The following is a 52500-nucleotide window of genomic DNA, read 5'->3' as shown; positions in this document are numbered from 1 at the left end:
TCGGAGCACTGGCAGGTGATTGCTGGCCTACGCTATACGAGCTACACCAGCACGCAGGCCCCCAACCGCTACGAGGCCAGCAAGACCACGCCGCTGGGCGCCGTCATCTACAAGTTCACGCCCACGCTGTCGGCCTACGCGTCGTATGCACAGGGGCTTGAGGCCGGCGCACGCGCACCGAATACCGCCGCCAACGCCAACGTGGCGATGCCGCCTGCGCTGTCCGAACAGAAGGAAGTGGGCGTGCGCTATGAAACGCCGGCCGGCACGCAGCTTGCCGCCGCCGTCTACGACATCGACCGCGCCGCGAGCTACACCAACAACGCAAACATCTTTGTGCAGGACGGCCGCGAGCGCATTCGCGGTGTTGAGCTGACCGCCCAGGGCCGCGTCACGAAAGATCTGTCGCTGCTGGCCTCCGCCGGGTGGACCGATGCCAAGTTCCGAGGCGTTGGCAATGGCTTGAACGGCAACACGCCCGAGAACACGCCGCGCAGCACCGCCAGCCTGTTTGCGGAGTACACGCTGCCGACGTTGCGCTCCGTGTCGTTCAACGCGGGCGCGTACTACCTCGGCCCGCGCCCCGTGAACGATGCCAACCAGGCAGAGCTGGGCGGCACCACGCTGTTTAGCGCTGGCGTGCGCTATGTCACGCGCATCTCGGGCAAGCGCACCACGCTGCAGTTCAACGTCGACAACCTGACTGACAAGCGCTACTGGGCCGGCGCTGGCAACAACCGTCTGTCGATGGGTGCGCCGCGCCTGTTCAAGCTCGGCATGAAGATTGACCTGTGATGATGTTTTCAGGAGTGCAACCCATGCAATCGCTGCTTCGTTTCCTTGCCGTCGCATTGATGGCATTCGCTTTCACCCAACCCGCTGCCGCAGATACGCAACCAGGCGCCGGCAAGACGGTCCTGATGGTCGTCCGCATGCAAGGCAAGAGCCTGCCCATCGACAAGCAGATCGTCGCGCATCTCGAATCGCGAGGTTATGCCGTCACGCTGTACGACCAATACCAGCCGGCAGAGCGCGCGAAGGATTTCGACCTCGTTGTGCTGTCGTCTACCGTGCGCTCGCGCGACCTGCTGGGTGCCTATCGCAACGTGCCCGTGCCGCTGATGACATGGGAGAACGACCTGCTCGACGACCTGGCGATGACGGGCAAGCGCCTCGGCACTGACTTCGGCATGGTCGAGAAGGAGCACTACCTGTGGATGGTCAACGCACCGCACCCACTCTCGGGCGGCATGCCGGCAGGCGTGGCCGTGGGCTACGCCAAGGACGCCCCGATGGGCTGGGGCAAGCCGGGCCTGGGTGCGAACATCATCGCCAGCGTGGCGGGTGACCCAACCAAGGCAACCATCTTCGGCTACGAGAAAGGCGCGACGATGGACTATGAAACGCTGGCCCCCGCCCGCCGCGTGTTCTTCTTCCTCGACAACGAAACCTTCCCGAACCTCACGTCGACAGGTCGCACACTGTTCGATGCGGCCATCGACTGGGCTGCTGCTGGAGGGAAATGAAACAAGCCAAACCAAACGCGCCTGGGCATAACCACCTGCGCCCCAGTGGTGCGACCGTTCGTCCCTGATGTGGCGACATTCTTTGCTGACTTTCTCTGGCAAGACAAAGGAAGTGAGTCGGCCCTGGCCGGGGGGCGAAACCACGGATGCACCCACAACGGTCAATCCATCCACTAAGCCTTCTTCAACGCCCCTAGCGCTTCCATCGGCAGCGGGAAGACGATTGTGGAACTCTTGTCGCCCGCAATCTGCGTCAGGGTCTGCAGATAGCGCAACTGGATGGCTTCGGGCTGCTGCGCCAACATACGCGCGGCTTCCAGCAGTTTTTCCGAGGCCTGCAATTCACCCTCTGCATGGATGACCTTGGCCCGGCGTTCGCGTTCAGCTTCGGCCTGACGCGCAATCGCGCGGATCATCGATTCATTCAGGTCGACGTGCTTGATCTCCACGTTGGCGATCTTGATGCCCCACGGGTCGGTCTGGATGTCGAGAACCTTCTGGATGTCGAGGTTGAGCTTCTCGCGCTCGGCCAGCATTTCGTCCAACTCGTGCTTGCCGAGAATGGCGCGCAGCGTGGTCTGCGCAAGCTGGCTGGTCGCCTCGTGAAAGTTGGCGACCTGGATGATGGCGCGCTCCGGATCGACCACGCGGAAGTACACCACCGCGTTGACCTTGACTGACACGTTGTCGTGCGAGATCACGTCTTGCGGCGGTACGTCCATCACCACGGTACGCAGGTCCACACGCACCATCTGCTGCACTGCCGGGATGATGAGCACCAGCCCTGGCCCTTTCACACGCCAGAAACGGCCCAGCAGAAACACCACCCCACGCTCGTACTCGCGCAGTACGCGAAACGACGAGATGATCAGCAGCACAGCCAGAAACATCAGGCCGCCTGCGCTGAAGAATCCATAGAGCATTTTTCTTCTCCTTGAGAAGCTCAGGCCGGCACGACATTGAGCGTGAGCCCGTGCCTTGCGGTCACACGCACACGATCGCCACGTGCGAGTGGGCCGTCGCAATGCACGCGCCAGCGCTCGCCGTGGACCTGCACCCAGCCGGCAGCCGGGTCTCGGGGGTCGGTCGGATCGAGTTCGAGCAGTTCACCCGTCATGCCGATGATGGTGTCGCCGCCGGTCACCTTCGGCCGACGTCGTGCACGTACCGCCATGCTTGAGAGCAGCAGGATCACCGTCAGGCTCACAAAGGCCATCGACACGATCAACGGCAGCGGCACGCCAAAGCCCGGTGTTTGCGTATCGATCAGCATCACCGCGCCCAGGATGAACGCGACGATGCCGCCCACGCCCAGCGCGCCGAAGGTCGGCAGGAACGCCTCGGCCACCATGCAGCCCAGGCCGAGCGAGATCAACGCCAGCCCCGCGTAGTTGATCGGCAGCATCTGCAGCCCGTAGAGCGCCACCAGAATGCACATCGCCCCCAGGAGGCCCGGCACCACCATGCCCGGCGTGGAGAACTCGAAGATCAACGCGTACACGCCCACCGTCAGCAGCAACAACGCCAGGCTCGGGTCGGTGATGACGGCGAGGAAATGATTGCGCCAGCCAGGCTCGAGGGTCTGGACCTGCGCATCGGCGGTGTGTAGCGTGACCGTGCCGGTGGCAGTGCGCAGCGTGCGGCCATCCACCTGCTTGAGCAGGTCGGGCACGTCGTTGGCGATGAGGTCAATCACACGCTGGTTGGCGGCTTCGGACGCGTCCAGGCTCACGGCTTCGCGGACGGCGCGTTCGCCCCATGCTGCGTTGCGGCCACGCAGTTGTGCCAGGCCCCGGATGTAGGCCGCAGCATCGTGCATCTGCTTGCGGGCGAGCGTGTCTTCGTTGCTGGAGGCGGCTGCTGGGGCGCTGGCCGGCTTGGCGGTATCACCAGGGTTTGGCGTGGGACCGGACGGCGCATGCCCGCCGATGCCGATGGACACCGGCGATGCCGCCCCCAGATTGGTGGCCGGCGCCATCGCGGCAACATGACAGGCGTAGAGAATGTAGGTGCCAGCACTGGCTGCGCGTGCACCCCCCGGCGCCACATAGCCTGCCACCGGCACCGGAGAGGCCAGGATGGCCTGGATGATCTGCCGCATCGACGCATCCAGCCCACCCGGTGTATCCATTTCCAGCACGACGAGTTGTGCGCCTTGCTTGTGCGCGTCTTCCAGTCCGTGCACGACGTAGGCTGCACTGGCCGGTCCGATGGCCCCTGTGAGCGGCAGCACCACGACCGGCGCAGATGCCAGTGCCAGGCAGCTCCATGCGGCGGTCAGCACGCCCGCCATCCATGCCATGCACTGCGCTGTACGAGACGACCGTCGCATGACAGCCTCCGTTTGTGACCGCCTTTCTTGTTAGACCGGCGGCGGGGTCTGTGTATCCAGCTGTTCTACCCAGTTTAGGCGGCGATGGCTTCAGCGGTGGGCACGTCTGCCGTGGCATGCGGCTCGCTCAGCACCTGCACGAGTGCTTGCAGCGCCGGCCCTGCCATGTCGCGATGCCACGCCAGGATGGTGTCGACGCGGCCGGGTTTGTCGAGCGCGTGGATGCTGATGTCCGGCGCGTTCGTGTACAGCTCCAGCACCGAGCGCGGCACCAGCGCCACGCCAATCCCCGCCGCTGCGCACGCGATGATGGCGTGATACGAACCCAGCTCCAGCACGCGCGACGGCGCCACGCCACCGGCCTCAAACCAGTCTTCGATCAGTTGCCGATAGGCACAGCCCGCCTCGAAGGCCAGCAAGGCAGGTGTCTGCACATCGGCCGCGCGGCGGATGGGTGGATGCGAGCGGTGGGCGATCAGCACCAGCGCTTCGGCAAACGCTGGCAGGGTCGTGAGCGCAGCGCGCGTATTGGTCAGGCAGGCGGTTTCCGCAACGAAGGCGCAATCGACTTCAAAGTTCGACAGCGCCTGGATCGACTGGCGCGTCGGCATGGTCACCAGCTCCAGCTGCACGCGCGGCCAGCGCTGGTGCAACGTGGCGAGCAGGCCGGGGAGGCGGCTGGCAGCGGTGCTTTCCATCGAGGCGATGCGCAGGCGCCCGTGCGGCTCACGTGGCTGCACGGCCTGTCGGGCTTCGGCGGCAAGGCGGAGGATGTCGTCCGCATAGGTCAGCAGCGTCTGGCCGGCCGGCGTAAGCACCATGCGCTTGCCCTCGCGCACAAATAGCTGCACCCCTAGCGAGGTCTCCAGCTGACGGATGCGCGTGGTCACGTTTGACTGCACCCGGTGCAATTGCTGAGCCGCCCGTGTGACGCCGCCTTCGCGCACGACGGTCCGGAAGATTTCGAGCGAGGCCAGATCCATGATGCATCTCAATTGCTAATAGATTCGTTCAATATAATTCATTTTTCGGAATGAATCGCGTTGCGTACGATGAGGTACCGATCTCCCCGTCTGGGCACCACCATGCAATCCGCGCTGTCGTCCCCGTCCTCCTCCTCTTCCTCTTCGTTGTCTGCCGCGCATGACGCGCGCGGCGTGGCCTGGCGCGTCGCGATTGCCGGCATGGTCGCGTTGTCCGTGGCAATGGGCATCGGCCGCTTCGCCTTCACCCCGATCCTGCCGATGATGCTGCACGACGGCAGCCTGTCGCTGGCGCAGGGGAGCTGGCTGGCAACGGGCAACTACCTGGGCTATTTCCTGGGCGCGCTGGCTTGCATGGCGGTGCGGGGCGATGCGGCGCGGCTGATCCGCATTGGCCTGATCGCCACGGTGCTGCTCACAGCGGGGATGGGCGTGCTGCAAGGGCAGCCGGCGTGGCTTGGGCTGCGCTTTGCGGCCGGCATGGCGAGCGCGCTGGTGTTCGTGTTCACCGCGGGGTGGTGCCTGCACAAGCTGACGGAGCTGGGGCACGCGGCGCTGGGCGGCATCATCTTCTGTGGGCCTGGGCTCGGCATTGCCATTCCGGGGCTGGCGGCCAGTGGCATGGTGGCACTGGGTTGGCATGCAACGTCGGCGTGGATTGCGTTTGGTGTGCTGTCGGCGATGCTGACAGCGGCGGTGTGGTCGACCATTCGTCCCGAACCCCACGCGCATGCGGCCGCGCCCGCTGCTGCAATCGGCGGCGTACCACCTCTGGATGCAGCCACCACGGCCGTTACTCTGGCCTACGGTCTGGCCGGCTTCGGCTACATCATCACGGCCACCTTCCTGCCGGTGATCGCGCGCAAGGTGCTGCCGGCGGGCTCGATCTGGCCCGATCTGTTCTGGCCGATGTTCGGCGCGGGGGTGGCGCTGGGCGCGTTCCTCTCCACACGGATCAGCCTTGCGCGCGACAACCGTTCGCTGCTCGCCACGGCGTATGCCATGCAGGCGATTGCCGTGGCAGTCAGCATCGTCTGGCCGACGGTGGCGGGGCTGGCGTTGTCGAGCACGCTGCTTGGCCTGCCATTTACGGCGATCACGCTGTTTGCCATGCGCGAGGCGCGCCGTCTGTGGCCGCACGCCGCACCGCGCCTGATGGGGCTGATGACGGCTGCCTATGGCATTGGTCAGATTGCTGGGCCGCCGCTGGCCAATCGGTTGTTTGCAGCCACGGGTGGCTTCAGTGCATCGCTGGCGGTGGCGGCGGTGTCGCTAGTGGTGGGCGTGGCCATCTTCATTGCGGTCAGGCGTGCTTCGCCCCTCTCGCCCGTACGTGCGTGATGGACTGCATGTAGCGCAGGTCGCCGCGCCGCATCTCGCTCATGCGGCACGTACGTTCTAGAATGCCTCCTCCATTGGAGGAGCCCCATGTCTTTTGCCCTGCGCCCCGGTGCCGTTGTGCCCGGGGGCGAGATCAGCGAAGCCGAGCGCGCGGTACGTGTCGACCTGGCAGCCGCCTATCGACTGGCTGCGCTCAACGGCTGGGATGATCTGATCTACACCCACCTGTCGGCCACCGTTCCGGGTGAGCCGGATCACTTCCTCATCAACGCTTTCGGTCTGGCGTTTGACGAGATCACCGCGTCCAACCTGGTCAAGATCAACGGTGCGGGCCAGCTCGTTGGCGATTGGCCCGACGCTGCAACACGGCCGTTGGTGAACGTCACAGGCTTTGCGCTGCACGCTGCTGTGCATGCGGCGCGCCCCGATGCGCATTGCGTGATCCATCTGCACAACACGGCCGGCATTGCTGTGTCCGCGCAGAAGCACGGCTTGCTGCCGCTGTCGCAGCACGCACTGCGCTTTCACAAGCGCATGGCGTATCACGACTACGAGGGCCTGGCCTTTACGCCGGAAGAGGGCACCCGCCTGACTGCGTCGCTTGGGGCTCAATTCGCCATGCTGCTGCGCAATCACGGCACGCTCACCATCGGCCGCACCGTGGCAGAAGCCCATGTGCTGATGGCCACGCTCATCAAGGCATGCGAGATCCAGATTCAGGCGCTGACGGGCGGCGAGGTGGTCTCACCCGTACCGCACCTGGCCGATCGCGCTGCCGAACAGCTGGAAGACGGCGGCGCCATCGAAGGCGTGATGGAGTGGCCGGCCCTACTGCGCAAACTGGATAAAATTGACGCCTCTTATCGCGACTGAACACGCGAATCACTCACACCGGAGACACCATGCCGACTTTCCATATCGAGATGTTTGAAGGCCGCACCGTTGAGCAGAAGAAGAAGCTCGTCGAAGAAGTGACGCGCGTCACCTGCGAAACCCTGGGCTGTGCGCCGGGCGCCGTCGACATCATCATCAACGATGTCAAGCGCGAGAACTGGGCGACCGGCGGCGTGCTCTGGTCTGAACAGAAGTAACGCCTTTCCCCAATTACGCCGCCGGCCCGCGATGCAGCCCATGCAACATTTCGCCTCCGACAACTACGCGGGCTTCTGCCCGGAATCGCTGAAGTACTTCCTGGAAGCCAACGGTAGCGGCCACGAGCCCGCGTATGGCGATGACTCCTGGACGCAGCGCGTGTGCGATCGCATTCGTGACCTGTTCGAGACCGACTGCGAAGTCTTCTTCGTCTTCAACGGCACGGCGGCCAATTCGCTGGCGCTGTCATCGCTGTGCCAGTCATACCACTCCGTTATTTGTCACGAGCTGGCGCATATCGAGACGGACGAGTGCGGCGGCCCGGAGTTCTTCTCCAACGGCTCCAAGCTGCTGACCGCCAAGGGCGAGAACGGCAAGCTCACGCCCGATGCGGTGGAAGCGCTGGTCACGCGCCGCTCCGATATCCACTACCCGAAACCCAAGGTTGTCTCGCTCACGCAGTCGACCGAGGTAGGGACGGTCTATACGGTGGAAGAGGTGCGCGCGATTGCCGCCATCGCCAAGCGCCGCCAGTTGCGTGTGCATATGGATGGCGCGCGTTTTGCGAATGCGGTGGCGTCGCTCGGTGTGCATCCGTCAGAGATCACCTGGCGTGCAGGGGTGGACGTGCTGTGCTTTGGCGGCACGAAGAACGGCCTGCCGGTGGGCGAGGCGGTTGTCTTCTTCGATCGCCGACTCGCTGAGGATTTTGCGTATCGCGTCAAGCAGGCGGGGCAGCTTGCTTCGAAGATGCGCTTTATCTCCGCACCGTGGCTGGGCCTGCTGGAGAACGACGTGTGGCTACGCAATGCGCGCCACGGCAACGCGATGGCGCAACTGCTGCACTCACGCATCGTGGATGTGCCTGGCGTGCGCATCATGTTCCCGACCGAATCGAACGCCGTGTTTGCCGAGCTGCCGTTGGCGGCCATCGAAACGCTGCGCGCACGCGGCTGGAAGTTCTACACGTTCATCGGTGCAGGCGGCTGCCGCCTGATGTGCTCGTGGGATGTGCGGCCCGAGACGGTGGAAGCCTTTGCCGCCGACATCCGCCTCGCCTGCGAACAAGCCGCCTGATTCATCGTCAACCCGCCCATCTCACCACCATGAGCTTCGACTACCGCTTCTGCCCGCAGTGCGCCACGCCGCTCGCCGAGCAGCACAACGCCGGCCGCCTGCGCATCGCTTGTCCTGTGCCGGATTGTGGCTTTGTCCACTGGAACAATCCGCTGCCGGTGCTGGCAGCGGTGGTCGAATATCGTGGGCAGATGTTCCTGGCGCGCAACGCGTTGTGGCCCGAAGGCATGTTCGCGCTCGTCACCGGTTTCATGGAGCGTGACGAAACGCCCGAAGAGGGCATCGCACGCGAGCTGAAGGAAGAGACCAATCTCGACGCGCAATCGATCTCGCTGATCGGTGTGTACGAGTTCATCCGCAAGAACGAGCTGATCATTGCCTACCACGTGGTGGCTGATGGTGAGATCGCGCTGTCGGAAGAGTTGGCCGAGTACCGCCTGAAGCCGTTTGAAAAGGTGCGCCCGTGGACGGCCGGCACCGGATATGCGGTGGCTGACTTCCTGACGGCTCGTGGCTTGCCTGTGAACTATATCGACATCCGCACCGGCGAGCCGGCCGAGCCGCCACCGCGCCGGTGGCAACCCACGCGGCTCGTTACAATAGCGGAATGACTGACGCGAGCAGTGCCAAGCTGTTCGCTCGAAACCCAGAGGAAGACATGGAGTTCCAGAAGGAAATTGACGCACGTGGCCTGAACTGCCCGCTGCCCATCCTGCGCACGAAGAAGGCGCTTGCCGATATGCAGAGCGGCGATGTGCTCAAGATCGTCGCTACTGACCCTGGCGCCACGCGCGATTTCCAGGCGTTCGCCAAGCAGACCGGCAACGAACTGCTGGAGCACAGCGAGCACGACAAGGTCTTTACGTTCTACATGCGCCGCCGCTGATTCGGTAGCGCGGTGATGACAACGGGGCGATCCGGTTTGGCCGGATCGCCCCGCTTGTCATTTGGCGGGACTGGCTTGTGAGCGTTCTGCACCGTAGGTCTTCACCAGGTAGTCGACCATCGTCGGGATGTCTTCCTCAGGAAACGGGGCGCCAAACGGCGCCTTCATCTTCTTGACGGTAGCTTCCCAGTAGCTGCGCGGCAGCGTGGGCGGTTGCGTCTGCACGTACTGTGCAGCGTGGCAGATCATGCAGTTCTGCAGCACGAGCCGATAGCCGGGCAGGTCGCTCGGCTTGTATTGCGCGGTTTCGGGCGGCAGCGTGACGTCCAGCGCGTGCGCGGCTGCGGCACCGAGCAGCGTTGCGAGTGCGAGGCTGGTGCGCAGCATTCTGTGATCGAGCATGTCGGCCTCCTCACGCAACGGTCACGCGCGTGGTTTCCACCACGTTGCGCATGTAGCCGGGCGGATTCCATAGCGCCGTCATCGGCTGGCTCTGGCCGATGCGGTTGATGGCCCGCACCTTCAGTTCGTACGCCCCGCGCCGCGTGGGCTTGAACGGTGCGCGCCATTCTCGGAATGAGTATCTGCCCAGGTCTTCACCCAACTGTGCTTCAACCCACGTGCGCCCGCCATCGGCAGAGAATGCCACCTCGGTGATGCCGTAGCCGCCATCAAAGGCGATGCCGCGCACGATGTGTTCACGCCCGGCCGCAACGGTCGCGCCATCGGTCAGGCTGGTGATGAACGAGCGCACATTGAAGCGGCCGATCGGCACCGTTTTTGCAGGCGCGGTGCCCGGCGCTGTGCATGCGCAGGTGTTGTCCGGAATGCGGTAGGCCGTGCGCATCCAGAAGCCATCGAATGTCTTATCGACGACCTGGATGTTCGTGAGGTGCTTGACCCAGTACGTGCCGTAATGGCCAGGCACGATCAGTCGGATCGGGTAGCCGTTGAGCATGGGCAGGTCGGCGCCGTTCATGGCCCAGGCGATCATGACTTCGCCGTCGAGCGCGTGGTCGATCTCCAGCGCCTTGATGAAATCGGGGCTCTTGGCGTCGGCCAGCGGCGGGTGGTCCAGGCCATCGAATACCACCTGCACGCTGCCCGCGCGCACGCCGGCCTTCTCCAGCACCTGCTTGAGCGGTACACCCGTCCAGCGTGCATTGCCCATCGCCCCGTTGGAAAGCTGCCCGCCGCCAACACGCGGCTGGAAGTAGCCACGCCCGTTGCCCGAGCACTGGTTGACGGCCACGATCTCGCGCGGCTCGCCCAGCGCCTTCAGGTCTGCCAGCGATAGGTCCAGCGGCGTGTTGACGTTGCCGCCCACTTGCAGGCGATACGTTGCGGGATCGATCGAGGTGGGAATACCGGCCCAGTGGTAGCGCACGAAGAAGGCGTCGTTGGGCGTGATGGCACCGTCGTTGAACACCGCAAACGGTGTTTCCAACTGAGGCGGACGGCTGGTCAACAGAATCAGCGGGCGCTTCTGGGGAAAGGCCACCAGTTCGCGCACGCCGTTGTCGAAGGGCAGGGTGACGCTGCTTGTGGTGGCGGCCAGCGCCGTCAACGCCGGGTGGCTAAGCGCGGTGCCGGCACCGAGCGTGCCAAGCGCCTTGAGTACGCCGCGCCGCCGGGCGCGTTGCTGCGGATCGTCTGGGTGCATGCCGTCGTCTCCTTGGAGTCACCTCACGGTATCCAAGGACATGGCGGCAGCCGTGTCAATCAGGGTTGTCGACGGTGAGGATGGTGCGCCGCAGTGACCGCGCCCTATCGAGCGCTTACTTGCGCGCTTCCATTGCCATGCGCAGTGCCAGGCTGGTCAGCACCGTTCCCATCAAATAGCGCTGGATCGACAGCCAGCTCGGCTTGCGGGACAGAAATGCGGCAATGCTGCCGGCCGTGGCGGCAATCATCGAGTTGACGGTCACACTCACGCAGATCTGCGTGAGGCCGAGGCAGACCGATTGCACCAGCACACTGCCGTGCGCGGGTTCGATGAACTGCGGCAGCAGCGATAGATAGAGCACCGCCACCTTCGGATTGAGCATGCTGGTCAGCAAGCCCATCGTGTACAGCTTGCGCGGGCTGTCCACCGGCAGCTCGCGCACCTGGAACGGCGCGCGGCCACCGGTGCGCACGGCCTGCCAGGCGAGATACAGCAGATAAATCGCGCCGCCAAAGCGCAGGGCGTCATAGGCAAACGGTACCGCCATCAGCAGCGCCGTGATGCCGAACGCCGCGCACAGCATGTAGAACACGAACCCCGTAGCAATGCCCATCAGGGATACCAACCCCGCATTGCGCCCCTGGCAGATCGAACGTGAGATCAGGTAGATCATGTTCGGGCCGGGCGTCAGCACCATGCCGAGCGCGACCAGGGCAAAGGTGAGCAGGTTGGTGAGTGTTGGCATGATGAAGCCTGCGAGCGGAGAAAAGATGAGCTTGCAGGCTAGCACCCACCGGGAATGGCCCGACAGGTACAGAAGTTCAAAAAATCGACGGCTTCTGTATTGGTCTGGCTGAACGCGTTACCGCACCAGCGTCACCGGAATCGACGACAGACGGATCAACCGGTTGGACAACCGGCTCGACATGAGCGAACCGACAGCGGTGCGCCCGGCCGTGCCCATCACGATCATGTCGCATTGGTTGGCGGCGGCCATTTGCGCAATGGTCTCGGCGACGCGCCCGATCTTGACCTGAGCGGTGTAGTTGACGCCGGCATCATCCAGAATGCTGCGCGCCGGGCGAAGTGCCTCTTCCCCGCTTTGTTCTTCGAGTCTGCGTAGCATCTCCAGCGGATGGTAGGCGCTGGCGCGGCCGCCCTCGATCGGCTCCTGCACGTTGAGCAGCACGATGTCGGACGCGCAGCGATCCCGATACAGGAAGGCTGCATGGCGCACGGCATCCAGCGCATGCCGGGAGCCATTGACGGGGACGAGGAGTTTGAGCATTGCGTGTTCCTTGCACGTTGATCGGGCGGCGGCAGGCTGGGTCGGGTTCACCTGCGGTGGCCGGGCGGCGCCGTTGCGAGGGCATACGGCTTGATTTCGTTATACGGAGTGCGCCGCAAAGATGGTGTAAAGAGATCTCTCGCGGTGTAAAGAACGCATAAATGGGAGGCACGTTGCGTGGCGCGTCTCCCGCCGCTCGGGCCGATCAGGCTGCGGCCAGCAGCTTCACGCCCGGAAAATCCACCGGCACGTTGAAGGCCACGTTCACATAGTTGGTGAACAGGTTCAACGCCACGTGCGCCAGGATTTCGACGATTTCACCGTCATCGAAACCGGCCGTACGCAGGGCCTGCACCTCGGCATCTGCGATCCGGCCGCGTTGCTCGACGAGCTTGAGTGCGAAGCCGAGCGCGGCGGCCGTCTTTGCATCGGCGGCGCGGCCGGCCTGGGCTTCGGCCATGTCGTGGCCGGAGACGCCGGCCTTCTTGCCGAGCGCCGTATGGGCGGCCAGACAGTATTCGCAACGGTTGCGGTCGGCTACCGCCACGGCGATCTTCTCGCCGAGCACGGCCGGAATGCGCCCGTGGCCGAGTGCACCAAACGCGGCCCACATCGACGTGAGCGCTGCCGGTGAATTGGCCACGGCGCGGAACATATTGGGCGTTGCGCCAAATGCACCTTGGATCTGATCGAGCACGGCCTTGCTGTCGATGGGGGCGCTGGTGCGGTCATGCAGGGGAACGCGGGCAGTCATGGAAACACTCCTCATGGATGGGTTGGATCGGAGCGCCGGGCGCGTGGGGTACGCCGTCGACGTGCAAGCAGTATGGCGGCGGGGGATGTATGATTTGGATGATTTCGTTTCAATTTCATACCAATTCGTCCAATGAGTGCGGTGAATCCACTGGATCGTCTATCCGGCCTGCTGGAGCGCTTTCGCGTGCGGGCACGTCTGTTCCATTCGGGGCCACTGTGCGGTGTGACGCAGTTCGCGCCGGATGCTGGGCAGGGGTTTCTGCATGTGCTGCGGCGTGGCGAGTTGGAACTCACGCATCCAGATGCAGTGGACGGCCTGCCGACACACCTTCGTGTGCAGGCGCCGGCCGTGCTGTTCTATCCGCGTCCGGTGGCGCACTGCTTTCACAATCCGCCTGTCGACGGATCGGATTTCACCTGCGCCACGCTCGACTTCGATGGGGGTGCGCTCAACCCGCTAGCGCGCGGCCTGCCTGCGCTGATCGTCTTGCCGCTAGAGAAAGTAGAAGGCTTGGATGCGGCACTGGCCCTGCTGTTCGCTGAGACGGATCGCGTGCGCTGCGGCCAGCGCGTGCTGGCTGACCGACTGTTCGACGTGGTCTGCATCCAGCTGCTGCGCTGGTTGGTCGATCACCCCGAGGACGCCGGCGTCCAGCCGGGGTTGATCGCCGGGCTGTCAGACCCGCGCCTGGCCCGCACGATGGTGGCCGTGCATGAATCGCCCGGCGCAGCGTGGACGCTCGACACCATGGCGGCCCGCGCTGGCATGTCGCGCAGTGCGTTTGCAGCAGCCTTCAAGCAGATCGTCGGGCAGACGCCGGCGGACTATGTGGCGGATTGGCGCGTCTCGCTTGCACAGACGCGGTTGCGCGAAGGCCGGCCCATCCAGTTGCTGGCCGAAGAGTTGGGCTATGCCGGGCCGTCGGCGTTGTCGCGTGTGTTCAAGGAGCGCACCGGGCTGTCGCCACGCGATTGGCGCAAGCAGTTCGAGATGCGCTGAGCGTCAGGCTTCAGGCATCCGCAGGCAGCGCCACGCCCAGGTGCATGGCCGAGACGTTGATCCCAAGGCTCGCATCCGCCTGGTCCGGCGCACTGTGCATCAGGTAGTTCCGCACGATGGGCGAGATCGACCAGTTCAGGCCCGCCCACACCATCATCGCCGGCAGGAAGAGGGCGAAGTTCCGCCCGGCGGCCGGTGGGGTGTTCAGGCGCGCTTGCAGATACGGCGTGAGATACGCAAACAGGATGTCGACATGAGCTGCCCGGTCAGGATCTTGGGCGTGAGCGCATGCCGCAGCAACGCAGGATCGCCATGTTGTGCATTGCGTACATGGCCGGCTCGGTCGGGTTTCGAGGCAGGGCTTCGGTTATCCCAGACGTGGAAAACGATTGCTGCGGAAACAGACGGCAGCCCAGCAACGACGCGCTGAACTGACACGGCGCAAGCCTGCGAGTGACGCACAATAATCTTCCGTTACATCCTTAACCGTGTTCGTCACAGCCTTCAGGCCTCCTTAAGCCTAGACTGGAAGCAAGGTCCGGCACTGACCGGACGTTCCATAGGAGAAGATCGATGCAGAAAGCCAAGATTCTGATTTCCTTGATGCTGGCGGTCTCTGCGCTGGTGCCGCTCGCGAGCCACGCACAAGACCATGACCGTGACCACCGTGGGGATCGCGACCGTCACGAAGAGCGTGTCGATGTCGACCGCCGTGCCGATCGCGAGATGGCCCACCGCTGGAACCGTGGCGAACGGATTCCACCAGAGTACCGCGATCGCCAATACATCATCGACAACTGGCGTGACCATCATCTGGCACCGCCGCCGCGCGGAGCCCACTGGATTGGTGTCAACGGCGGTTATTACCTCGTGCAACCGAGCGGTGTCGTCCTCAACGTGACCATCGGCGGATAACGCGCACATTCGTTGATCAACAAGAACCCGCGACTGCGAAAGCATCGCGGGTTTTTTCTTTTTGGGTGCAGCAGCGTCAATCGAGTGGATGTGCCTGGTGCAGATAAAGCAAACAAAAAGGTAGCTTAGGGATCGCTGAAAGAACCATGGCGGCCCGCAATGTGTACGTCATCCGCATTGCTGAAAGTCTGCGTCTTACCCAACCCACAGCAGTTAATCATGGCACGCCATTCCAAACGTCAGGCGGGCGCGTATTCGCTCGTCCTGATTTCGACGCTGTTCTCGTTGGCCGCTTGCGGCGGCGGTGACGACACAACCGCATCCACCCAACCGCCCACAACGGCGCAGCCCGCCGAAGCCAAGCCGCTGTCGCTGACGCTTCTGCACGTGAACGATCACCACTCCCATCTCGATGCGGAGTCGGTCAAGCTCAACCTGATGACGGCTGCGGGCAAGCGTGAGCCGATCGACGTGGAGTACGGCGGTTTCGCGCGCGTGACGTCCGCCATCCAGTCGCTGGCAAGTGCTTCGCGCAACGTGGTGAAGATTCACGCGGGGGACGCCGTCACCGGAGACCTGTACTTCAACCTCAGCAACGGCAAGGCCGATGCGGAGATGATGAACACGGTCTGCTTTGATGCGTTCACGCTGGGCAACCACGAGTTCGACAACACCGATAGCGGCCTGAAGACCTTCATCGACTACCTGCATGCAGGCAATTGCAAGACACCGGTGCTGAGTGCCAACGCCAAGTTTGCGGCCACCTCCGCGCTGGCCAAGGGCCCGGTGAAGGCCTCGACCGTGGTGGAGCGCGACGGGCAGAAGATCGGCATCATCGGCTTGACCATCGCTGACAAGACCAAGAATTCTTCGCGCCCGGATGCGGGCACCACGTTCGACAACGAAGCCGTGGCCGCGCAGGCCGAGATCAACCGCCTGCGCGCCCAGGGCATCAACAAGATCGTGATTGCCTCGCACGTGGGCTACACCGGCGAGCTGGCGTTGGCCAAACAGCTCAGCGGTGTCGACGTGATTGTGGGGGCAGATTCGCACACGCTGCTCGGGCCCAAGGCCACCATGCAGCCGCTGGGCCTGACCCCGGAAGGCGACTACCCGACCCGCACCACTGACAAGGACGGCAAGCCCGTCTGCGTGGTGCAGGCGTGGCAGTACAGCTACGTGGTCGGTGAGCTGAAGGTGGACTTCGACAAGAACGGCGATGTCGTCAACTGCCAGGGCACGCCGCACGTGCTGATTGGCGACACCTTCAAGCGTGGCACGGTGGCGGTGTCCGATGCTGACGCCGCCGCCATTCGCCAGGACATCGCCGCCAGCGGCGTGCTGCGCGTCACTACGCCGGATACTGCTGCGGCCGCCAAGCTGGCCGGCTACAAGGCTGACAAGGACGCGCTGGGCAAGAAGGTCGTGGCCACCGCGCCGACCAACCTGTGCCTGCGCCGCGTACCCGGCACCAAGCGGGACGCCACGCGCTCCACGCTGGGCGACGTCTGCAACAAAGACGCCGATGTCATCGCCCATGGCGGCGATGTGCAGCAGCTCGTGGCCCAGGCGTTCCTGGAGCGCGGCAAGGCCTTCTTCAACGCCGACATCTCCATTCAGAATGGGGGTGGTGTGCGTGTTGATCTGCCGGCCGGCAACGTGACCGTGGGTGGCATCTACAGCGTGCTGCCGTTCAAGAACACGCTGGTGCAGCTCAAGATGACGGGCGCCGAAGTGAAGGCCACGCTGGAGGATGCCATCGCATCGGTGGTCGCCAATAACACCGGCTCCTATCCCTACACCGGTGGCCTGCGCTGGAAGGTGGACCTGAACCAGGCCGCCGGCTCGCGCCTGAGCCAGCTCGAAGTGAAGACCGCCTCGGGCTATGTGCCGCTGGACCTGGCCAAGACCTACAGCGTGGTCACCATCAACTTCCTTGCGGATGGCCAGGACGGCTACACCACGATGAAGAGCGTGACCGGTGCACGCCGTACCGAAGTCGGCCTCGACTACGCCGAAGCCTTCCTCACCTATGTGGATGGCCTGCCCGGCACCACCAAGCAGCTCAACAAGCTGCCGGTGGCGGACTACAGCACGCAGAGCTACATCGAAACGCCCTGACCCGCAGTCGGGCTGGAGCATGTCTCGCCTATGGCGCGGCACGCTCCAGCCTCAATACAACAACCACAGGTGCGCCATCGCACCGCTTTTCCGACCCCATCCCATGCGTTTGCATTACATCCTTCCCATCGTGCTCTCCATGGCGTTGCCAGCCCATGCCGAGCTCATCTTCAGCGAATACGTTGAAGGCACATCGAACAACAAGGCGCTCGAGATCTACAACCCCGATAGCACCGAGGTCGATCTGTCGCTCTACAAGGTCGAGCAATACAACAACGGTGCCGCGACGCCGACCACGTCCTTCGCGCTCACCGGCAAGCTTGCCCCGGGCGCGGTGTACGTGATGGCCCACAGCACGCTGGCTGGTGTGCTCGGCTCCAAGGTCAACCAGACTGCGGCGTTCACCTTCAATGGCGACGATGCCATCACCCTCACGCGCTCCGGCACGGTGGTGGACCACATCGGCCAAGTCGGCTACCGGCCTGCAGTGGGCTACTGGGGTACGGCCACGGCCGGCACCATGGACCACACACTGCGCCGCAAGAGCACGGTAAAGCAAGGCGATACGAACATCTCCGCAGTCTTCGATCCGGCTGTGCAATGGGATGCGTTCAATGTCGACGACTTCTCCGATCTCGGCCTGTACAACGGCCAGGGCGGTACGCCAACGCCGCCGCCGGTGCTGCCCGTGTGCGGCGCGGCGGCCACGCATATCGCAGATGTGCAGGGCGCAGGGGCAACGTCGCCGCTGGCCGGCCAGAACGTTGAGATCGAGGCCGTGGTGACGGCTGATTACAGCGGCACCAACGGCTTCAACGGCTTCTTCGTGCAGCAGCCCGACGCGCAGCGCCGCAAGCTGGCAGGCGTATCTGAGGGCCTGTTCATCTATGCGCCCGGCGTGACCGCGCGTGCCGGCGATCTGGTTCACATCGTCGGCAAGGTCGAAGAGAAGTACGGCCAGACCCAACTGACACTGGCCACGAATGGCCTTGCAAGCTGCTCCAGTGGCAACCGCGTGACGCCGGTGGATGTGACGCTACCTCTGGCCGATGCTAAGTCGCTGTCAGCTTATGAAGGCATGCTGGTGCGCCTGCCGCAGACGCTCACCGTGAGCGAGACGTACGAGCTTGGCCGCTATGGCAGCGTGCTGCTCAGCAACGGTCGTCTGCCACTGCCGACCAACGTGGCCCCAGCTGCGAACGGTGCGGCTGCGCAGGCTGCGGCCAATGCGCTCAACCGCCTGGTACTCGATGATGGCTCCAACCAGCAGAACCCAGGTACGGTGCCGTATCCAGCGCCGGGTCTGTCCGCCGCCAACCCGGTGCGCGCCGGTTACACGGTGAGCGGTGTGCAGGGCGTGCTGGAGATGCGCTACAACGCGTGGCGTCTGCAACCGGTGCCTGGTGCTGCTGCGCCGGTCTTCAACGCTGCCGGCAACCCGCGCACCGGTGCGCCCGCGCGTCACGCACAGGCAGACGTGCGCGTAGCTTCGTTCAACGTGCTCAACTATTTCAATGGCGACGGCAAGGGTGCCGGCTTCGACGATCCGAACAACCGCGGCGCCAAGACGCAGGCCGAGTTCGAGCGGCAGGAAGCCAAGATCGTTGCGGCCATCCGCGCCATCAACGCCGATGTGGTTGGCCTGATGGAGATCGAGAACGATGGCTATGGTGACCTGAGTGCTATCCGCCGCCTGACCAGCCAACTGGGTGCCGACTGGCGCTTCGTTGATCCGGGCGTGCCCAAGCTGGGCGGCGACGCGATCACGGTGGCGATCATCTACAACAGCCGCACGGTGGAACCGGTTGGCACAGTCGCAACGCTGGCGATTGACGACAAGAACCGCCAGCCGCTGGCTCGCAGTTTCCGCCGTATTGGTGGCACGCAGAACTTCACCGTGGTGGTCAATCACCTGAAGTCCAAGGGTTGTACCGGTGCCACCGGCAAGGACGCCGACCAGGGCGATGGCCAGAGCTGCTGGAACCCCACCCGCCTGCGCGCCGCGGGCCTGATCGCCGATTGGCTCGCCACCTCGCCGACGGGCGTGGCCGACGTGGGCAAGCTGCTGATTGGTGACCTGAACAGCTACGCCAAGGAAGACCCGGTGCTGTTGTTCGCGCAGAGGGGCTACGCCGACATGGTTGCCAAGTTCGTCGGCAAGGACGCGTACAGCTATGTGTTTGGTGGTGAGTCCGGCTACATCGACCACGCGCTGGCGACGTCCGGCCTGGCGGATCGCGTGCGCGCCGTGCATGAATGGCACATCAATGCCGACGAGCCGATCGCGCTGGAATACTCGTTCGCTTACAAGAGCGCCGAGCAGCAGCAGACGTACTATGCGCCGGATGCCTACCGTTCTTCGGACCACGATCCGGTGCTGGTTGACTTTGCGCTCAATACGCAAGCGACGGGCGGCACCCCGGGCACCGGCAGCACGACCCCGGAAGGCAGCACGGGCACACCCGGCGGCAGCAACAACGTGGGTGATTCGGGCTCGGGCTCGCTGGACCCGCTGATGTGGCTGACGCTGACGGCCGGCATGGTCGCCCTGGCACGCCGTCGTTCGTGGCGCGCCTGAGCACCTGGACACACCGCCGGCCTGACTGGCGGTCGCACAGCCCGGTGCATCCGGGCTTCCTGGCGGCCGCCTTGCTGATGCTTGCGCTGCAGGCGGGCGGAGCAACGGTGGTTGATGCCTTGTGCTATGACCGCGCCGCCATCATCAATGGCGAGGTGTGGCGGCTGGTCTCCGGTCACCTCGTCCACCTCACCTGGGCGCACTGCCTGCTCAACGTGGGTGGTTTGACCGCACTCGCGGCCATCCTGCCCGCGTCGCTGTGTGCCTGGCGCCGTTGCATGGTGCTCGCCACGCTGATCGGTCTGATTCTCTTTGCGGCCCTGCCTGGGCTGCAGTTCTATGCCGGGTTCTCCGGCATCAACTACGGCCTTGCTGTGCTGGCGCTGCTGCCACGTGCGCGTCGCGAAGCGATTGCCGCCGTTGTGCTGGCCGCGCTTGTCGGCCGTGCCGTCTGGCAGTGGCTCGGTGGCGTCAACATGGATGCTGTGGCCTGGCTTGGTGCACCGCCCCTTGCTGCTGCCCATCTGGCAGGGCTGGCTGTCGGTGCGTTGATGCTGAGCGTTTCCATGATCCGCCACAGGCCAGAAGCCACGGGCCCGCCAGTCAACCCTGCGGGGCGAGCAACGCGCTGAGTACAGCGTCGATACGATGTGGTTTGGGACGTGGCGCAACGCGGACGGCGTACGAGATTGCACGCGTGCGCCGGGTCGCAGGGGAGACGGGCAGAAACAAAAAGAGGCCGATTCAGCAATCGAGAATCGGCCCAACGAGCCCTGCAAGGAGGCAAGGTCGATATGAACGTGGTGTCGTCACGCCGCGGCCTCGCAAGGGAGGTGCGGGTGACGACGATTTGGTGATGCGCCGTCGTCCGGCGCGTACGGCTTAGAAGCGGTGACGCAGGCCGATCGTGGCGCCGGTCTGGTTTTCGCCCGCTGCAACAAAGGTCGAACCTGAGCCGCTCAGGCCTTGCGTCGAACCGTTCTTGTTCTTCGCGTAGCCGATGTTCAGGTAGACATCGGTGCGCTTGGAGAACGAGTAGTCGGCCGACAGTACGAACATCCACGGATCCGCGCTCGAGTTGCGGTTGTCCGTGTAGTACGCAGCGCCCGTCAGCAGCAGGGCCGGCATGACGCGGTACTGGCCGCCCAGCCAGTAGACGTTGGTGCGCGTGATGGTGGCCGTGGCGCTGGCCGTACCGTCGTCGCGCAGCCAGCGGAAGCCGCCGAACACCTTGGCATCGTCAAAGGCGTACGACGCACCAATCGCGGCGCGCTTGGCGCTGCGGTCCTGCAGCGCGACCGTGGCGCCCTGGTACTGGTCATACGCGGTACCGATCGAGAGGTTGCCTGCCGCATAGGCGAAGCCCAGACCGTAGTTGCGGGCCACCTTGGCTGCGCCCGGCACTTCGCCGTTGTTGTCGCGACCGAAGCTGTAGAAGCCGATGGCGGTCAGCCCGCCGAACTTGCCGGTGTATTTGATGGCGTTGTCAGCGCGGCCATTGAATGCCGAGTCGACAGCGGCCAGCGAGTAGCGCGGGTTGGCACCCATCGGGTCATAGGCGCCGAACAGGTCGTACAGCGCGGTCTGCTGACGACCCAGCGTGACGGCGCCAAAGTTGCCTTGCAGGCCAGCGTAAGCCTGGCGGCCGAACAGGCGGCCACCCTGGGCCGACATACCGGTGTCGAGGTCGAAGCCGCTTTCGAGCGTGAAGATCGCCTTCAGGCCGTTGCCGAGATCTTCCGTGCCACGCAGGCCCCAGCGCGAACCGCTCAGGTTGCCGGCATTCATGCGGACGGCGGTGTTACCGCCGGTGCTGTTGCCCGGCACGTGATTGATGGCTTCGATGCCAATGTCGGCCAGGCCGTACAGCGTCACGCCAGATGCGGTTTGGGCGAATGCCCCGGAAGCGCCACAGGCTGCAGCGATGGCTGTCATTGCGAGGAGAGCTTTTTTCACTGTCTATCTCAACTTATGTTCGGGTGAAAGGATGTCGCCGCCGTCGACCAAGCGCGCATGGCATGAGCGCATTCGCCCCCCCTTGGCGTAGCGGCAGGACGCAGGCTATTGATGCCATGTGAAATTTCGTTGGCGTATTACCAGCAATTCGTAAGCGACTCGCAAGCACCGTCCGCATTGCGTGAACAGTAAGAGGGCAGGGAAATGGCGGGCCGCGTGTGACGCGGGAAGGGATATCGGCTGCTGTGAGCAGAGCAACAAAAAACCCCGCAGAGCCAAGCCCAGCGGGGTTTCGTTGCCAAACGTCGGAGACGTTTGAGTGCGGTATTTGGTGGAGCCGGCGGGAATCGAACCCGCGTCCGCAAGCCCTCCACAGAGAGTTCTACATACTTAGTTCTGTCATTTGATTTAACCGCCGCATCGCGGACGAACACGCTCTACGACGGCGATTCACTAGGTTTTCGTCTCTAGGCCCGTGACTCACCTAAAGCTTATCTGACGTAAATGACCTCGCTAGTCTTGCGACCCTAGCCCGTCAGCGAGCCAGTGCGAGGACGGCGGCCCTTAGGCTGCCAGTGCGTAACGTTCGTCGTTAGCAGTTATTGCATTCCCATTGATTAACGAGGTGACGGGTCCTCGGTATGCCCTCCGCTGCTTCGCAACCCACGTCGAAACCAGGTCGGCCCCAGAGAAGAAACGTGATTATCCCATAGATGGGCTACTTCAGCGCGAAATCAACCCGGGTGGTCTTGCCTTTGTCCTTGATACCCTCGGCGTTGAGCTTAGGCGCCACCACAAAGAGACGTCCAGGATCCACACGTTCGGCCAGCGCCACATGCACGGCGTTGGCGCGGCGCTGGGCGAGTTCTCGCAGGTCCGCATCCGTCACCTGCACGTTGGTTTCCATCAGCTTGCGCATTTCTTCCGGCGGCAGCGATTTCGCCAGGCCGATCATGTTGCGCGGCTTCGGGAACTTGGCGGCCTTGTAGGCACGCTCCAGGTACTTGTTCTCTTCTTCGGGTTTGACGGAGGTGTCGGCCTCTGCGGCATCGCCGGCGTCCTTGAGTTTCTGCTCGCGGATCTGGCGGTTCACAGCTTCGCGGCGCAGGCCGTCACGGTCGAATTCCGGGTCGACGCGGCCGACAATGTCGAGTTTGAGCGCCGGGCGGTCCTTGAGCGCGGTCGCCAACTTGTCCAGCTTTGCGATCGACGCCGGGCCGATGACCGACGTGCCCGGATCGAACTCGATATAGCCGAGTTCTTCACCACCGGCACCGCCGAAGGCGCTGGCCAGCAGCGAGAACGGTGCTGTCACCGCACGCACGATCAGGTTGACTAGTGCACGTATGACGATGCCGCCGACGCTGAACTGCGGATCATCGAGCGAGCCCGACACCGGCAAGTGCACGTCGATCTCACCGCGCGAGTTCTTGAGCAGCGCCACCGCCAGTCGCACGGGCAGGTTGGTCGCATCCTTGCTCTCCACGCGATCGCCGAAAGTGAGTTGATCGATGAAGATGTGGTTGTCTGCGGTCAGCTTCTTCTGGTCCAGCAGGTAGTGCAGATCCATCGTCAGCTTGCCCTTGGTGATCGGGTAGCCGGCGTACTTGGCGGAGTAGGGCGTCAGGTTGGTCAGTTCCACGCCGTCGGCCTTGGCTGACAGGTCAACAAAGGCGGTGGGTGCGAGCGGGTTGATCTTGCCGTGGATGTCGACTGGCGCAGTGCCGTCGACACTGCCGCGCAAGGCCACGTCGGCGGGTGGCTGGTTAGCGGCCGTGCTGATGGTGCCTACCGAGCCGCCAATGGCCGTCAGGTTGGCGGTGTAGTTGGGTTTGACGAAGTTGTCGGTAAAGCGGATGTTGCCGTCTTGCAGCGTGATGGCATCGATGCGCAAATCGGCACCACCAGACTTGGGTGCCGTGGCTGCCACGGCCGACGCAGGTGCGGCCACCGGTGCTGAGGCGGCAGCTACGGCCACCGGCGCACTGACGACGGGGGCGGCAGCAGGGGCCGAAGCCGAGGCGGGCTGCGCCTGCGTGAGCGAGCGGCGCTCCTCATCCGACTGCACGCGGATGTCCTGCAGGTTCAGGCGCCCGTTCGGGTTGATGATGATCCGCGCATAGAACGTCGACAGCGCCACCGCACCCACGCGCACACGAGGCGTATTGCCGTCGTAGTTGGCCTGGATGCGGTTGAGCGCAAGCGAGCGCCAGCGCAGGAAGTCGTCAGAAGTCACACGATCCTGCAAGCGCACGTTGCCCAGCGTCGCGTTGCCCTGGTAGCTGACCGTCAGCGCCTTGCCCTGGTTGAGCACCAGGCGGCCGTCCATTGTCAGCAGCGCGCTGGTGATGGCTGCATTCAACGTCTTGTCGAGGTATGGATCGAAGCCCGCCAGCGACAGATTCTGCGTGTTCACGCGCAGGTCAGCCTTGAGCGGCTGCGGCACCACGTCGCCGCGCACATCCAGTTTGCCCTTGCTGCCCAGCCCGGCGCCAATCTGCACGTTGACCGGCTTACCGAGATCAGTCGATGCGTTTTGCACGACCACGTTCAGCGGTTCAACGCGCACCTTCACCGGGTGTGAGTTGGTCTGGTCTTCAAAGCCGACCGCGCCGTTGTCCAGCTTGAACGTCTGTACGGTCACGGCCCAGGGCTTCTCGGCCGGTGCACTCGGTTTGGACTTGGCCGCGGCAGCGGCGGGTTTAGCGGCGGCGGGTGGTGCGCCGTCGAGCAGCGTCAGCGTGGTCGCACCGTCCTTCTTGCGCAGCGCATCGAGTTGCAGGCCATCCGCACGCACTTCGTTCAGGGCGATCGTACGGGCTGCCAGGTCGAAGCTTTTCACGTCGGCGCGCAGCAGCTTGGCGCGCAGCGCCGTGTCCTTGCCCGCGGGTGGCGCCATCGACAGATCCGCCAGGCTGGCCGTCAGCGGTTCTGCGCGCACGTTGAACTTGTCGGCGCCGAAGTCGAGCGCGACCTTGCCTTCCGCCGACAGCGCACCGTTTTGCAATTGCGGTGCGCCTGCCTGGCGTAGATACGGCCCGATGCCGACCAGCTTCACGCCGTCGAGCTTCAGTTCCAACTCGCCATTGCTTTTCTCCAGCGAGGTGTTGCCCTTGACGTTGAGCGTGCCGCCTTGAGACAGCTTGGTCCCCACGTCAAACGTGATCGGGCCCCCCAACGTGCGTACGGCCACTTCGCCATGCAGGTCTTCCAGCGCGAGGTCCGCCGCCGGCTGTGTGGTGGCATCGCGCCAGTGCACGGTGCTGTTGGCCAACTGCAGTTTGCTGATGACAACGTCCAGAGGTTTCGGGTTGGCAGTGGGCTCCGGTGCGGCAGGCTTGGCCTCCGCCGGTGCTGGCTTGCCGCCCAGTTGCGCGAAGTTGATCGACCCATCGGCAGCACGCACTGCATCCACGCGTACGCCGTCGACCGTCAGTGCGTCCAGGTGGAATACGTTGTCTAGCGGGCGCACGTCGGTCAGCGTTGCGCGCACCTGTTTGGCGGCCACCAGCGGAGCCTTCTTGGCGTCGGTTACTTCCAGGTTGTCGAGGCCGGCGGTCCCGTGCACGCGCAGCACCGGAGCGCCGGTTTTCGGCTTCTGGAAGTCGATCGTCAGGTCGGTCGTCAGTTTGCCCTGCGGCACGGCCACCGGCAGCGGGCCGGGCACATAGCCGAGGTAGCGGGGCAGTTCCAGACCGTCGAGCTTGATGTTCAAGTTCGATTCCAGTGAATCGGCAAACGGCTTGGTCTGACCCGTGAAGTGGAGCGGAGCACCATCGATGCGCGCTGCCAGCAGGGGTTGCACGAAGATGTTCACGTCGGCCGGCAGGCTCGCCAGGAAGGGCACGCCGATCTGCAGGTTGTCCACCTTGTGCTGCGCGCCCAGCGGTTGATCGACAAACTCGATCGCGCCGTTGGTCAACTGCAGGTTGGCAAACACGAAGCGCGCCGGTTCGGTCGATTTCGGCTTGGGCGGGTTCTCCGGCGCAGTGAGCCTGTCGACGACATCGGAGAAGTTGAAGCGCTGTTCGGCGGTACGCACGATGTGCACGCGCGGCGCATCGATACGCAGTTCTTCGATGACGGGGGCACGGCGGAAGATCGAACTCCACGAGGCATTCACGTGGAGGTGGCCGACGTCCACGAATGGCGTCTTGCCGTCGCGCTCGGCGATGTGGAGCTGGTCGACATCGAGCCGCAGTGTGTACGGATTGATGCTGATCTTGCCGACCGTGACCGGCCGCTCCAGGACCTTGCTCAACTGCGTCTCGGCCAGGTGGTGCAGCAGCGGCGGTCCGCCCAGAGCACCCAGCAGGCCGAACATCACCAGGAAGATGAGTACACCCAACCCGATACGCTTGGTGCGCCGCGACGTACCAACCTGTGCGGCGCGTTGCCAGCCGGCTGTGCCGCGCACACGATCAAGCCGTGCGCGCCAGTCATTGGGCTTTGATTGCAGGTCGGGACGCGAGTCGGGGGAGGTGCTCATGCTGGTGTCGGTCCGGCCACGGTGTGGCGTACTTCGTCAGTCGGTTGACCGCCGCGTTCTGTGCGGAAGGCGGCGGTCCTGAAAGGTGCCTGGCGTCGGCCCTGGCGCCGCGCTTAAGTGCGTTGCGATGCGAGCAGCAGCGGAATCAGCTCGGCGGCGTTGGCGATCAACGCATCTGCGCGCCATTCCGAGGGCGGCGGCCCATTACCACAATAGCCGTAACTGGCAGCAATAGTAGGCATGCCGGCGGCACGGCCGGCTTCGATGTCGCGTACGTCGTCGCCCACGTAGACGATCTGCCGCGCCTCCACGCCGATGGATTCGGCCGCATGCAACAGCGGGGCCGGGTGGGGCTTGGCGTGTGGCGTCGTATCCCCGGCGACAACGCATGCCGGCGGCACCGGAAACGTCAGCTGGGCCACCAGGGGCACGGTCAGCCGGCCCGCCTTGTTGGTGACGATGCCCCAGGGGATGCCCGCGCGGCCGAGTTCAGCCAGCACGTCTGCCATGCCTGGGAACAGCGCCGTGCGCACGCAGATCTCTGCCTCGTAGTTGGCGAGGAACGCCAATCGCAGCGATTCAAATTCCACATCCTCCGGCCCGATGCCGAAGGCCACGCCGAGCAGCCCGCGCGCGCCATGTGAGGCGACGGGGCGCAGTGCCTCGTAGGCCAGCGGCTCCAGGCCGCGGTCCATGCGCACTTTGTTGGCTGCGGCCGCCAAGTCTGGCGCAGTGTCGGCCAGCGTGCCGTCCAGGTCGAACAGCACCGCGCCCAGCGGAGCCGGAAATTTGCCCGCTGTCATGCGTTGCCCGGACGACGCGTGGCCATCAGATAGTTGACGCTGGTGTCCTGCGTCAGGGCGTAGCGCCCGGTGATCGGGTTGTATTCCAGCCCACGCATCTGCTCAGGCTGCAAACCTGCCAGGCGTGCGAACGAGGCAAGCTCCGACGGGCGGATGAACTTGGCGTAGTCATGCGTGCCGCGCGGCAGCATGTTCAGCACGTATTCCGCGCCGATTACCGCCAGCAGGTAGGCCTTGGCATTGCGATGGATGGTCGAAAAGAACACGTGACCGCCCGGTTTGACCAAGGTCGCGCAAGCGCGCACAACCGACGCCGGATCGGGCACATGTTCGAGCATCTCCATGCAAGTCACGACGTCGTAACTGCTGGGCTCACGTGCTGCGAGCGCTTCTGCTGCGATCTCTTCATAATCGACGGCAACGCCCGCTTCCAGACTGTGCAGATCGGCAACCCGCAATGCTTTGCGTGACAGATCAATGCCTTTGACGTTCGCCCCAGCACGCGCCATGCTTTCAGAGAGGATGCCGCCGCCGCAACCAATGTCGACAACGCGCTTGCCCGCCAGCGGCGCGATGGATTGAATCCAGTCGAGGCGCAGCGGATTGATTTCGTGCAGGGGTTTGAACTCGCTGTTCGGGTCCCACCACCGGTGGGCGAGTTCGCTGAATTTTTCGAGTTCGCCGGGATCGGCGTTCGCGTGAGTGGTAGTCATGTTGCGCTGCGCCTGGGCATAACGGCTAGGTGAGGAAATGTACCAAAAAGCGCCGTCTCGACCAAATCAGGCGCGCCGGAAAAAAGGTTTCACATTGAAACAAAGGTGAACGAACGCGCATGCGTTTTCTCCAATCGACACCTTCCTTCAAGGAGAGATCAATGAAATCCAAACGAATTCTGGCGGGGCTCGGTGTTGTGGGCTTGACGGTGCTGGCGGGCTGCGCCGCACCGGGGTACGGTGGTGGATATGGTGGCGGCTACGGTGGTGGCGGTGGGTATGCGCCGCCCCCAGCATACGGCGGTCAGCCACAACAGCAGCCGGGCGCATTGTACGGCCGGGTCGAATCGATCCAGCCGATGCAAGCACCGGTTAACAGCCCGGGCATCCTGGGCACGATCATCGGCGGTGTGGCGGGCGGTATCCTGGGTCACCAAGTTGGCGGCGGTACAGGCAACACGGTGGCGACGATCGGCGGTGCTGCACTTGGCGCCTATGCGGGTAACCAAGTTGAGCAGCGTGCAGCTGCGGGCGGACAAACCGTGTACCGCATCAGCGTGCGTCTGGACGATGGCCGTGTCGCTACCGTCACGCAGCAAAACCCGAACAACCTGCGCGTGGGTGATCGCGCCATGGTCGCCAACGACCAGGCAACGCCATCTTACTAATAGAGAAGGGCGAGCGGGGTTCCGGACCTTGGAGCATGAAAAGGCGGGGGCATGAGCGTCACCGCTTTTTTGCTGCCTTGGTCATCCGCAGATCGATAAGCCAGCCAAGCTGAACGCTAGGTGTGCAGGCGAAAAAAAAGCCCAGCTTTCGCTGGGCTTTTTCCTTCGGTCGAAACCGAATTACTTGCGCGTGCCGACCACTTCAACGTCAACGCGGCGGTTCGGTTGCTGGCAGGCGATTTGTGCCTTGCGAGCGCCCTTGCACGACTTCGGATCAACCTTCAGCTGGCGCTTGCCCTTGCCTTCCGTGTAAACACGGTTGGCTTCGATGCCCTTGCTGACCAGGTAGCCCTTGACGGCTTCAGCACGACGGACCGACAGGCGGTCGTTGTACTTGTCCGAGCCGAACGAGTCGGTGTGGCCAACGGCGATCACGACTTCCAGGTTGATGCCTTGCAGCTTCGAGACCAGGTCGTCCAGCTTAGCCTTGCCTTCCGGCTTCAGCACAGCCTTGTCGAAGTCGAACAGCGTGTCAGCAGCGAACGTAACCTTCTCGCTCGACACAACCGGAGCAGCCGGGGTAGCCGGAGCGGCCGTCGGAGCAGCTGCCGGAGCCAGAGCGCCGTCGCACTGAGCGTTGGCAGTTGCCGGCGTCCAGAAGCCATTGCGCCAGCACAGTTCGTTCGTGCCGTTCTTCCAGACCCACTCGCTCGTGCCGTTACCCCAGTTGTCGTTGACGGCCTTCTTTTCGTAGGGCACCGACTGAGCGTAAGCGGACGCAGCCATGGCTACCGCAGCTGCAGCGAACGCGAGCTTGGCAAATTTTTTCATATTTCTCCTCTCAGGATGAGATCACCGCAGAAGACTGCGAGCAGATGGGACGAAAACAAGTCATACATTCTTCGGAGTATAACATTCTCGGTGTGGTGAAGGCTCCACTTCGAACAATGTCTGCCTCTTCGCTGGGGGATTGTGCCACAAGCACGCACTCCTAAAAAGCAAATATAAGCGATTCGAACGGGGCACCACGGCCTTGTGGTGTGTACGCAACAAGGCAGGAAACTGCTCGCAAACCCTTGTGGGGACTGGGTCGCGGGTTTTGTCCGACTTCGCAGGGAACGTGCCCGAGGTTGAGGATGCGTCGCTCGCCCGCATGAGGGGAGGGGGGCTTGCGGCATGGTAAAATGTTCTGTTATTCGCGCAACCGCAGTGCTTCGTAGTGATCGCTACGGGGCCTCTCACCGTTCGCCCAATGGATCAATTCGCCAAAGAGACACTCCCGGTATCGCTCGAAGAGGAAATGCGCAGTTCGTACCTCGCTTACGCCATGAGCGTGATCGTGGGCCGCGCCCTTCCAGATGTACGGGATGGTCTCAAGCCGGTGCATCGCCGTGCGTTGTATTCGATGCACGAACTGAACAACGACTGGAACCGTCCCTATAAGAAGTCCGCACGTATCGTCGGGGATGTGATCGGTAAGTATCACCCTCACGGCGACACTGCTGTATACGACACCATCGTGCGGATGGCGCAGGATTTCTCCCTGCGCTACATGCTGGTTGATGGCCAGGGCAACTTCGGCTCGGTCGACGGCGACAACGCCGCGGCGATGCGTTACACCGAAATCCGCCTGTCGAAGATCGCCCATGAACTGTTGGCCGACCTCGACAAGGAAACCGTCAATTTCGAGCCGAACTACGACGGCAGCGAAAGCGAGCCTTCGGTCCTGCCGGCGCGCATCCCGAACCTGCTGGTCAACGGTTCGTCCGGGATCGCGGTCGGTATGGCGACCAACATTCCGCCGCATAACCTGAATGAGATTGTCGACGGTTGCTTGCATCTGCTGAACAATCCGGAGGCAACGGTTGATGAGCTGATCGAGCTGATCCCGGCGCCGGATTTTCCGACGGCCGGCATCATCTACGGCATCTCGGGCGTGCGCGAAGGCTATCGCACCGGCCGTGGTCGCGTGGTGATGCGCGCTAAGACGCACTTTGAAGATATCGACCGTGGTCAACGCCAGGCGATCATCGTTGACGAGCTGCCCTATCAAGTTAACAAGCGCACGCTGCTTGAGCGCATTGCCGAGCTGGTGACGGAAAAGCGTATCGAGGGTATCTCCGACATTCGCGACGAGTCGGACAAGTCCGGCATGCGCGTGGTGATCGAACTCAAGCGTGGTGAAGTGCCGGAGGTTGTGCTCAACAACCTCTATAAGAATACGCAGCTGCAAGACACCTTCGGCATGAACATGGTGGCGCTGGTCGATGGCCAGCCGCGCCTGCTGAACCTGCGCCAGATGCTGGAGTGCTTCCTGCTGCACCGCCGCGAGGTGGTGACGCGCCGCACCGTGTTCGATCTGCGCAAGGCGCGCGAACGTGGCCACATTCTGGAAGGTCTGGCTGTCGCACTGGCCAACATCGACGAGTTCATCGCCATCATCAAGGCTGCGCCGACGCCGCCGGTTGCGAAGGCCGAGTTGATGAGCCGCAGTTGGGATTCGGGCCTGGTGCGCGAGATGTTGTCGCGTGCCGAGGGCGAAACCGCGGGTGGCCGCGACGCTTACCGTCCGGAAGGTTTGCTGCCGGCGTTCGGCATGCAGGGTGACGGCCTGTACAAGCTGTCGGACACGCAAGCGCAGGAAATCCTGCAGATGCGCCTGCAACGCCTCACCGGGCTGGAGCAGGACAAAATCGTCCAGGAATACCGCGAAGTGATGGCGCAGATCGCCGATCTGCTGGACATCCTGGCGCGTCCGGAGCGCATTACTGCCATCATCGTCGAGGAAATCACCGCCATCCGCGCGGAGTTCGGTGATGAGCGCCGCTCGCAGATCGAGCACAATGCAACCGAGTTGGATACAGAAGACCTCATTACGCCGCAAGATCTGGTGGTGACGTTGTCCCACAGCGGTTATATGAAGAGTCAGCCGATTTCCGAGTACCGTGCGCAGAAGCGTGGTGGTCGTGGCAAGCAGGCCGCAGCCACCAAGGAAGATGACTGGATCGACACGCTATTTGTCGCCAACACGCACGATTACATCCTCTGCTTCTCGAACCGTGGCCGTCTGTACTGGCTGAAGGTGTGGGAAGTGCCGGCGGGCAGCCGTAACTCGCGCGGCCGACCGATCGTCAATATGTTCCCGCTGTCGCCGGGCGAGAAGATCAACGTGATCCTGCCGGTCAAGCAGTTCGATGAGCAGCATTTCGTGTTCATGACCACCTCCAAGGGCACGGTTAAGAAGACGGCGCTGACCGATTTCTCGAACCCGCGCAAGGCCGGCATCATCGCTGTGGACCTGGATGAGGGAGACTTCTTGATCGGCGCTGCCATTACCGATGGTCAGCACGACGTGATGCTGTTCTCGGATGCGGGCAAGGCGGTTCGTTTTGATGAGAACGACGTGCGTCCGATGGGGCGCCAGGCGCGTGGCGTGCGCGGTATGAACCTGGAGGAGAACCAGCAGGTGATCGCCATGCTGGTGGCGCCGGCTGAAACCGAAACCGAAGGCGAGGGTGCGCAAGTGAGCGTCGGTAGCGTGTTGACCGCCACCGAAAACGGTTACGGCAAGCGTACTCCGATCTCGGAGTACACCCGTCACGGTCGCGGTACCAAAGGCATGATCGCCATCCAGACCTCCGAGCGGAACGGCAAGGTGGTGGCTGCCGCGCTGGTGGCGCCGGAAGACGAGATCATGCTGATCACCACCGGTGGCGTGCTGATCCGCACGCGTGTGGATGAGATCCGCGAAATGGGTCGAGCCACGCAAGGCGTCACGCTCATCAATGTGGGTGAGGGCAACAAGCTGTCCGGTCTGCAGCGTGTCGTGGAGTCCGACGCGGAAGGTGATGAAAGTGTGGAGACGCCAGATTCCGCACCGGACGCCGATGCACAGTCGGATGACAGCGCCGAGTCATAATTGGAAACAACTTTTGCTTGCCGTTGCGCGCAGTTCTGGTCATGATGCCGGACCTGTGCGCGGCAAGGGCTGGAACTTATGCGTCACGCTCCGGCCTAAACGCAACGCTTATCTCAAGGGAGCAACAATGCACAAGAGTCTCAAACTCAAACATCTGATCGTGGTGGCTGGTTTCGCTCCGCTGTTTGCGTTCGCCCAAGCTGGCGGCGATGCAGACAAGACGGCTGCCATCAAGGAATTGCTGACGACGATGAATGTTGACGCAGCCATCAAGGGTCAGGGTGAAGTGCTGGAAAACGGCGCCAAGCAAGAAGCCCCGCTGGTGCTGGAGCAATCGCTGGTCGAGAACAAGTCGCTGAACGACAAGCAAAAGCAGGCTGCTGTCGACAAGCTGAAGAAGAACGGCGCCGTGCAGCGCATGACCGACGGCGCCGGCAAGGCGTTCGAAACGGATGCCTTCCGCAAGGATGCTCTGCAGGCTCACTACGATTCGCTGGGCAAGTACTACTCGACCCAGGAAATCAAGGATCTGACCACGTTCCTGAAAACGCCGAGCGGCCAGAAGTTCATGGCTAACCAAGGCAAGGCCATGCAGGAAGTGTGGGGCAACGTGATGCAGAAGTACGGTCCGCAAGTCGGCAAGGCAATGCGCGACATGGCTGACAAGGAAGTCGCTGCTGCAGCGAAGTAATTGAGCGCACTATCGACGATATAGGTGGACGAGCGGGGCGCAATCCCCGTCGCGCCGCCAGTTGGTAGATAATGGCTGTTTGGGTTCGCGCCCAGACAGCCATTTTTCTTTTGCCTCCCTCTCATGAGCCAAGCCGATCTCGCCATCCAAGCCAGCCAGGCACGTGTCTATAACTTTTCGGCGGGGCCAGCCGTGCTGCCGGCCGAGGTGCTGCGGCAGGCGGCGGAAGAGATGCTCTCCTGGCAGGGCAGCGGCATGAGCGTGATGGAGATGAGCCATCGCGGCCGCGAATTCGAAAGCATTCTTGCGCAGGCCTTTGCGGATTTGCGTGAACTGCTGGCGGTGCCGGATCACTACGAGATCCTGTTCTTGCAGGGCGGTGCGATCGCTGAAAACGCCATCGTTCCGCTGAACCTGATGCGCCGTCTATCCGTCGATGCGCCCAAGGCGGACTACGTTGTCACTGGCACGTGGTCGGTAAAGTCTCAGCAGGAAGCGCGTAAGTACGGTGAGGTGAACATCGCCGCCACCAGCGAGGCCGAGCGTTTCCACAAGATTCCGGACGTATCGAGCTGGAATCTCTCGGATGACGCGGCCTACGTGCACCTGTGTACGAACGAGACCATCGTCGGCGTGGAATACCAGGAGACGCCCGACGTCGGTCAAGCGCATGGGCGCGTGGTGGTGGCCGACGTGTCGAGCCACATTCTCTCCCGGCCGATCGACTGGGATGGCTATCAGGTTCTGTATGGTGGCGCGCAGAAGAACATCGGCCCCGCCGGCCTGACGATCGCCATCGTCCGCAAGGACTTGCTGGGCCATGCACACCCGCTGTGCCCGTCGGCATTCAACTGGCGCCTCGTGGCCGAGAACGGCTCGATGTACAACACACCGCCCACGTACGCGATCTACATCGCTGGGCTTGTGTTCCAGTGGATCAAGCGCCAGGGCGGTGTTGAAGCGCTGGAGACGCGAAACATCGTCAAGTCGAAGATGCTGTACGACTTTATCGACGCGAGCAGCTTCTACCGCAACGAAATCCATCCGACGTGCCGTTCGCGCATGAACGTACCCTTCTTCCTCAACGACGAGTCCCGCAACGAGGCGTTCCTCACGCAGGCGCGCGCGCGCGGGCTGGTGCAACTCAAGGGCCACAAGTCCGTGGGCGGCATGCGGGCGAGCATCTACAACGCGATGCCGCTGGAAGGCGTGGAAGCGCTGGTCGACTTCATGCGTGACTTTGAGCGGGCGTCCGCCTAAGGCATTCGCCCAACCACGGCAGAACATTGCGCGAAGCGCCTGCTTCGCGCGGCAATTTGCAATCCATTGCCGAACCCGATTCCTACAATGACCAGTCAGTCAGACGATACGAAGCAAAACAAGGACGCCGCACTGGCGGCGGAGTTGGCGCCGTTGCGCACGCAGATCGACGCCATTGATAACCAATTGCTCACGCTGCTCTCCGACCGCGCCAAGGTGGCGCAGGAAGTGGGCGAGGTGAAGAAGCGCTATTCGTCGCCTGCGTTCCGGCCGGACCGCGAGCTGCAGGTGATCCGCAAGATGCAGTCGAGCAATTCGGGTCCGCTACATGATGAGAGCATCGCTGCCATCTGGCGTGAGGTGATGTCTGCGTGTCGCGGCCTGGAGCAGGCGCTGCGCATCGGTTACCTGGGCCCGGCGGGCACGTTCTCGGAGCAGGCGGTGATCGCGCATTTCGGTCATGAGATCCAGCCGATGCCTTGTCCGAGCATTGACGAGGTGTTCCGTGCGGCGGAATCCGGCACGGTCGATTGCGGTGTGGTGCCGGTTGAGAATTCGACGGAGGGCGTGGTGTCGCGCACGCTCGATCTGTTCTTGACGACGTCGCTGAAGATCAGCGGTGAGATTGCGCTGCGTGTGCACCACAATCTGTTGCACAAGACTGGCGACATGTCGCAGGTGAAGGTGGTGCGCGCGCATGCGCAGGCGCTGGCGCAGTGCCAACGGTGGTTGAACACGAACTATCCGAACCTGCCACGCGAGGCCGTGTCGAGCAACGCCGAGGCTGCTCGTATGGCGGGTGAAGACGAAATGGTTGCCGCGCTGGCAAGTGTGCAGGCGGCCAACCGCTACGGCCTGCATGTGGTGCGCGCCAACGTCGAAGACGATCCGCATAACCGCACGCGTTTCGTCGTCATTGGCAACTATGAGACGGAGCCGAGCGGGCGTGATCAGACGTCGCTGATTCTGTCGGTGCCGAACGAGGCCGGCGCAGTCTACAAGCTGCTGGCGCCGCTCGCGGAGAACGGCGTGTCGATGTGCCGTTTCGAATCGCGTCCGGCGCGCAGCGGTGCGTGGGAGTACTACTTCTACGTCGATGTGGAAGGCCACCAGCGTGATCCGCAAGTAGCGCGCGCGCTGGAGAAGCTGCGTCATGACGCAGCGTATTTCAAAGTGCTGGGGTCCTATCCCTCGGCACGCTAACGGGGACGAGGCAAGCCAGCGCTGGTTTGCAGCGCTCCCGAGGGATTCAAAAGCGCGCCTCGCATGGGCGGGGCGCTGATACCAAAGGAGCACCCCATGTCTTTGCAGTTCGGCCCGGCGTATGTCCGCGCCATCGCCCCCTATGTGGCCGGCAAGCCGATTTCCGAAGTAGCACGCGAGTTCGGCTTGGATGCCGCGCGCATCGTCAAGCTGGCGTCGAATGAGAACCCGCTTGGTATGCCGCAATCGGCCAAAAGCGCGATGGCAGCCGCCATTGACGAGCTGGCGCGCTATCCGGATGCCAACGGCTTCAGCCTGAAGGCCGCACTGCATGCCAAGTTTGGCGTGCCCGAAGCGTGGATCACGCTGGGCAACGGCAGCAACGACATTCTCGAGTTGGCGGCCCGCGCACTGGTGGAACCGGGGCAGGGCGTGATGTATGCGCAGTACTCATTTGCCGTGTATGCGCTGGCGGCTCAGGAAGTCGGTGCGCACGCCATTGAAGTGCCGGCTCGCGACTACGGCCACGACCTCGACGCGATGGCCGCGGCCATCACGCCGGACACGCGTTTGATCTACATCGCTAATCCGAACAATCCGACTGGCACGTTCCTGTCGGCCAGTGAAATCGCTGCGTTTCTGGCCAAGGTGCCGCCGACCGTCGTGGTTGTGCTGGACGAGGCCTACAACGAATTCCTCAAGCCCGAACAGCAGTACGACTCGACGGCATGGGTGCGTCAGTATCCGAACCTGCTGGTGTCGCGCACGTTCTCAAAGGCCTATGGGCTGGCTGGCTTGCGGGTGGGCTACGGCATCGCACAACCGCAGTTGACCGATCTGCTTAACCGCATTCGCCAACCGTTCAATGTGAACAGCTTGGCGCAGGCCGCAGCGGTGGCCGCGCTCAATGATGCGGAATTCCTGCGCCAATCGGCTGAGCTGAACGCTGCGGGCTACGCGCAACTGACTGAAGCCTTCGATCGTCTCGGCCTGCAGTACGTGCCGTCGTCTGGCAACTTCGTGCTGGTGCGCGTGGGTAACGACAACAGTGCTGGTGCACGCGTGAACATTGCGTTGCTCAAGCAAGGGGTGATCGTGCGTCCGGTCAGCAACTACGGCCTGCCGCAATGGCTGCGCATCAGCATCGGGCTGCGCGAAGAGAACGCCACCTTCATCGAGGCGCTGGAAGTGGCGCTGGCGCAGGAAAAAGCCGCCGCGTAACTTCTGTTGCAACCGTTGCGGCGCCCTAGTTCAGGCATCGGGCGCCGCGCACATCGGGCTACAATGCCGCTTTGCTTTTTTTCTGGCAGGGCGGTGTTGTGGCCTCTTCTTTTTCCAGTTCACGGTTGGTGATTGTCGGCGTCGGCCTGATTGGTGGTTCGTTGGCGCTGGCGTTGCGTCGCGCGGGTGTGGTCGGGCAGATCATTGGCGTCGGGCGTTCGGCCGCGTCGCTTGAAGCGGCGATTCGCCTGGGCGTGATCGATGAAGCGCTGCCGATGGAAGAAGCCGTGCGCGGCGCCGACATGGTGGTGCTGTGTGCACCCGTCGCGCAGACGTTACCGTTGCTGCTCGCCATGCAGCCGCACCTGGGCCCGGACACCACCGTCACGGATGCCGGCAGCACCAAGTCTGACGTCATCATGGCAGCCAAGACGGCGCTGGGTGATCAGGTCAGCCAGTTCGTGCCCGCGCACCCGATCGCTGGCCGTGAATTGAATGGCGTGGAGGCCGCACTGGCCGATCTCTACGTCGGCAAAAAGACCGTGCTGTGTCCGCTGCAGGAAAACCGTCGCGTTGATGTCGCTCGCGTGCAGGCGATGTGGGAGGTAGCGGGAGCGCACTGCCACATCATGTCTGCCGTGCAGCACGACGCTGTGTTCGCGGCGGTCAGCCACCTGCCGCACGTGCTGTCGTATGCGCTGGTTGCACAGATCATCAATGCCGAAGACGGCGCGCTCAAGCTCGACTTTGCCGGCGGCGGTTTCCGCGATTTCACGCGCATCGCCGCGTCGTCGCCCGAGATGTGGCGCGACATCTGCTTGTCGAACCGCGAAGCGCTGCTGCGCGAGTTGAACACCTACGAAGCCGCAATCGGCCGTCTGAAGACGATGATTGCCGAGCGCGATGGCGCCTCGCTTGAACGCGTGTTCCGCCGCGCGAGCGAAGCCCGTCTGGCTTGGCCGCAGCGCGTGGCGCCAACCACGCAACCCGAATAACGTTTTGTTTTGAACTGACTGGATTCATGGAACATCTCGACGTCGGTCCGCTGAAGACGGCGCGCGGCACCATCAAGCTGCCAGGCTCGAAGAGCATCTCCAACCGCGTGCTGCTGCTGGCCGCACTTGCGCAGGGCGAAACCGTCGTACGCGCGTTGCTCGACTCCGATGACACGCGCGTCATGCTGGACGCACTCGGCAAGCTGGGTGTCTCGGTTGAAGGTCTGGGCGACAACGCCTATCGCGTCACCGGCACCGGTGGCCGTTTCCCGAACAAGTCCGCAGATCTGTTCATGGGCAACGCCGGTACTGCCATCCGCCCGCTGACGGCCGCGCTGGCGCTGCAAGGCGGTGAGTACACACTGCACGGCGTGCCGCGCATGCACGAGCGGCCGATCGGCGATCTGGTCGACGGCCTGCGCCAGGTCGGCGCGCACATCGACTACACCGGCAACGAAGGCTATCCGCCGCTGGCGATTCATGCCGCGCCGGTCAAGATTGACGCGCCCATCCGCGTGCGCGGCGATGTGTCCAGCCAGTTCCTGACTGCGCTGCTGATGTCGCTGCCGCTGGTCGAGTCGGCAGGCAACGTCACCATTGAAGTGGTTGGCGAGCTGATCTCCAAGCCCTACATCGAGATCACGTTGAACCTAATGGCGCGCTTTGGCGTGCAGGTTGTGCGCGACGGTTGGGCATCGTTCATCGTGCCGACTGGCGTCGCATACATGGCACCAGGCGAGATTTTCGTGGAAGGCGATGCCTCGTCGGCGTCGTACTTCCTGGCCGCCGGCGCGCTTGGTGGTGGGCCGGTGCGCGTGGAGGGGGTTGGCATGTCCAGCATCCAGGGCGACGTCCGCTTTGCTGACGCGCTCAACCGCATGGGCGCCAACGTGATGGCGGGCGACAACTGGATCGAAGTCCGCGGCGTCGAGCGCGACGACGGCAAGCTGCATGCGGTCGAGTTGGACTGCAACCACATCCCAGACGCGGCGATGACGCTGGCGGTGGCCGCGCTGTTTGCCGACGGCACTACCACGCTCACCAACATCGCAAGCTGGCGCGTCAAGGAAACCGACCGCCTGTCTGCCATGGCCACCGAACTGCGTAAGCTCGGCGCCGAAGTGGAAGAGGGCGCCGACTACATCCGTGTGACGCCCCCGTCGCAATGGACTTCGCCCGCTGGCGGCATCGATACCTACGACGACCACCGAATGGCGATGGCCTTCTCTCTGGCCGCGTTTGGCCCGGTGCCGGTGCGCATCAACGACCCGCGTTGCGTCGCCAAGACGTTCCCGGAATATTTCTCGGCGTTCGGCGGCATTACCGCTTGAAACGCAATTAACCACCAGCTCTTATCATGTCCGACGCCGCTGCTTCCACGCCGTATCCGGTCATCACCATCGACGGCCCCACTGCGTCCGGCAAGGGCACCGTCGCCCATCAGGTCGCTGACTTGCTTGGCTTTCACCTATTGGATAGCGGCTCCCTGTACCGCTTGGTGGCGCTCTCCAGCATGCGCGAGAACGTCGACGATCACGACGTGGAGAACCTCGTGCGCATCGCCAGCACCCTGGATGTGCGCTTCAAAGCCGATCACATCTGGCTCAACGGTGAAGATGTGAGCTTGGCGTTACGTCATGAGTCGGTCGGCAACCAGGCCTCGGCCATTGCCGTGCATGGCGCCGTGCGTGAGGCGTTGCATGCACGTCAGCGCGCCTTCCTGGAGGCACCCGGCCTCGTAGCCGATGGCCGCGACATGGGCACCGTGGTTTTTCCCGAAGCGGTGCTCAAGGTGTTCCTCACGGCAAGCGTGCAGGCGCGCGCCGAGCGGCGCTATAAACAATTGATTGCAAAGGGTTTTTCTGCTACAGTGGAAAGTCTTTCGCAGGACTTGGAGGCGCGTGATTTGCGGGATCGCACCCGCAGTGTCGCGCCGCTGCGTCCGGCGCAGGATGCGCGGCAACTGGATTCGTCCGATATGACGGTCGATGAGGTGGTCGCGCAGGTACTGGACTGGTACCGGCAGGTGCAGAGCGCCAACAAGGCGAACTGAATCGGCTGATCCGGTCCGATCGGTGCCGGTGGCATGTTGCCGCTGGCGGTTGTTCAACTCGTAACCCCGCATGCGCGTGTCTTCGCCCATTGAGCGAAAGCTATGCGAGGCATGTTCTGCGGATGCCTATTTTTTATGTCCCAAACTAACGAATCTTTTGCCGCCCTGTTCGAAGAGTCGATCGCCAAGTCCAATATGAAGGCTGGCGAAGTGATCTCTGCGGAAGTTGTGCGTATTGACCACAACTTCGTCGTTGTGAACGCGGGCCTGAAGTCCGAAGCATTTGTTCCGGTCGAAGAATTCCTGAACGACCAGGGCGAGCTGGAAGTGCAAGTCGGCGACTACGTTTCGGTCGCGATCGACGCACTGGAAAACGGCTACGGCGACACCATCCTGTCGCGCGACAAGGCCAAGCGCCTGGCTTCGTGGCTGAACCTTGAGAAGGCACTGGAATCCGGCGAGATCATCTCCGGTACCGTGACCGGCAAGGTGAAGGGCGGCCTGACCGTCATGGTCAACGGTATTCGTGCATTCCTCCCGGGTTCGCTCGTCGACGTACGTCCGATCAAGGACACCACGCCGTACGAAGGCAAGACCCTCGAATTCAAGGTCATCAAGCTGGACCGCAAGCGCAACAACGTTGTGCTGTCGCGCCGTGCCGTGGTTGAAGCCACGCTGGGCGAAGAGCGTCAGAAGCTGATGGAAACGCTCAAGGAAGGCGCGATCGTCAACGGTATCGTCAAGAACATCACCGACTACGGCGCGTTCGTGGATCTGGGTGGCATCGACGGTCTGCTGCACATCACCGACCTGGCATGGCGTCGCGTGCGTCACCCGAGCGAAGTGCTGTCGGTTGGCCAGGAAATCACCGCCAAGATCCTCAAGTTCGACCAAGAGAAGAACCGCGTCTCGCTGGGCGTGAAGCAACTGGGCGAAGATCCGTGGGTCGGCATCTCGCGCCGTTACCCGCAAGGCACCCGCCTGTTCGGCAAGGTGACCAACCTGACCGACTACGGCGCGTTCGTTGAGATCGAAGCCGGCATCGAAGGCCTGGTGCACGTGTCCGAAATGGACTGGACCAACAAGAACGTGGCTCCGTCCAAGGTTGTCCAGCTGGGCGACGAAGTGGAAGTCATGGTCCTGGATATCGACGAAGACAAGCGTCGTATCAGCCTGGGCATGAAGCAGTGCAAGGCCAACCCGTGGGACGACTTCGGCCGTAACCACAAGAAGGGCGACAAGCTGTCGGGTCAGATCAAGTCGATCACCGACTTCGGCGTGTTCATCGGTCTGCCGGGCGGCATCGACGGCCTGGTGCACCTGTCGGACCTGTCGTGGCAAGAGACTGGCGAAGAAGCTGTTCGCAAGTACAAGAAGGGCGACGAAGTGGAAGCCGTCGTGCTGGCCATCGACATCGACAAGGAACGCATCTCGCTGGGTATCAAGCAGCTGTCGGGCGATCCGTTCAACAACTTCGTGTCGACCAACGACAAGGGTTCGATCGTGAATGTCACGATCAAGACCGTTGATCCGAAGGGTGCCGTGGTGCAGCTGGCTGACGACGTGGAAGGCTACCTGCGCGCCTCGGAAATCTCGAGCGACCGCGTGGAAGATGCCCGCAACGTGCTGAAGGAAGGCGAAACGATGACTGCGATGATCGTCAACATCGATCGCAAGTCGCGCAACATCAACGTTTCGATCAAGGCCAAGGACAGCGCCGACCAACAAGAAGCGATGCAGAAGTTCTCGGCAGATACTGGCACCGCCGGTACGACGAACCTCGGCGCGCTGCTGAAGGCGAAGCTGAACGAAACCAACCAGTAAGCATCTACCGGGTCGACCCTATCAAGACGGCGAGGACGAGCGCACGATGCCCATGACCAAGTCCGAACTCGTGGAGAAGCTTGCCGCCCGCTTTCCGCAGCTGTTGCTGCGGGACGCGGACATCGCGGTCAAGACGATTCTGGATGCGATGTCCGACGCCTTGGCGGACGGCCACCGCATCGAGATCCGTGGATTCGGCAGTTTCGGCCTGAATCGCCGTCCGCCGCGCGTCGGTCGCAACCCCAAGTCTGGCGAGAAGGTGCTGGTGCCCGAAAAGCGGGTGCCCCACTTCAAGGCGGGTAAGGAGTTGCGTGAGCGAGTCGACCGCAGCTTGGCGCAACAAGGTGAACCTTCTTCGGAGGGTGAGCCAGCTGTGTCGCTGATGGCTGTCAAGGCAGCGCGGCAGGCTGAGTGCAATCGCCAGACGGCCGGTTTTTCGGCGGATACGGTGGTGCCGCTGGCCATGTCACGCTAAGCCTAGGTTGTAGAAGGTCGTTTCAGAAGCGCCCCGGTTTTACCGGGGCGTTTTCTATTGTGGCGATGGCTTTTCGCGCAGCCCTTGGCGTGGCTGGCCATCATATGAATCCGCTACAATGCGGCTCAATCCGGCAATCGAGTGCTGCCCAGTCTCACTGGATTGCGCCGCCGTTTGTTTCCGCGCTGTTTGTTACTGAGTCTGCATGAAATTTCTCGTCTGGGTCATCCGCATCCTGTTGTTCGTGCTGCTCTTTGCGCTGGCATTGCACAACACGGCGGAAGTCTCGCTGGTGTTGCCGTTTGGCGTGGCTTGGCATGCGCCGTTGATTCTGATCGCGCTGGCATTCTTCGTGGCTGGGATCCTGCTCACCATGCTGGCGATGACGCCGCGTGTGGTGCGCCATCGCTTTACCGCCAGCCGCCTGCGGCGCCAGATTGGGCGCATGAAGAAGGCGGAAGAGGTGGCCGAGCCCACTGCGCCCGTCATTGCTGATTCCCCTTATCACGTTCCCGGCCCCAAGGTCTGACGCATGGACTTCGATCTCTGGTGGCTGTTGGCCATCCCGCTGGTGTTTGGCTTGGGCTGGGTCGCTGCGCGACTCGACGCCCGCCAGTTGCGCACCGAACAGTCGTCGCTGCCGCGCTCTTATTTCAAGGGGCTGAATTTCCTGCTCAATGAGCAGCCGGACAAGGCTATCGATGCCTTCATCGAGGTTGCCCGCCTTGACCCGGAAACCACCGAATTGCACTTTGCGCTCGGCAGCCTGTTCCGCCGCCGCGGCGAGACCGAGCGTGCCATCCGTGTGCACCAGAACCTCGTCAACCGCCCTGATCTACCGGCCAACGAGCGCGATCACGCGTTGTATGAACTCGGCCAGGATTTCCTGCGCGCTGGCCTGCTGGACCGCGCGGAAGAGTCCCTGCGGATGCTGATGGAAGGCACGTTTGCCGAGCCTGCCAAGCGCGTACTGCTAGAGCTGTACGAGGTCGAAAAAGAATGGCGCAAGGCCATCGATGCAGCGCGCGAACTGCAGACCCTTCAGGGTAAGGATTACGCCGTCCAGATCGCGCAGTTCTGCTGTGAGTTGGCGCAGGAGTCTCTGCAGCGCAAGGATGTTCCGATCGCCATTGAGTGGCTCGAACGCGCGCTGCAGGAGAACCCGAAGAATGTGCGCGCCACCATCCAACTGGGCGATGTGGCGCAAGGGCAGGGCGATACCGAAGGCGCAATCAAGCGCTGGCGCAGTATCGAACAGCAGAATCCAGCATTCCTGCCGCTGGTGGCCGAGCGGCTGATGAAGGCGTATACCCAACTTGGCCGTGCCGCAGAAGGGCTGGCGTGGCTGCGCTCCAAGATGGACGCGCGCCTGGGCCCGGAACTGCTCGATACGGTCTACAAGTATGAATTGGACGTACACGGTATCGACGATGCCGTGGCACTGATGCGTGATCAGATCCGCCGTCAACCGTCGCTGATGGCGCTCACGCGGCTGGTGGAGGCCGAGGCGACGCGCGCTTCCGAGGCGGTTGGTCATGAGGCGCCCGCCACGGCAGATGTGGCAGAGAGTGCGCTGGCCGATCCGGTCGAGGATGGCAGCAACGCAGACATCCAGCGTGCACACGATCTGGGTGCCATTCGAGATCTCTTGCAAAGTCGCACACGCAACCTGGCGCGCTATACGTGCCAGGAATGCGGTTTCCGCGCGCGCCTGTTCTATTGGCAGTGCCCTGGCTGCAACCGCTGGGAAACCTACTCACCGCGCCGCACCGAGACGCTTGGCGGCAGCGGCGGGGCCAGTATGTAATTCAGTCCGGCGCGGTTGGTTGTCCATCGCGCCGGCGCTTTTCTAATCTTTGAAGTGTTCGTATGAAAATCACCATCATCGGTAGCGGTTATGTCGGTCTGGTCACCGGCGCGTGTCTGGCGGAGCTGGGCAACGATGTGTTCTGCCTCGACGTCGACCAGAAGAAGATCGACCTGCTCAACGCCGGCGGCGTGCCCATCTACGAACCGGGGCTCAAGGAGCTGATCGAGCGCAACCGCGCGGCCGGCCGCATCCAGTTTTCGACTGACGTGGCAGCCAGCGTCGCGCACGGTGATGTGCAGTTCATCGCCGTGGGTACGCCGCCGGATGAAGATGGCTCGGCGGACCTGAAATACGTACTGGCCGCTGCACGCAACATCGCCCAGCACATGAACGGCTTCAAGGTGATCGTCGACAAGTCGACCGTGCCTGTTGGCACCGGCGACAAGGTGCGCGCTGCCGTTGCCGAAGTATTGGCCACGCGCGGCAAGTCCGATGTCGGCTTCTCGGTGGTGTCGAACCCCGAGTTCCTGAAGGAAGGTGCTGCGGTGGACGACTTCATGCGCCCGGACCGCATCGTGCTCGGCACCTATGCCGACAACGATGGCCAGCGCGCCAAGGCGATGATGCGCACGCTCTACGCGCCGTTCAACCGCAACCACGAACGCACCTTCTACATGGACGTGCGTTCGGCCGAATTCACCAAGTACGCTGCCAACTCGATGCTGGCCACACGTATCTCGTTCATGAATGAGATGGCCAACCTCGCCGACAAGGTGGGCGCTGATATCGAACTCGTGCGCCTGGGCATTGGCTCCGACCCGCGCATCGGTTACAGCTTCCTCTACGCCGGTACCGGCTACGGGGGCTCGTGTTTCCCGAAGGATGTGCAGGCGCTGGTGCGCACTGCGCAGGAGTACGGTCAGACGCTGCACGTGCTGGAGGCCGTCGAGGCCGTCAACGACAAGCAGAAGGAAGTGCTGGTCGGCAAGATTGAAGACCGCATGGGTGCAGACCTGACGGGGCGCACGTTTGCCATCTGGGGCTTGGCTTTCAAGCCGAATACCGATGACATGCGCGAAGCGCCGAGCCGTATCCTGATCGCTTCGCTGCTCTCACGCGGCGCACGTGTGCAGGTGTATGACCCGGTCGCCATGGAAGAGGCGCGTCACGCACTGGCGCTCGATCTTTCTGCCGAACAGCTGGAACGCGTGACATTCTGCGCTGGTCAGATGGACGCGCTCAAGGACGCCGATGCGCTGGTCATCGTGACCGAGTGGAAGGCGTTCCGCAGCCCGGACTTCAACGCTGTGAAGGCACTGTTGAAGACGCCAATGGTGTTCGACGGCCGTAACCTGTTCGAGCCGCAAGCCATGCGCGATGCGGGCTTTGAATACCAGGCCATCGGGCGCTCCACCCAATCGTAATCACGTTGCCGCGACCCTCGGCCGCTGCCGACGCCAGACCCATGACTGCTCTCGCTTCAGAACAGATCAACGCCGCCCGCATTCTCGTGGTGGGCGACATGATGCTCGACCGCTACTGGTTTGGCGACGTTGAACGGATTTCGCCCGAAGCACCGGTGCCCGTCGTGCAGATCAAGCGCTCGGACGAGCGCTTGGGTGGCGCAGCCAACGTGGCGCGCAATGCCGCTGCGCTCGGAGCGCAGGTGGGCATGCTGGGCGTGATTGGCGACGATGAACCCGGCCGCAGCATTGAAACACTGCTCGGTGAGAGCCGGGTTACGGGCCACCTGCATCGCGATCCGGCCGTCAATACGACGATCAAGCTGCGTGTGCTGGCGCGTCAGCAGCAGTTGATCCGTGTCGATTTCGAGAACCCGCCTACGCACGAAGTGCTGATGTCGGTGCTCGATCGTTTCGGCACGCTGGTGCCGCAGCATGACGTGGTGGTCTTGTCCGACTACGGCAAAGGCGGCCTCACGCATGTGGGCAAGATGATCGAAGCGTCGCGTCAAGCTGGCCGCCGCGTGCTGGTCGACCCGAAGGGTGACGATTATTCGCGCTACAAAGGCGCGACCATGATCACGCCCAATCGCGCCGAGATGCGCCAGGTGGTCGGCTCGTGGAAGTCGGAGCAGGATTTGACGATCCGTGCACAGAACCTGCGCCGCGAGCTGCAGCTCGAAGCGCTGCTGCTGACACGCTCGGAAGAGGGCATGACGCTGTACACCGAGCACGAAGTGCTGCACGTGTCGGCCCAGGCACGTGAGGTGTACGACGTGTCGGGTGCGGGCGACACCGTGATCGCCACGCTGGCCACGATGCTGGGTGCTGGCGCCAGCCTCAAGGAAGCCGTGCAGTACGCCAACCGCGCGGGCAGCATCGTGGTCGGCAAGCTGGGCACGGCCGTTGTGACTTACGCAGAACTCTTCAACTGATCAACTGATCCACCGATCATGACCATCATCGTCACCGGCGCGGCCGGCTTTATCGGCGCCAATATCGTCAAGGGCCTGAACGCACGCGGCGAGACCGACATCATCGCCGTCGACAATCTCACGCGCGCCGACAAGTTCAAGAACATCGTCGACTGCCAGATCAGCGATTACCTAGACAAGACCGAATTTGTCGAGCGCTTTGCGCGCGGCGATTTCGGCAAAGTTCGTGCGATCTTCCATGAGGGCGCCTGCTCCGACACCATGGAGACCGATGGCCGCTACATGATGGACAATAACTACCGCTACACGCTGGCGGTGATGCGTGCGTGCCTGGATCAGGGCGTGCAGTTCCTCTACGCCTCGTCGGCGGCTACGTATGGTGCGTCGGAAACCTTCCGCGAAGCGCCGGAGTTCGAGCGTCCGCTCAATGTGTACGGCTACTCCAAGCTGCTGTTCGATCAGGTCGTGCGCCGCGTTATGCCGACGGCACTCTCGCAGATCGTCGGCTTCCGTTACTTCAACGTGTACGGCCCACGCGAGCAGCACAAGGGTCGCATGGCCTCGGTCGCGTTTCACAACTTCAACCAGTTCCGCGCGGAAGGCACCGTCAAGCTGTTTGGCGAGTACAACGGCTACCCGCAGGGTGGCCAGATGCGCGACTTCGTGTCGGTGGAAGACGTGGTGAAGGTCAACCTGTTCTTCTTCGACAACCCTGACAAGTCGGGCATCTTCAATCTGGGCACTGGCCGTGCGCAGCCGTTCAACGACATCGCCACGACGGTGGTGAACACGCTGCGCGGCGCAGAAGGCAAACCGGTGCTTTCCACCGAGGAACTGGCGCAGGAAGGTTTGATTGAATACGTGAAGTTCCCGGATGCGTTGCGCGGCAAGTATCAGTGCTTCACGCAGGCCGATCAGTCGCGTCTGCGTGCAGCGGGTTACACGGCGCCGTTCCTGACGGTACAGGAAGGCGTGGAGCGCTACTGCCAGTGGTTGCTGAAGCAGCCTGCGTGATCACCAGTAATCAGACAGCGCGTGACTTTTTGTTTGCGCGCCACAGCGTCCTGGTGATGCTCCTTAAGATGCGTTGAAACCGCCACACGATGTGGCGGTTTTTTCATCTCTGAACCCAAGAATCAGGAGGAGCACATGCTGAAGAAATTGTTGGCCGTTGCGTTGATGTCGCTGTCCATGCTGTCGGCCGCGTGGGCGTCGGTGGATGTGAACACCGCGGATCATGCCGGGCTGGAGACGTTGTCCGGCATTGGCCCGAAGCGTTCCAAGGCCATCATTGAAGAGCGCACCAAGAATGGTCCGTACAAGGATGCCGCCGACTTCAAGTCTCGCGTATCCGGCATCGGCGACAAGACGCTCGCCAAGCTCGAAAATGAAGGGCTGACGTTCGGCGCGCCCGCGCCCGCACCGGCTGCAGCCAAGAAAGACGGCAAGGACGCCAAGAAGAAGTAAGCGCCTTGATCGGTTCTCCCGCGACGCCCCGCCCATGCGGGGCGTTTTGCCATGTGCCGGGCATGGCCTTCGGACCACAGACAGGCTGCATTACAATGGTCAGATTCCCTTTCCCCACGCATCATGGCTTATCTCACCATTGAAGACACCATCGGCAACACGCCTTTGGTTCAGCTCCAACGCATTCCAGGCGAAGGCAATGCGCGACGCGGCAACGTTATCCTCGGCAAGCTAGAAGGCAACAACCCGGCTGGCTCGGTCAAGGATCGCCCCGCGCTGTCCATGATCAGGCATGCTGAGACGCGCGGCCGCATCAAGCCGGGCGACACGCTTATCGAGGCGACTTCGGGCAACACCGGCATCGCACTGGCAATGGCGGCGGCCATTCGTGGCTACAAGATGGTGCTGATCATGCCGGAGGACCTCTCGGTGGAGCGCCGCCAGAGCATGGCTGCCTATGGCGCAGAGATCATCCTTACCCCCGTCAAAGGCGGTATGGAATATGCGCGTGATCTGGCCGACGCGATGGAAAAGGAAGGCAAGGGCGTCATTCTCGACCAGTTCGCCAACCCGGATAACCCGCTGGCGCACTACGAGACCACCGGCCCCGAGCTGTGGCGTGACACGGAAGGCCGCATCACGCATTTCGTCTCGGCGATGGGCACGACGGGCACCATCACCGGAGTTTCACGTTTTCTGAAAGAGAAGAACCCGGCCATCCAGATCATCGGCGCGCAGCCGGCCGAAGGCTCGCGCATTCCGGGCATCCGCAAATGGCCGGAAGCCTACATGCCGAAGATCTATGACCCGAAATACATCGACCGCACCGAACCCGTGAGCCAGTCCGACGCCGAGCACATGGCGCGTCGCATGGCACGTGAAGAGGGCATCTTTTGCGGTATCTCGGCGGCCGGTGCATTGTGCGTGGCACTGCGGATCGCCGAAGAAGTCGAGAATGCGACCATCGTGTTCGTGGTGTGCGATCGGGGCGATCGCTACCTGTCGACAGGCGTGTTCCCGGCCTGATCGGGAGCGTGCCGCGATGACGATGCGAATGACACGCATGCGGGCTTGGGCTGTGCCCGTCGTGCTGGCGCTGGCCGGATGGCTCAGCCTTGCACTGGCTGCTGATGCTGAACCGGACGCTGCTGTGCGGGCCGTGGCGGACCAGTATTACCTCGACGCGGGTCGCGATGTGGGCTCGATGTTGAGGCTCCACGACGATGGCGGATTCGAGTGGCGCTGGGTGTCCAGCGTAGACAAGCATGCCGAGGGCATCTGGAAGTTCGACGGTGAGACCATCGTGCTGCAGGCCTACACGCCCGGTAAGCCGACGTTCTACCTGTTCCGTGACGAAGAGCTTGTCCGCGCAAAGCCTGCGGAAGCCGGCACTTGGCTGGCGATCGTAGGGCTACCCGGCAAAGGACCGATGGCGGACGTGGAAGTCCAGTTCGAAGCGCGCTCAGGCAAGACCGTCACCCAAGTCACCCTGCCCAACGGCGACGCCCAGATCGACATGCCTGCCACGGAGGTGTGGGCGCGTGCGGGTTTGCGCCGCAAGGGCACCAGCGATGCCTGGCAATGGTTCGATATTCCGCCGCAGCGCGCCGAGGCTCGGCTGGCTGGGTTTGCCGTCGACAATATCGAACAGCTTGGGCGGGCGCCGTTCGAGCAGATGCGGCTGGTGCGCCAGGGGCGGAACCTGGCCGTGATACGTATTGACGACAAGGTCCTCGACCCTGCGTCGAGCGACACGCGCATGGTGTATCTGCCGCGCTGGAAATAGCTGGCACTGGCGGTTCACGCAATAAAAAAGCGCAGCCGAAGCTGCGCTTTTTTATTGCGTGAACGCTGATGATCAGCCGCGCATTGCCTGTCGCACGGCTTGCCCCAGTTCGTACACCGCTGCGGCATAGAAGAAGCTGCGGTTGTAGCGCGTGAGCACGTAGAAGTTGCGCAGGCCAACGCGGTACTCAGTTGACTGGCCGGGCGTGGGCAGGTCGACCACCAGCACCTCGGTTTCCTGCTCGCGCGTGGCATCCACGCCGGGCGCGAGCGCCAGGCCGGCACGTGTGAGCTTGGACAGCGTCATGCGCGGATACGGCTGCCCGTCGGCTGCGGCAGCGGCAATGCCCTGGCTGTCGGTATCGCTGGCGATGTTCCACATCACTGGGCGATTTGGCTCCCAGCCGTGCATCTGCAGGAAGTGCGCGACGCTGCCGATGGCATCCACCGCACTGTTGCGCAGATCGATGTGGCCATCATGGTCGTAGTCGACGGCGTACTCGCGAATGCTCGTCGGCATGAACTGCGGAATACCCACCGCGCCCGCATACGAACCCAGTACCGAGAACGCATCCGTGCCGGTGTCGCGGCACCAGATCAGGTAGTCCTTGAGCTGGTTGCGGAACATCGTGCTGCGGTCTTGGCGATTGGGCGTGTCGGGGTAATCGAAGGCCAGCGTGGACAGCGCATCCATCACGCGGAAGTTGCCCATGTCGCGGCCGTAGATGGTTTCCACGCCCAGGATGCCGACGATCACGTCCGCCGGCACGCCAAACTCGCTTTCGGCGCGGCGCAGCGTGTCTCCGTACTGCTGCCAGAACTGCACGCCCGCGTTGATGCGGATGGGCTCGATGAAGCGGCCACGGTACGCTGTCCAGCTCCGGCGTGCAGGCGTGGCAGGCGGCAGGATCAGCCGCGCCACCGTAGCGGAATAGGCGGTGCCGGCAAACAGGGCATCAAGCGAGGCGCGGTCGAAGTTGTATTGGCCGACCAGTTCGTTGACGAAGGCTTGCGTTTGGGGGTTGTTGCGGTAGCGGTCTGGGTCGATCTCTTCTTCATGCACCGCGACGCGGCGCTTGGGGGACTTGGTTGCCTTCTTGGCCGCCAGTGACAGGCCGGGGAAGGACAGCGCGGAGAGCGCGGCGCCCGCTACCAGGGCGCGCAATACGGGACGACGGGAAGAAGGCGATTGGCTCATGGGCAGGCTTTCAACGGGATCGGGGCATTGTAGCGGATGGCTCTGCCGGATCGACTCGTCCTGCGACTTGACGCCGCCGTGCTAACGTAGCGGCTGGAGACACATGCACTGAATAAGCCCCAATGGGCACACAAGACGAACATGGCGACCGGCCTCTACACGCATCCCGAATTCCTCAAGCACGAGATGGGGTATCACCATCCCGAGTGCCCGGACCGTCTGCGCGCGATCGAAGATCAACTGATCGCCAGCCGCATCGAAGATCTGCTTGTGCCTTGCGAGGCACCACCTGCGACGGAGGTGCAACTGTGCCGCGTGCACCGGCCTGAATATTTGCGCGAACTGGTCGCCAACGTGCCGATCGCCGGCTACACGCCAATCGACCCTGACACCTCGATGAACCCGCACACCTACATGGCCGCCGTGCTGGCTGCGGGTGCGGCGGTGGATGCCACCGACAAGGTGATCGCCGGTGAGCTGGAGAACGCCTTCTGCAGCGTGCGCCCCCCGGGCCATCACGCTGAGCCAGGCCGTGCGATGGGCTTCTGCTTCTTCAATAACGTGGCGGTGGCTGCGCGGCATGCGCTGGAGTACCACGGGCTGCAGCGCGTGGCCATCGTCGACTTTGACGTGCACCACGGCAACGGCACCGAGGCAGCGTTTCGCGACGAGCCGCGCGTGCTGATGTGCAGCATCTTCCAGCACCCGTTCTATCCGTATTCCGGCACTGAAGCGGTGGCGGCCAACATGGTCAACATTCCGCTGCCGGCCTATACGAGTGGCCTGACCGTGCGCGAGGTGGTGGAAACGATCTGGCTGCCGCGCCTGGAGGCATTCCGGCCGGAGATGCTGTTCATCTCTGCCGGTTTCGATGCACACCGGGAAGACGACCTCGGCCAGATGGGCCTGGTTGAGGCAGATTACGCCTGGATGACGCAGCAGCTCATGCAGGTGGCGCGCACACATGCCAAGGGCCGCATCGTGAGTTGCCTGGAGGGTGGCTACAACCTCAGCGCGCTAGGCCGCAGCGTGGTGGCGCACGTCAAGGCGCTCGCTGAGCTTTAGGCGTCATATGGCGACAAATCGCCTGCAAAATTCGAAAAAGTAATAAAGACATCGTTAAAGAATCGTTCCTCGCATGTAAGGCCTGCCTTACACTAGCGCCTCATTCCAACGATAAAAGAGACGGCAACCGCGCTGGAGCCCGTGAGGCTTGGCGAGTTGCCGTTTTTGTATGCAACACATGATTGAACTCAAGGGGATATCGCAGCACTTCCGGGGGGCGGGCGGCAATGACGTCCACGCGCTGCGCGACGTCGACCTGACCATCGACCGCGGCGAGATCTTCGGCATCATTGGCCGCAGCGGCGCGGGCAAGAGCACGCTGGTGCGTGTGATCAACCTGCTGAACAAGCCGACCTCCGGCACCGTCACGGTGGCGGGCCAGGAACTCACCGCACTCAATGCCGACGGGCTGCGCCAGGCGCGCCGCAAGATCGGCATGATCTTCCAGCACTTCAACCTGCTGTCGTCGCGCACGGTGTATGACAATGTGGCGCTGCCGCTGGAGTTGGCGGGCACGTCGCGCGAGCGTATCCGCGAGATCGTGCTGCCGCTGCTGGACCTCGTTGGCCTGGCCGCGCACAAGGATCGCTATCCGGCGCAGATTTCCGGCGGCCAGAAGCAGCGCGTCGGCATTGCCCGCGCACTGGCCAGCCAGCCGGATGTGCTGCTCTCGGACGAAGCCACCTCGGCGCTGGACCCGGAGACCACGCGTTCGATTCTTGATCTGCTGCGCAAGATCAACCGCGAGCTGGGTCTGACCATCGTGCTGATCACGCACCAGATGGAAGTCATCAAGCAGGTGTGCGACCGCGTGGCGGTGCTCGATGCTGGCCGCGTAGTGGAGTTGGGTCGCGTGATCGACGTGTTCCTGCAGCCGCATCACGACGTGACGCGCGCGCTGATCGGCGAGGTCATCTCGCAAGAGCTGCCGCCTTCGGTGCTGGCG

The 52500-nt window shown here is 63.1% G+C and carries 48 protein-coding genes, 1 other RNA gene and 1 pseudogene; 34 read left to right on the top strand and 16 right to left on the bottom strand.

What is annotated here, in order from left to right; genetic code table 11:
- Together JHD73_RS05550 and JHD73_RS05545 are read left to right on the top strand one after the other, a co-directional pair.
- Positions 1-795: TonB-dependent siderophore receptor (locus JHD73_RS05550; protein WP_199028609.1), on the top strand; the 795-nt coding region annotated here is incomplete at its 5' end.
- 23 nt (positions 796-818) lie between these two features.
- Complete coding sequence (locus JHD73_RS05545; RefSeq protein ID WP_199028607.1) at positions 819-1526, top strand: hypothetical protein; 708 nt, start codon at positions 819-821, stop codon at positions 1524-1526.
- Positions 1527-1699: 173 nt separating this feature from the next.
- Here JHD73_RS05545 and JHD73_RS05540 read toward each other — a convergent pair whose 3' ends face one another.
- From JHD73_RS05540 to JHD73_RS05530, 3 genes are all read right to left on the bottom strand, one after another.
- Complete coding sequence (locus tag JHD73_RS05540; RefSeq protein ID WP_199028605.1) at positions 1700-2449, bottom strand: slipin family protein; 750 nt, start codon at positions 2447-2449, stop codon at positions 1700-1702.
- 20 nt (positions 2450-2469) lie between these two features.
- A complete protein-coding gene (locus tag JHD73_RS05535; protein WP_199028603.1) occupies positions 2470-3858 on the bottom strand; it encodes a nodulation protein NfeD in 1389 nt (462 codons plus the stop codon).
- Positions 3859-3932: 74 nt separating this feature from the next.
- Complete coding sequence (locus JHD73_RS05530; RefSeq protein ID WP_199028601.1) at positions 3933-4841, bottom strand: LysR family transcriptional regulator; 909 nt, start codon at positions 4839-4841, stop codon at positions 3933-3935.
- 102 nt (positions 4842-4943) lie between these two features.
- On the opposite strand from JHD73_RS05530, the gene JHD73_RS05525 reads away from it, so the two are divergent.
- The 6 genes from JHD73_RS05525 (at position 4944) to JHD73_RS05500 (ending at position 9237) form a co-directional block, all read left to right on the top strand.
- Positions 4944-6182, top strand: coding sequence for a YbfB/YjiJ family MFS transporter (locus JHD73_RS05525; RefSeq protein ID WP_199028599.1), 1239 nt, complete (start codon positions 4944-4946; stop codon positions 6180-6182).
- Positions 6183-6269: 87 nt separating this feature from the next.
- Complete coding sequence (locus tag JHD73_RS05520; RefSeq protein ID WP_199028598.1) at positions 6270-7055, top strand: class II aldolase/adducin family protein; 786 nt, start codon at positions 6270-6272, stop codon at positions 7053-7055.
- A gap of 29 nt (positions 7056-7084) precedes the next feature.
- Positions 7085-7273 carry a 4-oxalocrotonate tautomerase gene (locus JHD73_RS05515; RefSeq protein ID WP_199028596.1) on the top strand — a complete coding sequence of 63 codons (189 nt, stop codon included), beginning with the start codon at positions 7085-7087 and terminating at the stop codon, positions 7271-7273.
- Positions 7274-7313: 40 nt separating this feature from the next.
- Positions 7314-8351 carry a low specificity L-threonine aldolase gene (locus JHD73_RS05510; protein ID WP_199028594.1) on the top strand — a complete coding sequence of 346 codons (1038 nt, stop codon included), beginning with the start codon at positions 7314-7316 and terminating at the stop codon, positions 8349-8351.
- A gap of 29 nt (positions 8352-8380) precedes the next feature.
- A complete protein-coding gene (locus JHD73_RS05505; RefSeq protein WP_199028592.1) occupies positions 8381-8962 on the top strand; it encodes an NUDIX hydrolase in 582 nt (193 codons plus the stop codon).
- Between the two features lie 47 nt (positions 8963-9009).
- Complete coding sequence (locus JHD73_RS05500; protein ID WP_199028617.1) at positions 9010-9237, top strand: sulfurtransferase TusA family protein; 228 nt, start codon at positions 9010-9012, stop codon at positions 9235-9237.
- 57 nt (positions 9238-9294) lie between these two features.
- On the opposite strand, the gene JHD73_RS05495 is transcribed toward JHD73_RS05500, so the two are convergent.
- From JHD73_RS05495 to JHD73_RS05475, 5 genes are all read right to left on the bottom strand, one after another.
- The gene (locus JHD73_RS05495; protein WP_199028615.1) at positions 9295-9624 is read right to left on the bottom strand and encodes a cytochrome c; all 330 of its coding nucleotides are present in this window, start codon (positions 9622-9624) and stop codon (positions 9295-9297) included.
- Between the two features lie 25 nt (positions 9625-9649).
- Positions 9650-10900: a molybdopterin-dependent oxidoreductase gene (locus tag JHD73_RS05490; RefSeq protein WP_199028590.1), complete on the bottom strand. Its 1251-nt coding sequence runs from the start codon at positions 10898-10900 to the stop codon at positions 9650-9652.
- Between the two features lie 115 nt (positions 10901-11015).
- A complete protein-coding gene (locus JHD73_RS05485) occupies positions 11016-11648 on the bottom strand; it encodes a LysE family translocator (RefSeq protein WP_199028588.1) in 633 nt (210 codons plus the stop codon).
- A 117-nt stretch (positions 11649-11765) separates the two neighbouring features.
- Complete coding sequence (locus tag JHD73_RS05480; protein WP_199028586.1) at positions 11766-12191, bottom strand: universal stress protein; 426 nt, start codon at positions 12189-12191, stop codon at positions 11766-11768.
- A 205-nt stretch (positions 12192-12396) separates the two neighbouring features.
- Positions 12397-12945, bottom strand: a complete 549-nt coding sequence (locus JHD73_RS05475) for a carboxymuconolactone decarboxylase family protein (RefSeq protein WP_199028584.1) — start codon at positions 12943-12945, stop codon at positions 12397-12399.
- Between the two features lie 132 nt (positions 12946-13077).
- Between JHD73_RS05475 and JHD73_RS05470 the strand changes: the two genes are divergently transcribed.
- Positions 13078-13947: an AraC family transcriptional regulator gene (locus tag JHD73_RS05470; RefSeq protein ID WP_199028582.1), complete on the top strand. Its 870-nt coding sequence runs from the start codon at positions 13078-13080 to the stop codon at positions 13945-13947.
- 25 nt (positions 13948-13972) lie between these two features.
- On the opposite strand, the pseudogene JHD73_RS05465 reads toward JHD73_RS05470, so the two are convergent.
- A pseudogene (locus JHD73_RS05465) lies at positions 13973-14143 on the bottom strand (MFS transporter); the annotation flags it as partial.
- A 377-nt stretch (positions 14144-14520) separates the two neighbouring features.
- On the opposite strand from JHD73_RS05465, the gene JHD73_RS05460 reads away from it, so the two are divergent.
- The 4 genes from JHD73_RS05460 (at position 14521) to rrtA (ending at position 20193) form a co-directional block, all read left to right on the top strand.
- Positions 14521-14862 (top strand): RcnB family protein, encoded by a 342-nt coding sequence (locus JHD73_RS05460; RefSeq protein ID WP_199028580.1) that lies wholly within the window; start codon positions 14521-14523, stop codon positions 14860-14862.
- A 219-nt stretch (positions 14863-15081) separates the two neighbouring features.
- Positions 15082-16983 (top strand): bifunctional UDP-sugar hydrolase/5'-nucleotidase, encoded by a 1902-nt coding sequence (locus JHD73_RS05455; RefSeq protein WP_199028578.1) that lies wholly within the window; start codon positions 15082-15084, stop codon positions 16981-16983.
- A 103-nt stretch (positions 16984-17086) separates the two neighbouring features.
- Positions 17087-19561, top strand: a complete 2475-nt coding sequence (locus JHD73_RS05450) for an ExeM/NucH family extracellular endonuclease (protein WP_199028576.1) — start codon at positions 17087-17089, stop codon at positions 19559-19561.
- On the top strand, positions 19501-20193 hold the full coding sequence (gene rrtA / locus JHD73_RS05445; RefSeq protein ID WP_368735498.1) for a rhombosortase: 693 nt from the start codon (positions 19501-19503) through the stop codon (positions 20191-20193). The genes JHD73_RS05450 and rrtA overlap by 61 nt, the downstream gene beginning before the upstream one ends.
- 250 nt (positions 20194-20443) lie before the next feature.
- On the opposite strand, the gene JHD73_RS05440 is transcribed toward rrtA, so the two are convergent.
- From JHD73_RS05440 to ubiG, 5 genes are all read right to left on the bottom strand, one after another.
- On the bottom strand, positions 20444-21517 hold the full coding sequence (locus JHD73_RS05440) for a porin (protein ID WP_199028574.1): 1074 nt from the start codon (positions 21515-21517) through the stop codon (positions 20444-20446).
- A 329-nt stretch (positions 21518-21846) separates the two neighbouring features.
- Positions 21847-22204, bottom strand: a transfer-messenger RNA (tmRNA) gene (gene ssrA, locus JHD73_RS05435).
- 31 nt (positions 22205-22235) lie between these two features.
- Positions 22236-26006 (bottom strand): DUF748 domain-containing protein, encoded by a 3771-nt coding sequence (locus tag JHD73_RS05430; protein ID WP_199028572.1) that lies wholly within the window; start codon positions 26004-26006, stop codon positions 22236-22238.
- A 113-nt stretch (positions 26007-26119) separates the two neighbouring features.
- Positions 26120-26809: an HAD-IA family hydrolase gene (locus JHD73_RS05425; protein WP_199028570.1), complete on the bottom strand. Its 690-nt coding sequence runs from the start codon at positions 26807-26809 to the stop codon at positions 26120-26122.
- Positions 26806-27522 (bottom strand): bifunctional 2-polyprenyl-6-hydroxyphenol methylase/3-demethylubiquinol 3-O-methyltransferase UbiG, encoded by a 717-nt coding sequence (ubiG, locus tag JHD73_RS05420; RefSeq protein ID WP_199028568.1) that lies wholly within the window; start codon positions 27520-27522, stop codon positions 26806-26808. The genes JHD73_RS05425 and ubiG overlap by 4 nt, the downstream gene beginning before the upstream one ends.
- A gap of 161 nt (positions 27523-27683) precedes the next feature.
- Between ubiG and JHD73_RS05415 the strand changes: the two genes are divergently transcribed.
- Positions 27684-28190, top strand: coding sequence for a glycine zipper 2TM domain-containing protein (locus tag JHD73_RS05415; protein WP_199028566.1), 507 nt, complete (start codon positions 27684-27686; stop codon positions 28188-28190).
- 180 nt (positions 28191-28370) lie between these two features.
- On the opposite strand, the gene ompA is transcribed toward JHD73_RS05415, so the two are convergent.
- Positions 28371-29021, bottom strand: a complete 651-nt coding sequence (gene ompA, locus JHD73_RS05410; protein ID WP_199028564.1) for an outer membrane protein OmpA — start codon at positions 29019-29021, stop codon at positions 28371-28373.
- A gap of 421 nt (positions 29022-29442) precedes the next feature.
- Between ompA and gyrA the strand changes: the two genes are divergently transcribed.
- The 18 genes from gyrA (at position 29443) to JHD73_RS05320 (ending at position 49292) form a co-directional block, all read left to right on the top strand.
- Positions 29443-32109 (top strand): DNA gyrase subunit A, encoded by a 2667-nt coding sequence (gyrA, locus tag JHD73_RS05405; protein ID WP_199028562.1) that lies wholly within the window; start codon positions 29443-29445, stop codon positions 32107-32109.
- 127 nt (positions 32110-32236) lie between these two features.
- Positions 32237-32800: a DUF2059 domain-containing protein gene (locus tag JHD73_RS05400; RefSeq protein WP_199028560.1), complete on the top strand. Its 564-nt coding sequence runs from the start codon at positions 32237-32239 to the stop codon at positions 32798-32800.
- 123 nt (positions 32801-32923) lie between these two features.
- The gene (serC, locus tag JHD73_RS05395; protein WP_199028558.1) at positions 32924-34060 is read left to right on the top strand and encodes a 3-phosphoserine/phosphohydroxythreonine transaminase; all 1137 of its coding nucleotides are present in this window, start codon (positions 32924-32926) and stop codon (positions 34058-34060) included.
- Between the two features lie 87 nt (positions 34061-34147).
- Positions 34148-35263: a prephenate dehydratase gene (gene pheA, locus JHD73_RS05390; protein ID WP_199028556.1), complete on the top strand. Its 1116-nt coding sequence runs from the start codon at positions 34148-34150 to the stop codon at positions 35261-35263.
- A gap of 96 nt (positions 35264-35359) precedes the next feature.
- On the top strand, positions 35360-36484 hold the full coding sequence (gene hisC / locus JHD73_RS05385) for a histidinol-phosphate transaminase (protein ID WP_199028554.1): 1125 nt from the start codon (positions 35360-35362) through the stop codon (positions 36482-36484).
- Between the two features lie 98 nt (positions 36485-36582).
- On the top strand, positions 36583-37479 hold the full coding sequence (locus JHD73_RS05380; RefSeq protein ID WP_199028552.1) for a prephenate dehydrogenase: 897 nt from the start codon (positions 36583-36585) through the stop codon (positions 37477-37479).
- A gap of 26 nt (positions 37480-37505) precedes the next feature.
- A complete protein-coding gene (gene aroA, locus JHD73_RS05375) occupies positions 37506-38810 on the top strand; it encodes a 3-phosphoshikimate 1-carboxyvinyltransferase (protein WP_199028550.1) in 1305 nt (434 codons plus the stop codon).
- 26 nt (positions 38811-38836) lie between these two features.
- On the top strand, positions 38837-39532 hold the full coding sequence (gene cmk / locus JHD73_RS05370; protein ID WP_199028548.1) for a (d)CMP kinase: 696 nt from the start codon (positions 38837-38839) through the stop codon (positions 39530-39532).
- Positions 39533-39667: 135 nt separating this feature from the next.
- Complete coding sequence (gene rpsA / locus JHD73_RS05365; RefSeq protein ID WP_199028546.1) at positions 39668-41356, top strand: 30S ribosomal protein S1; 1689 nt, start codon at positions 39668-39670, stop codon at positions 41354-41356.
- Positions 41357-41402: 46 nt separating this feature from the next.
- Positions 41403-41831, top strand: a complete 429-nt coding sequence (locus JHD73_RS05360; RefSeq protein ID WP_199028544.1) for an integration host factor subunit beta — start codon at positions 41403-41405, stop codon at positions 41829-41831.
- 205 nt (positions 41832-42036) lie between these two features.
- Positions 42037-42360, top strand: a complete 324-nt coding sequence (locus JHD73_RS05355; protein WP_199028542.1) for a lipopolysaccharide assembly LapA domain-containing protein — start codon at positions 42037-42039, stop codon at positions 42358-42360.
- Positions 42361-42363: 3 nt separating this feature from the next.
- Positions 42364-43638, top strand: coding sequence for a lipopolysaccharide assembly protein LapB (lapB, locus tag JHD73_RS05350; RefSeq protein ID WP_199028540.1), 1275 nt, complete (start codon positions 42364-42366; stop codon positions 43636-43638).
- 62 nt (positions 43639-43700) lie between these two features.
- A complete protein-coding gene (locus JHD73_RS05345) occupies positions 43701-45065 on the top strand; it encodes a UDP-glucose/GDP-mannose dehydrogenase family protein (RefSeq protein WP_199028538.1) in 1365 nt (454 codons plus the stop codon).
- A gap of 41 nt (positions 45066-45106) precedes the next feature.
- Positions 45107-46039 (top strand): D-glycero-beta-D-manno-heptose-7-phosphate kinase, encoded by a 933-nt coding sequence (rfaE1, locus tag JHD73_RS05340; RefSeq protein ID WP_199028536.1) that lies wholly within the window; start codon positions 45107-45109, stop codon positions 46037-46039.
- A gap of 18 nt (positions 46040-46057) precedes the next feature.
- Positions 46058-47053, top strand: coding sequence for an ADP-glyceromanno-heptose 6-epimerase (gene rfaD, locus JHD73_RS05335; protein ID WP_199028534.1), 996 nt, complete (start codon positions 46058-46060; stop codon positions 47051-47053).
- A 135-nt stretch (positions 47054-47188) separates the two neighbouring features.
- Positions 47189-47506, top strand: coding sequence for a helix-hairpin-helix domain-containing protein (locus JHD73_RS05330; protein ID WP_199028533.1), 318 nt, complete (start codon positions 47189-47191; stop codon positions 47504-47506).
- A gap of 123 nt (positions 47507-47629) precedes the next feature.
- Positions 47630-48532, top strand: coding sequence for a cysteine synthase CysM (gene cysM / locus JHD73_RS05325; RefSeq protein ID WP_199028531.1), 903 nt, complete (start codon positions 47630-47632; stop codon positions 48530-48532).
- Positions 48533-48548: 16 nt separating this feature from the next.
- Positions 48549-49292: a hypothetical protein gene (locus tag JHD73_RS05320; RefSeq protein WP_199028529.1), complete on the top strand. Its 744-nt coding sequence runs from the start codon at positions 48549-48551 to the stop codon at positions 49290-49292.
- 72 nt (positions 49293-49364) lie between these two features.
- Here the strand turns inward: JHD73_RS05320 and mltB are convergent, their stop codons facing one another.
- On the bottom strand, positions 49365-50489 hold the full coding sequence (mltB, locus tag JHD73_RS05315; RefSeq protein WP_199028527.1) for a lytic murein transglycosylase B: 1125 nt from the start codon (positions 50487-50489) through the stop codon (positions 49365-49367).
- Between the two features lie 141 nt (positions 50490-50630).
- Between mltB and JHD73_RS05310 the strand changes: the two genes are divergently transcribed.
- Entirely contained in the window at positions 50631-51554 is a 924-nt protein-coding gene (locus tag JHD73_RS05310) for a histone deacetylase family protein (protein WP_199028525.1), read from the top strand.
- Between the two features lie 178 nt (positions 51555-51732).
- Positions 51733-52500 (top strand): methionine ABC transporter ATP-binding protein (locus JHD73_RS05305; RefSeq protein WP_199028611.1); only part of this gene is annotated, 768 nt, incomplete at its 3' end.

Origin of the sequence: Ralstonia sp. ASV6 (assembly GCF_016429285.1) — a bacterium.
Taxonomy (GTDB): Bacteria; Pseudomonadota; Gammaproteobacteria; order Burkholderiales; family Burkholderiaceae; genus Ralstonia; species Ralstonia flaminis.
The sequence above is the reverse complement of the archived record's forward strand: the minus strand, read 5'-3'. Positions and strand labels throughout refer to the sequence as shown.

Coding starts and splice junctions, on each gene's coding strand:
- JHD73_RS05545 (WP_199028607.1), top strand. CDS start 819: ATGCAATCGCTGCTTCGTTTCCTTGCCGTCGCATTGATGGCATTCGCT.
- JHD73_RS05540 (WP_199028605.1), bottom strand. CDS start 2,449: ATGCTCTATGGATTCTTCAGCGCAGGCGGCCTGATGTTTCTGGCTGTG.
- JHD73_RS05535 (WP_199028603.1), bottom strand. CDS start 3,858: ATGCGACGGTCGTCTCGTACAGCGCAGTGCATGGCATGGATGGCGGGC.
- JHD73_RS05530 (WP_199028601.1), bottom strand. CDS start 4,841: ATGGATCTGGCCTCGCTCGAAATCTTCCGGACCGTCGTGCGCGAAGGC.
- JHD73_RS05525 (WP_199028599.1), top strand. CDS start 4,944: ATGCAATCCGCGCTGTCGTCCCCGTCCTCCTCCTCTTCCTCTTCGTTG.
- JHD73_RS05520 (WP_199028598.1), top strand. CDS start 6,270: ATGTCTTTTGCCCTGCGCCCCGGTGCCGTTGTGCCCGGGGGCGAGATC.
- JHD73_RS05515 (WP_199028596.1), top strand. CDS start 7,085: ATGCCGACTTTCCATATCGAGATGTTTGAAGGCCGCACCGTTGAGCAG.
- JHD73_RS05510 (WP_199028594.1), top strand. CDS start 7,314: ATGCAACATTTCGCCTCCGACAACTACGCGGGCTTCTGCCCGGAATCG.
- JHD73_RS05505 (WP_199028592.1), top strand. CDS start 8,381: ATGAGCTTCGACTACCGCTTCTGCCCGCAGTGCGCCACGCCGCTCGCC.
- JHD73_RS05500 (WP_199028617.1), top strand. CDS start 9,010: ATGGAGTTCCAGAAGGAAATTGACGCACGTGGCCTGAACTGCCCGCTG.
- JHD73_RS05495 (WP_199028615.1), bottom strand. CDS start 9,624: ATGCTGCGCACCAGCCTCGCACTCGCAACGCTGCTCGGTGCCGCAGCC.
- JHD73_RS05490 (WP_199028590.1), bottom strand. CDS start 10,900: ATGCACCCAGACGATCCGCAGCAACGCGCCCGGCGGCGCGGCGTACTC.
- JHD73_RS05485 (WP_199028588.1), bottom strand. CDS start 11,648: ATGCCAACACTCACCAACCTGCTCACCTTTGCCCTGGTCGCGCTCGGC.
- JHD73_RS05480 (WP_199028586.1), bottom strand. CDS start 12,191: ATGCTCAAACTCCTCGTCCCCGTCAATGGCTCCCGGCATGCGCTGGAT.
- JHD73_RS05475 (WP_199028584.1), bottom strand. CDS start 12,945: ATGACTGCCCGCGTTCCCCTGCATGACCGCACCAGCGCCCCCATCGAC.
- JHD73_RS05470 (WP_199028582.1), top strand. CDS start 13,078: ATGAGTGCGGTGAATCCACTGGATCGTCTATCCGGCCTGCTGGAGCGC.
- JHD73_RS05460 (WP_199028580.1), top strand. CDS start 14,521: ATGCAGAAAGCCAAGATTCTGATTTCCTTGATGCTGGCGGTCTCTGCG.
- JHD73_RS05455 (WP_199028578.1), top strand. CDS start 15,082: ATGGCACGCCATTCCAAACGTCAGGCGGGCGCGTATTCGCTCGTCCTG.
- JHD73_RS05450 (WP_199028576.1), top strand. CDS start 17,087: ATGCGTTTGCATTACATCCTTCCCATCGTGCTCTCCATGGCGTTGCCA.
- JHD73_RS05430 (WP_199028572.1), bottom strand. CDS start 26,006: ATGAGCACCTCCCCCGACTCGCGTCCCGACCTGCAATCAAAGCCCAAT.
- JHD73_RS05425 (WP_199028570.1), bottom strand. CDS start 26,809: ATGACAGCGGGCAAATTTCCGGCTCCGCTGGGCGCGGTGCTGTTCGAC.
- ubiG (WP_199028568.1), bottom strand. CDS start 27,522: ATGACTACCACTCACGCGAACGCCGATCCCGGCGAACTCGAAAAATTC.
- JHD73_RS05415 (WP_199028566.1), top strand. CDS start 27,684: ATGAAATCCAAACGAATTCTGGCGGGGCTCGGTGTTGTGGGCTTGACG.
- ompA (WP_199028564.1), bottom strand. CDS start 29,021: ATGAAAAAATTTGCCAAGCTCGCGTTCGCTGCAGCTGCGGTAGCCATG.
- gyrA (WP_199028562.1), top strand. CDS start 29,443: ATGGATCAATTCGCCAAAGAGACACTCCCGGTATCGCTCGAAGAGGAA.
- JHD73_RS05400 (WP_199028560.1), top strand. CDS start 32,237: ATGCACAAGAGTCTCAAACTCAAACATCTGATCGTGGTGGCTGGTTTC.
- serC (WP_199028558.1), top strand. CDS start 32,924: ATGAGCCAAGCCGATCTCGCCATCCAAGCCAGCCAGGCACGTGTCTAT.
- pheA (WP_199028556.1), top strand. CDS start 34,148: ATGACCAGTCAGTCAGACGATACGAAGCAAAACAAGGACGCCGCACTG.
- hisC (WP_199028554.1), top strand. CDS start 35,360: ATGTCTTTGCAGTTCGGCCCGGCGTATGTCCGCGCCATCGCCCCCTAT.
- aroA (WP_199028550.1), top strand. CDS start 37,506: ATGGAACATCTCGACGTCGGTCCGCTGAAGACGGCGCGCGGCACCATC.
- cmk (WP_199028548.1), top strand. CDS start 38,837: ATGTCCGACGCCGCTGCTTCCACGCCGTATCCGGTCATCACCATCGAC.
- rpsA (WP_199028546.1), top strand. CDS start 39,668: ATGTCCCAAACTAACGAATCTTTTGCCGCCCTGTTCGAAGAGTCGATC.
- JHD73_RS05360 (WP_199028544.1), top strand. CDS start 41,403: ATGCCCATGACCAAGTCCGAACTCGTGGAGAAGCTTGCCGCCCGCTTT.
- JHD73_RS05355 (WP_199028542.1), top strand. CDS start 42,037: ATGAAATTTCTCGTCTGGGTCATCCGCATCCTGTTGTTCGTGCTGCTC.
- lapB (WP_199028540.1), top strand. CDS start 42,364: ATGGACTTCGATCTCTGGTGGCTGTTGGCCATCCCGCTGGTGTTTGGC.
- JHD73_RS05345 (WP_199028538.1), top strand. CDS start 43,701: ATGAAAATCACCATCATCGGTAGCGGTTATGTCGGTCTGGTCACCGGC.
- rfaE1 (WP_199028536.1), top strand. CDS start 45,107: ATGACTGCTCTCGCTTCAGAACAGATCAACGCCGCCCGCATTCTCGTG.
- rfaD (WP_199028534.1), top strand. CDS start 46,058: ATGACCATCATCGTCACCGGCGCGGCCGGCTTTATCGGCGCCAATATC.
- JHD73_RS05330 (WP_199028533.1), top strand. CDS start 47,189: ATGCTGAAGAAATTGTTGGCCGTTGCGTTGATGTCGCTGTCCATGCTG.
- cysM (WP_199028531.1), top strand. CDS start 47,630: ATGGCTTATCTCACCATTGAAGACACCATCGGCAACACGCCTTTGGTT.
- JHD73_RS05320 (WP_199028529.1), top strand. CDS start 48,549: ATGACGATGCGAATGACACGCATGCGGGCTTGGGCTGTGCCCGTCGTG.
- mltB (WP_199028527.1), bottom strand. CDS start 50,489: ATGAGCCAATCGCCTTCTTCCCGTCGTCCCGTATTGCGCGCCCTGGTA.
- JHD73_RS05310 (WP_199028525.1), top strand. CDS start 50,631: ATGGCGACCGGCCTCTACACGCATCCCGAATTCCTCAAGCACGAGATG.